At 72.6% G+C, this 57,671-nt stretch carries 44 protein-coding genes (1 of these 44 running past the window's edge); 32 read left to right on the forward strand and 12 right to left on the reverse strand.

Translation table 11 applies throughout. The annotated features are described in order from the left end of the window. Positions 1-1,454: APC family permease (locus tag ACZ60W_RS17900; protein WP_469756269.1), on the reverse strand; the 1,454-nt coding region annotated here is incomplete at its 3' end. A gap of 54 nt (positions 1,455-1,508) precedes the next feature. On the opposite strand from ACZ60W_RS17900, the gene ACZ60W_RS17905 reads away from it, so the two are divergent. Together ACZ60W_RS17905 and ppgK are read left to right on the forward strand one after the other, a co-directional pair. After that, the gene (locus tag ACZ60W_RS17905; protein WP_469756270.1) at positions 1,509-2,528 is read left to right on the forward strand and encodes a 4-hydroxy-3-methylbut-2-enyl diphosphate reductase; all 1,020 of its coding nucleotides are present in this window, start codon (positions 1,509-1,511) and stop codon (positions 2,526-2,528) included. A gap of 40 nt (positions 2,529-2,568) precedes the next feature. Continuing rightward, on the forward strand, positions 2,569-3,312 hold the full coding sequence (ppgK, locus tag ACZ60W_RS17910; protein WP_469756271.1) for a polyphosphate--glucose phosphotransferase: 744 nt from the start codon (positions 2,569-2,571) through the stop codon (positions 3,310-3,312). A gap of 37 nt (positions 3,313-3,349) precedes the next feature. On the opposite strand, the gene ACZ60W_RS17915 is transcribed toward ppgK, so the two are convergent. Then, positions 3,350-4,060 (reverse strand): DUF6542 domain-containing protein, encoded by a 711-nt coding sequence (locus tag ACZ60W_RS17915; protein WP_469756272.1) that lies wholly within the window; start codon positions 4,058-4,060, stop codon positions 3,350-3,352. 161 nt (positions 4,061-4,221) lie between these two features. Here ACZ60W_RS17915 and ychF point away from each other — a divergent pair, with 161 nt between their 5' ends. Both ychF and ACZ60W_RS17925 read left to right on the forward strand, forming a co-directional pair. Further along, positions 4,222-5,310 carry a redox-regulated ATPase YchF gene (gene ychF, locus ACZ60W_RS17920; RefSeq protein WP_366308589.1) on the forward strand — a complete coding sequence of 363 codons (1,089 nt, stop codon included), beginning with the start codon at positions 4,222-4,224 and terminating at the stop codon, positions 5,308-5,310. A 238-nt stretch (positions 5,311-5,548) separates the two neighbouring features. Continuing rightward, positions 5,549-6,118: a hypothetical protein gene (locus ACZ60W_RS17925; protein WP_469756273.1), complete on the forward strand. Its 570-nt coding sequence runs from the start codon at positions 5,549-5,551 to the stop codon at positions 6,116-6,118. 31 nt (positions 6,119-6,149) lie between these two features. On the opposite strand, the gene ACZ60W_RS17930 is transcribed toward ACZ60W_RS17925, so the two are convergent. Continuing rightward, on the reverse strand, positions 6,150-6,911 hold the full coding sequence (locus tag ACZ60W_RS17930) for an AfsR/SARP family transcriptional regulator (RefSeq protein ID WP_469756274.1): 762 nt from the start codon (positions 6,909-6,911) through the stop codon (positions 6,150-6,152). Between the two features lie 157 nt (positions 6,912-7,068). On the opposite strand from ACZ60W_RS17930, the gene ACZ60W_RS17935 reads away from it, so the two are divergent. Then, complete coding sequence (locus ACZ60W_RS17935) at positions 7,069-10,152, forward strand: AfsR/SARP family transcriptional regulator (RefSeq protein ID WP_469756275.1); 3,084 nt, start codon at positions 7,069-7,071, stop codon at positions 10,150-10,152. A gap of 13 nt (positions 10,153-10,165) precedes the next feature. Here the strand turns inward: ACZ60W_RS17935 and ACZ60W_RS17940 are convergent, their stop codons facing one another. The 3 genes from ACZ60W_RS17940 to ACZ60W_RS17950 form a co-directional block, all read right to left on the reverse strand. Further along, entirely contained in the window at positions 10,166-10,321 is a 156-nt protein-coding gene (locus ACZ60W_RS17940) for a hypothetical protein (RefSeq protein WP_469756276.1), read from the reverse strand. Between the two features lie 250 nt (positions 10,322-10,571). After that, a complete protein-coding gene (locus ACZ60W_RS17945) occupies positions 10,572-12,959 on the reverse strand; it encodes a proprotein convertase P-domain-containing protein (protein WP_469756277.1) in 2,388 nt (795 codons plus the stop codon). A gap of 254 nt (positions 12,960-13,213) precedes the next feature. Further along, positions 13,214-14,824 (reverse strand): phospholipase A2, encoded by a 1,611-nt coding sequence (locus ACZ60W_RS17950; RefSeq protein ID WP_469756278.1) that lies wholly within the window; start codon positions 14,822-14,824, stop codon positions 13,214-13,216. A 569-nt stretch (positions 14,825-15,393) separates the two neighbouring features. On the opposite strand from ACZ60W_RS17950, the gene ACZ60W_RS17955 reads away from it, so the two are divergent. Both ACZ60W_RS17955 and ACZ60W_RS17960 read left to right on the forward strand, forming a co-directional pair. Next, positions 15,394-18,039 (forward strand): AfsR/SARP family transcriptional regulator, encoded by a 2,646-nt coding sequence (locus ACZ60W_RS17955; protein WP_469756279.1) that lies wholly within the window; start codon positions 15,394-15,396, stop codon positions 18,037-18,039. A 93-nt stretch (positions 18,040-18,132) separates the two neighbouring features. Continuing rightward, entirely contained in the window at positions 18,133-18,885 is a 753-nt protein-coding gene (locus ACZ60W_RS17960; protein WP_469756280.1) for a DUF4232 domain-containing protein, read from the forward strand. Between the two features lie 34 nt (positions 18,886-18,919). Here the strand turns inward: ACZ60W_RS17960 and ACZ60W_RS17965 are convergent, their stop codons facing one another. Then, complete coding sequence (locus tag ACZ60W_RS17965; RefSeq protein WP_469756281.1) at positions 18,920-19,606, reverse strand: DUF6000 family protein; 687 nt, start codon at positions 19,604-19,606, stop codon at positions 18,920-18,922. A gap of 53 nt (positions 19,607-19,659) precedes the next feature. Next, positions 19,660-20,784 carry a pyridoxal-phosphate dependent enzyme gene (locus tag ACZ60W_RS17970; RefSeq protein WP_469756282.1) on the reverse strand — a complete coding sequence of 375 codons (1,125 nt, stop codon included), beginning with the start codon at positions 20,782-20,784 and terminating at the stop codon, positions 19,660-19,662. A gap of 227 nt (positions 20,785-21,011) precedes the next feature. On the opposite strand from ACZ60W_RS17970, the gene ACZ60W_RS17975 reads away from it, so the two are divergent. Then, the gene (locus ACZ60W_RS17975) at positions 21,012-22,085 is read left to right on the forward strand and encodes a DUF4190 domain-containing protein (protein ID WP_469756283.1); all 1,074 of its coding nucleotides are present in this window, start codon (positions 21,012-21,014) and stop codon (positions 22,083-22,085) included. 77 nt (positions 22,086-22,162) lie between these two features. Here ACZ60W_RS17975 and ACZ60W_RS17980 read toward each other — a convergent pair whose 3' ends face one another. Continuing rightward, positions 22,163-23,494, reverse strand: a complete 1,332-nt coding sequence (locus ACZ60W_RS17980) for a glycoside hydrolase family 18 protein (RefSeq protein WP_469756284.1) — start codon at positions 23,492-23,494, stop codon at positions 22,163-22,165. 242 nt (positions 23,495-23,736) lie between these two features. Here ACZ60W_RS17980 and ACZ60W_RS17985 point away from each other — a divergent pair, with 242 nt between their 5' ends. From ACZ60W_RS17985 to ACZ60W_RS18010, 6 genes are all read left to right on the forward strand, one after another. Beyond that, entirely contained in the window at positions 23,737-24,489 is a 753-nt protein-coding gene (locus tag ACZ60W_RS17985) for a GntR family transcriptional regulator (RefSeq protein WP_469756285.1), read from the forward strand. 216 nt (positions 24,490-24,705) lie between these two features. Further along, positions 24,706-26,418, forward strand: coding sequence for a purine-cytosine permease family protein (locus tag ACZ60W_RS17990; protein WP_469756286.1), 1,713 nt, complete (start codon positions 24,706-24,708; stop codon positions 26,416-26,418). Between the two features lie 169 nt (positions 26,419-26,587). After that, complete coding sequence (locus tag ACZ60W_RS17995) at positions 26,588-26,767, forward strand: SPOR domain-containing protein (RefSeq protein WP_366308607.1); 180 nt, start codon at positions 26,588-26,590, stop codon at positions 26,765-26,767. A gap of 175 nt (positions 26,768-26,942) precedes the next feature. Then, complete coding sequence (locus ACZ60W_RS18000) at positions 26,943-27,350, forward strand: (deoxy)nucleoside triphosphate pyrophosphohydrolase (RefSeq protein ID WP_469756345.1); 408 nt, start codon at positions 26,943-26,945, stop codon at positions 27,348-27,350. A 143-nt stretch (positions 27,351-27,493) separates the two neighbouring features. Next, the gene (locus ACZ60W_RS18005; protein ID WP_469756287.1) at positions 27,494-27,916 is read left to right on the forward strand and encodes an ATP-binding protein; all 423 of its coding nucleotides are present in this window, start codon (positions 27,494-27,496) and stop codon (positions 27,914-27,916) included. A gap of 144 nt (positions 27,917-28,060) precedes the next feature. After that, a complete protein-coding gene (locus ACZ60W_RS18010; protein ID WP_469756288.1) occupies positions 28,061-30,631 on the forward strand; it encodes a SpoIIE family protein phosphatase in 2,571 nt (856 codons plus the stop codon). A gap of 20 nt (positions 30,632-30,651) precedes the next feature. Here ACZ60W_RS18010 and ACZ60W_RS18015 read toward each other — a convergent pair whose 3' ends face one another. Further along, positions 30,652-31,359, reverse strand: coding sequence for a PspA/IM30 family protein (locus ACZ60W_RS18015; RefSeq protein ID WP_469756289.1), 708 nt, complete (start codon positions 31,357-31,359; stop codon positions 30,652-30,654). 53 nt (positions 31,360-31,412) lie between these two features. Beyond that, positions 31,413-33,518 (reverse strand): TPM domain-containing protein, encoded by a 2,106-nt coding sequence (locus ACZ60W_RS18020; RefSeq protein ID WP_469756290.1) that lies wholly within the window; start codon positions 33,516-33,518, stop codon positions 31,413-31,415. Between the two features lie 134 nt (positions 33,519-33,652). Between ACZ60W_RS18020 and ACZ60W_RS18025 the strand changes: the two genes are divergently transcribed. The 15 genes from ACZ60W_RS18025 (at position 33,653) to ACZ60W_RS18095 (ending at position 54,024) form a co-directional block, all read left to right on the forward strand. Next, on the forward strand, positions 33,653-34,672 hold the full coding sequence (locus tag ACZ60W_RS18025; protein WP_469756291.1) for a glycoside hydrolase family 18 protein: 1,020 nt from the start codon (positions 33,653-33,655) through the stop codon (positions 34,670-34,672). Positions 34,673-34,764: 92 nt separating this feature from the next. After that, entirely contained in the window at positions 34,765-35,580 is an 816-nt protein-coding gene (locus ACZ60W_RS18030; protein ID WP_469756292.1) for a transglutaminase domain-containing protein, read from the forward strand. Between the two features lie 264 nt (positions 35,581-35,844). Then, on the forward strand, positions 35,845-38,205 hold the full coding sequence (locus ACZ60W_RS18035) for an ABC transporter family substrate-binding protein (protein ID WP_469756293.1): 2,361 nt from the start codon (positions 35,845-35,847) through the stop codon (positions 38,203-38,205). Positions 38,206-38,486: 281 nt separating this feature from the next. Further along, on the forward strand, positions 38,487-40,388 hold the full coding sequence (gene typA / locus ACZ60W_RS18040) for a translational GTPase TypA (RefSeq protein ID WP_469756294.1): 1,902 nt from the start codon (positions 38,487-38,489) through the stop codon (positions 40,386-40,388). Positions 40,389-40,867: 479 nt separating this feature from the next. Beyond that, positions 40,868-42,508 (forward strand): peptide ABC transporter substrate-binding protein, encoded by a 1,641-nt coding sequence (locus tag ACZ60W_RS18045; RefSeq protein WP_469756295.1) that lies wholly within the window; start codon positions 40,868-40,870, stop codon positions 42,506-42,508. 171 nt (positions 42,509-42,679) lie between these two features. After that, complete coding sequence (locus ACZ60W_RS18050) at positions 42,680-43,612, forward strand: ABC transporter permease (protein ID WP_469756296.1); 933 nt, start codon at positions 42,680-42,682, stop codon at positions 43,610-43,612. Continuing rightward, a complete protein-coding gene (locus ACZ60W_RS18055) occupies positions 43,605-44,558 on the forward strand; it encodes an ABC transporter permease (RefSeq protein WP_469756297.1) in 954 nt (317 codons plus the stop codon). Before ACZ60W_RS18050 ends, ACZ60W_RS18055 begins: the two co-directional genes overlap by 8 nt. Positions 44,559-44,572: 14 nt before the next feature. Further along, complete coding sequence (locus ACZ60W_RS18060; protein WP_469756298.1) at positions 44,573-45,631, forward strand: ABC transporter ATP-binding protein; 1,059 nt, start codon at positions 44,573-44,575, stop codon at positions 45,629-45,631. Then, on the forward strand, positions 45,624-46,712 hold the full coding sequence (locus ACZ60W_RS18065) for an ABC transporter ATP-binding protein (RefSeq protein WP_469756299.1): 1,089 nt from the start codon (positions 45,624-45,626) through the stop codon (positions 46,710-46,712). Before ACZ60W_RS18060 ends, ACZ60W_RS18065 begins: the two co-directional genes overlap by 8 nt. Before the next feature lie 158 nt (positions 46,713-46,870). Beyond that, positions 46,871-48,499, forward strand: coding sequence for a peptide ABC transporter substrate-binding protein (locus ACZ60W_RS18070; protein ID WP_469756300.1), 1,629 nt, complete (start codon positions 46,871-46,873; stop codon positions 48,497-48,499). An 85-nt stretch (positions 48,500-48,584) separates the two neighbouring features. Next, entirely contained in the window at positions 48,585-49,508 is a 924-nt protein-coding gene (locus ACZ60W_RS18075; protein ID WP_469756301.1) for an ABC transporter permease, read from the forward strand. Then, on the forward strand, positions 49,501-50,487 hold the full coding sequence (locus ACZ60W_RS18080; RefSeq protein ID WP_469756302.1) for an ABC transporter permease: 987 nt from the start codon (positions 49,501-49,503) through the stop codon (positions 50,485-50,487). The genes ACZ60W_RS18075 and ACZ60W_RS18080 overlap by 8 nt, the downstream gene beginning before the upstream one ends. Before the next feature lie 7 nt (positions 50,488-50,494). Continuing rightward, positions 50,495-51,478, forward strand: a complete 984-nt coding sequence (locus ACZ60W_RS18085; protein WP_469756303.1) for an ABC transporter ATP-binding protein — start codon at positions 50,495-50,497, stop codon at positions 51,476-51,478. Continuing rightward, the gene (locus ACZ60W_RS18090; RefSeq protein WP_469756304.1) at positions 51,471-52,568 is read left to right on the forward strand and encodes an ABC transporter ATP-binding protein; all 1,098 of its coding nucleotides are present in this window, start codon (positions 51,471-51,473) and stop codon (positions 52,566-52,568) included. Before ACZ60W_RS18085 ends, ACZ60W_RS18090 begins: the two co-directional genes overlap by 8 nt. 463 nt (positions 52,569-53,031) lie before the next feature. After that, a complete protein-coding gene (locus tag ACZ60W_RS18095; protein ID WP_469756305.1) occupies positions 53,032-54,024 on the forward strand; it encodes a hypothetical protein in 993 nt (330 codons plus the stop codon). Between the two features lies 1 nt (position 54,025). Here ACZ60W_RS18095 and ACZ60W_RS18100 read toward each other — a convergent pair whose 3' ends face one another. After that, complete coding sequence (locus tag ACZ60W_RS18100; RefSeq protein WP_469756306.1) at positions 54,026-56,182, reverse strand: S9 family peptidase; 2,157 nt, start codon at positions 56,180-56,182, stop codon at positions 54,026-54,028. A gap of 169 nt (positions 56,183-56,351) precedes the next feature. On the opposite strand from ACZ60W_RS18100, the gene ACZ60W_RS18105 reads away from it, so the two are divergent. The 3 genes from ACZ60W_RS18105 to ACZ60W_RS18115 form a co-directional block, all read left to right on the forward strand. Then, the gene (locus tag ACZ60W_RS18105) at positions 56,352-56,546 is read left to right on the forward strand and encodes a hypothetical protein (RefSeq protein WP_033201312.1); all 195 of its coding nucleotides are present in this window, start codon (positions 56,352-56,354) and stop codon (positions 56,544-56,546) included. Between the two features lie 62 nt (positions 56,547-56,608). Next, the gene (mshB, locus tag ACZ60W_RS18110) at positions 56,609-57,499 is read left to right on the forward strand and encodes an N-acetyl-1-D-myo-inositol-2-amino-2-deoxy-alpha-D-glucopyranoside deacetylase (RefSeq protein WP_469756307.1); all 891 of its coding nucleotides are present in this window, start codon (positions 56,609-56,611) and stop codon (positions 57,497-57,499) included. Beyond that, positions 57,496-57,671 carry the 5' end (the start) of a DUF6113 family protein gene (locus ACZ60W_RS18115; protein ID WP_469756308.1) on the forward strand. 220 nt of this gene lie beyond the right edge of the window, so only the first 176 of its 396 coding nucleotides appear in the window; the start codon lies at positions 57,496-57,498; the stop codon falls past the right edge of the window. The genes mshB and ACZ60W_RS18115 overlap by 4 nt, the downstream gene beginning before the upstream one ends.

The following is a 57,671-nucleotide window of genomic DNA, read 5'->3' on the forward strand; positions in this document are numbered from 1 at the left end:
CTCCGCCCCCCCTCCCCCCCCCCCCCCCCCCCCCCTCCCACCCCCCCCCCCCCCCCCCCCCCCCCCCCCCCCCCCCCCCCCCCCCCCCCCCCCCCCCCCCGCGCCGGGCCGCGGGTCGCGCCCTGTACGGCGAGGACGACGAGGCCGACGCCCAGCCACACCGCGCCCACGACCTGGGCGGCCGTCGACGCCTCGACGATCACCGCGACGAGGATCGCCGCGCCCAGCACCGGCATCACGACGTGCGTGAGCCAGTTCGGCGGACCCTCCGCCCGCCGCACGGCGAACCACCCCACCACGCTCGCGTGGAGCAGGACGAACGCCGTCAGCGCGCCGACGTCGACCACCGACACGAGGTGGTCGAGGCCGTCGTCCCGCCGGGCCGCCCACAGCGCCGCGGCCATCGTGACCGTCGCCGCCACGAGCAGCGCCACGCGCGGCACGCCCCCGTCCGTGCGGGCCAGCACATGGGGCAGCCGCCGGTCCCGGCCCATCGCGAAGAGCAGCCGGCCGCCCGCCGCCTGCCCCGCCAGTGCCGCGAAGGCGGCGCCGATCGCCTTCGAGACGGCCACCAGGTCGTGCAGCCAGCCGCCGACGGAGACGTCCACGGCGTCGTAGAACGCCGAACCCTGCTTCCCCGGATCGGCCGCGAGCTCCGCCGAGGAGACCGGTTCGAGGAGCGCGACCAGCCAGGACTGCGCGACGAAGAGCGTGCCCGCGAGGGCCAGGCAGAACAGCACCGCCCGCGCCACCTTCGCCGAACCCCCCGTGACCTCCTCCGCGAAGGAGGCGATCGCGTCGAAGCCCAGGTACGACAGGACGGCCACCGACACCGCGCCGAGGACGGCCGCCAGGGAGAAACCGGAGTCGCCCGTGAGCGGCGACCACCAGTCGCGCCGCGCCCCGTCCCGGACGAGCACCACCACCGCCGACACCACGAACACCAGCAGGACGACGATCTCCATGGCGAGCACCGCGAAGCCGACGCGGGCCGCCGCCCTGACGCCCCACAGGTTGAGCAGCGTGGTGACGACCACGGCGATCCCGGTCCACACCCACCGGTGCACCTCCGGCACCAGCGCCTCCATCGCGATCCCCGCGAAGAGGTACGCCACGGCCGGGATCAGCAGGTAGTCGAGCATCGCCATCCACCCGGCGACGAAGCCCGGCCCTTCCCCCAGCCCCTTGCGCGCGTACGTGAAGACCGAGCCGGCCTGCGGCGCCACCCGCACCATCTGCGCGTAGCTGAACGCCGTGAACGCCATGGCGACCGTCGCCACGAGGTACACCAGTGCGACGGCCCCGTCCGACTTGGCGTCGAGCGTGCCGAAGACGCCCACCGGGGCCATCGGGGCGATGAAGAGCAGTCCGTAGACCACCAGGTCGCGGAAGCCGAGGCTCCGTCGAAGACCCGTGTGCCCGTCGCCCGGCACCACCTGCGTTTCCTCGGCCATGGCGACAGTTTCGGCCACCACGCGGATCAAACCGCTCACCGACGCGGCCTTACGATGGGACGCATGACTGCAACGCCCGCGACGAACCGCCCGAAGCGTGTCCTGCTCGCCGCACCCCGTGGCTACTGCGCGGGCGTCGACCGTGCCGTGATCGCCGTGGAGAAGGCCCTGGAGCAGTACGGGGCGCCGATCTACGTACGCCACGAGATCGTCCACAACAAGTACGTCGTCCAGACCCTGGAGCGGAAGGGCGCGATCTTCGTCGACCAGGCGACCGAGGTCCCGCCCGGCAACATCGTGATGTTCTCCGCGCACGGCGTCGCCCCGACCGTCCACGAGGAGGCCCGCCAGGGCCGGCTCGCGACCATCGACGCCACCTGCCCGCTGGTCACCAAGGTCCACAAGGAAGCCGTCCGCTTCGCCAAGGAGGACTTCGACATCCTCCTCATCGGCCACGAGGGCCACGAGGAGGTCATCGGCACCTCCGGCGAGGCCCCCGACCACATCCAGCTGGTCGACGGCCCCGGCGACGTCGCCAAGATCGAGGTCCGCGACCCCTCCCGGGTCGTCTGGCTCTCCCAGACCACGCTCTCGGTCGACGAGACGATGGAGACGGTCGACGCGCTGAAGGAGAAGTTCCCGCAGCTGATCTCCCCGCCGTCCGACGACATCTGCTACGCCACCCAGAACCGCCAGATCGCCATCAAGGAGCTCGCCGGCCAGGCCGAGCTGGTGATCGTCGTCGGCTCGAAGAACTCCTCGAACTCGATCCGCATGGTCGAGGTCGCCAAGCAGGCCGGCGTCCCCGCCGCGTACCTCGTCGACTTCGCCGGCGAGATCGACGAGTCCTGGCTGGAGGGCGTCACCAGCGTCGGCCTCTCCTCCGGAGCCTCCGTCCCGGACGTCCTCGTCCAGGAGGTCCTGGAGTGGCTCGCCGAGCGCGGCTACGCGGACGTCGAGATCGTCAAGACCGCCGACGAGTCGCTGACCTTCTCCCTTCCCAAGGAGCTCCGCAACAAGGACCTCCGCGCCGAGGCGGAGAAGCTCGCCGCCGCCGCTCCCGTCGAGGAGTAGTCGGGGAGTAGCCGGGCGCCCCAGCCCTTACCGTGGGTCCATGAACGTCTTCGGAGTGGACATCGGCGGTTCGGGCATCAAGGGCGCCCCCGTGGACCTGGAGCGCGGCACGCTCATCCACGAGCGCCACAAGGTACTGACCCCGCAGCCCGCCACACCCGACGGTGTGGCGGGCTGCGTCGCGGAGGTCGTGGCGCACTTCGGGTGGACCGGCCCGGTCGGCGTGACCTTCCCCGGCGTGGTGACCGGATCGACCGTCCGGACCGCGGCCAACGTCGACAAGTCCTGGGTCGACGTCGACGCCGGCGGCCTCCTGTCCGACCGCCTCGGCGGCCTCCCGGTGACCGTCCTCAACGACGCCGACGCGGCGGGCGTCGCCGAGATGACCTTCGGCGCCGGCCGCGGCCGCAAGGGCACCGTCATCCTCCTCACCCTCGGCACGGGCATCGGCTCCGCCGTCTTCACCGACGGCCGCCTCGTCCCCAACACCGAACTGGGCCACCTGGAGCTCAAGGGCCACGACGCCGAGACCCGCGCCTCCACCCGGGCCAAGGAGGACGAGGACCTCAGCTGGGAGCACTGGGCGACCCGCCGGCTGCGCAAGTACCTCGCCCACGTCGAGATGCTCTTCTCGCCGGAGCTCTTCATCATCGGCGGCGGCGTCAGCCGCAAGGCCGACAAGTTCCTCCCCCTCATCGAGGGCATCCGCGCCGAGATCGTCCCCGCCGAACTGCAGAACAACGCCGGCATCGTCGGCGCGGCGATGGCCGCGGGCACGGCCTAAGGCGCGTCGCCCTCGGGTCGTCGCCGCCCCGACCCGCTCAGCCGACGGGGCGGCGGCGGCCGACGGTCCCGGGGCGGGCGCCCGGGGACTCGGCGCCCGGGACCGGGGCGGTGGCGCGGGCGGCCGCGGCGGTGCGCTGATGGCGACGGCCCATGTCGCGGACCTTGCGGACGCTCGCGATGAGGCCGGCGACGAGGGTGCCGCCGTAGAGCCAGCCGGCGTGCACGGCGAGCGCGGTGACGACGGCCATCGCCTGGCCCCCGATCCCGCCGGTGCCGCCGGCGATGGGGACGACGCCCACCGCGAAGGCGATGGGGACGGCGATCGGGGCCGTGACGAGGTCGGCGGCCCGGACCCACAGCGCGGTCAGGGCGCTGACGGGCAGGAACAGCACCCCGTAGACCACCGGCGAACCGTCGAAGAGCAGCAGGTCGAGGAAGCCGAGCGTCAGCATGACGGCGGACGCGAAGAGACCGGCCCCCAGCCCCGTGAGGCGGGGCGCGGGCAGCCGCCGCAGCGCGAGGACGACGGGCGGCACCGGCCGGGCGCCGGACGGCCGTCCGGGGCCGCGCCCGGGGACACCCGCGGCCGCGGCCCCGGCCCGCTCCACCCGGGCGCCCCCGCGGGTCCGCCCGGACCTGCCCGTCACCCGGTACACGGCCGCACCCTCCACGAGCGCGGGCGGCGGCGTGACGGGGGTTTGCGGCCCTCGGCGGCCTTGCGGCTGACTTGTCCTGTGCTGCTCCACACGACCAACGTAGGTCGGAAAGTGCCGGGAACCGGGTCCGGGACACGCCCTTTGGGTGACGTTGCCCCGGAGATCGACCGAAGGCGGGCGTCACTGGCCGGTTCTCCCCGCCCGTAAACTGGGGGATCGGCCCCCCGTCCACACTTCAGGAAGTCGCCACCGTGTCGCTCACGATCGGAATCGTCGGTCTGCCGAATGTCGGCAAGTCGACCCTGTTCAACGCCCTGACCAAGAACGACGTGCTGGCGGCCAACTACCCGTTCGCCACGATCGAGCCCAACGTCGGCGTCGTCGGCGTCCCCGACGCCCGCCTGACCAAGCTGGCGGAGATCTTCTCCTCGCAGCGGGTCCTCCCGGCGACCGTCGACTTCGTCGACATCGCGGGCATCGTCCGCGGCGCCAGCGAGGGCGAGGGCCTCGGCAACAAGTTCCTCGCGAACATCCGCGAGTCGGACGCGATCTGCCAGGTCATCCGCGCCTTCAAGGACGAGAACGTCGTCCACGTCGACGGCAAGGTCTCGCCCAAGGACGACATCGAGACGATCAACACCGAGCTGATCCTCGCCGACCTCCAGACGATCGAGAAGGTCCTGCCGCGTCTCCAGAAGGAGATGCGGATCAAGAAGGACACGGCGCCCAAGGTCGCCGCCGTCGAGGCCGCCCAGGCCATCCTGGAGAAGGGCGACACCCTCTTCTCCCAGGGCATCGTCCAGGGCTCGGAGAAGGCGGAGCTCCTCCACGACCTCCACCTGCTCACCACCAAGCCGTTCCTCTACGTCTTCAACGTCGACGAGGACGAGCTCACCGACGACGCCTTCAAGGCCGAGCAGAGCGCCCTCGTCGCCCCGGCCGAGGCGATCTTCCTCAACGCCAAGCTGGAGCAGGACCTCGCCGAGCTCGACGAGGAGGACGCCATGGAGCTCCTCCAGTCCGTCGGCGCCGAGGAGCCCGGCCTCGCCACCCTCGCCCGCGTCGGCTTCGCCACCCTCGGCCTCCAGACCTACCTGACGGCCGGCCCCAAGGAATCCCGCGCCTGGACGATCAAGCAGGGCGCCACCGCCCCCGAGGCCGCCGGTGTCATCCACACCGACTTCCAGAAGGGCTTCATCAAGGCCGAGGTCATCTCCTTCGACGACCTCGTCGCCACCGGCTCCGTCGCCGACGCCCGCTCCGCCGGCAAGGCCCGCATGGAGGGCAAGGAGTACGTCATGCAGGACGGCGACGTGGTGGAGTTCCGCTTCAACGTGTGACGGCCGACCTGGTATCAGGTCGCCTGCCCGGCGGACGCGCGGGTGGGGAGGGTCCGGCTCTTCGGAGTCGGGCCCTTCGTCGTGTCCGCGGGGGGTCGTGCCGGGGCGGGGCGGCGGGTGTCCGGATCGTGGCCCTCGAGGTGGGGGTGCGGAGAAAATACAGAAGGTGTGCAGGGCCCGGGGGGAGGGTGGTTCCTCGACCCCCGCGCCGCGGGGAACGGTGGGGGAGGGGGCGGGGGTGGGGACGGTGCGGGACGCGGTGCTCGGGTACGCGGAGGGGACGTTACGGGTGTTGCCCGGCCAGGCCGCGGTGACGGAGGCCGTGTTCGAGGGGCCGCCCGGGGCGCTCCTGGAGCGGGCGCCGCAGTTGGTGCGGGGGTTCGCGGGGGAGAGGACCGACGGCGGGGCGCTGTTCCGGGCGGCGGCGGGACTTCCCGGGGAAGCAGGCGCCGCGGGGCCGGACGACGGGCGCGGCTGCGCCGTGGTGCAGTCCCTGCCCGCGCTGAGCAGGGAGTCGGAGGGGAGCGTGATGGCCTCGCGGGCGGACCGGCTCGCCGGGGCCGCCGACCGGTTGCACTGGGAGCTGGCCGAGCGGGGGGAGCTGACGGGGGGACCCGCCGCCGGGCGCCTGGCCGCCCGGTACGCGCTCTGTTACGCGGGCGCCGCCCTCCTCTGGCTGTGGCGGGCGGGCGAGGAGAGCCGCTCGGAGTGGACGTGCGAGGCGGTGGACGCCCTGCTGGCGGTGCTGGAGGATCCGGCCGTGACCGTGCCGGACGTCCCGGCCGCGCTCGCCCTGCTCGCCGCCTGAGGGGCGCCGCCCGGGACGGCCGGGGTACGGCTCAGCGGGCGAGGTCGCCGGCCAGGGCCCGCTGGAAGGTGCGGGTGAGCAGCGGACCGGGGCTCACGCCGAGGCGGTCGGCGAGCAGCGCGCGGCCGGAGTGGAACTGGAGCAGGGCCGCGGCGGGCTGGCCCGCACGGCACTGGGCGGTCATGAGCAGGGAGCGGTACCGCTCCCGCAGGGGGTGCGCGGCGACCAGCCTGGTCAGTTCGGCGACGAGTCCGTGCGGCAGTCCGGTGGCGAGCTCCGCCTCGGCGCGGTCCTCCAGGGCGGTCAGCCGGGCCTCCTCCAGCCAGGGGCGCTCGTCCTGGGCAAGCTGTTCGGTGGTGTCGGCGAGGGCCTCGCCCTGCCAGAGGTCGAGCGCCGAGCGGAGGACGGCGGCGGCCCGTCGCGGGTCCCCCTGCCGGAGCAGCTCGCCGCCGAGCGCGGCGCGTTCCGCGAACAGGCGGTGGTCGCAGGCGAGCCGGCCCGGGACGGCCGAGAGGCGGTAGCCGCGGCCGACGCGTTCCAGCCGGGCGGCCCCGTCGAGCGGGGCGCGCAGCCGGGAGGCGTAGGTGTGCAGCTGGGCGACGGCGCGGGCCGGCGGGCGCTCGCCCCACAGGGCGTGGATCAGCCGGCCGTCGGGGACGACCCGGCCCTCGGCGAGCAGCAGGGCGGCGAGGACCGTCCGGGGCTTCGCGCCGCCCAGGGCGTTCTCCGCGCCCCCGGACGCGGCCCGGATGCGGACCGGTCCGAGCAGTGCGGTCTCCAGGAAGGGCGTCATGGGGGGAGACCGTAGGCGGGCGGCGCATCCGCCCGGTATCGGCCGCTTATCGGCGGGCCTGACCGCCTGTCGGGACGGGGTCCGTTCCCTCTGTCTAACCCGTGCCCCAGCTATTATGATCATGACAACTTTCAGGGGGGGGCCCGGATTGGCGTCGATGCGGTTTTGCCTGCTCGGGACTCTCCGGCTGGCCTGTGAGGACCGGGAGATCCGGCTCGGCGGAGCGCGTCAGCGCGCGGTGCTGGCCCTGCTCCTGCTGCGGCGCGGCCGCACGGTCTCCGTGGACGAGCTCGCCGAGACCGTCTGGGACGGCTCGCCCCCTCCCACCGCCCGGACCCAGATCTCCATCTGCGTCGCCCAGCTGCGCAAGCTGTTCCGGGAGGCCGGCGCCGACGCCGAGGTCATCGTCACCGCGCACCCCGGGTACCGGCTCGACACCGACGGCCACGGGCTCGACCTCGTGGACTTCCTCGCGCTGGCCGGGCGGGCCTCCGCGCTGGCGGGCTCGGGCCGGACGGCGGAGGCCGCCGACGCCTACCGGCGCGCCCTCGCGCTGTGGCGGGGCCCGGCCCTGGACGGCCTCACCGGCTACGCCCTGGAGCAGGAGGCGAGCTGGCTGGAGGAGCAGCGGCTCACCGCGCTCGACGACCACGCCGAACTGCGGCTCGCCCTGGGCCGCCACCAGGAGCTCACCGCCGAACTGGCCGCCCTGGTCAGCGAGCACCCGCTGCGGGAGCGCTCCCGGCACTCGCTCATGCTCGCCCAGTACCGCTCCGGGCGCCGCGCCGACGCCCTGGAGACCTTCCGCGCCGGGCACCAGCTGACCATCGACGAGCTGGGGCTCGAACCCGGCGCCGCGCTGCGGGAGTTGCACAACGCCGTCCTCTGCGAGGACCCGTCCATCGCGGCCCCGCCGACCGTGCCCGAGCCGGTGGCGGCCGCCCTGGCCGTCGCACCCGCCGTCACCGCCGCACCCGCCGAGCCCGCCGTGATCACCGCCTCCGCCGCGGTCGCCGCGCCCGACGCCACCGTCGTCACCGCTCCGGTCGTCGTGCCCGCCCCGGCCGGCGTCACCGCCCCGGCCCTCGTACCCGCCCCGGCGGGGGAGCCGCGGGACCGGTCGTCCGGCGGCGGCTCCGCGGACACCCCGGGGGAGGCCGCCGCCGACCGCCTGTCCGTCGCGTCGCCCCTCGCCCCGTCCGACCTCCCGCCGAACATCCCCTCCTTCACCGGCCGCACCGCCGAGACCGAGGTGCTCGACGCGCTGCTCGACGGCCGCCCCGACGGCGAACCGCCCCGGGTGGCCCTGGTCACCGGGGTGGCCGGGATCGGGAAGACCGCGCTGGCCGTGCACTGGTCGCACCGCGCGGCCGCCTCCTTCCCGGACGGCTGCCTCCACGTCGACCTCGGTTCCGCCCCGGCGGCCCCGGGCGAGGTGCTGGGCCGGCTGCTGCGCTCGCTCGGCGCGCCCGGCGACCGGCTGCCCGACGACGAGGCGTCCCGGATCTCGCTCTACCGCAGGCTGCTGCGCGGCCGCCGGGTGCTCGTCGTCCTGGACGACGCCTCCTCGTTCGCCCAGGTCGCCCCGCTGCTGCCGGCCAACGGCGGCTGCTGCGTGGTCGTCACCAGCCGCGAGAGCATGGAGGAGCTGGTGCTGCGGCACGGCGCCGTCCGCGTACCGCTGGGCGTCCTCGACCGGGCCGACTCCACCGCCCTGCTCGACCGGATCGTCACCGGAGGACGGACCGCCGCGTCCCCCGCGCAGACGGCCCGGCTGGCCGAACTCTGCGACGGGCTGCCGCTCGCGCTCTGCATCGCCGCCGCCCGGCTGGCCACCCGCCCGCACTGGACGGTGCGCCGCCTCGCCGACCGGCTCGCCGACGAGCACCGCCGCCTGGACGAGCTCAGCCTCGGCGGCAGCCGGGTCCGGGCCAGCTTCGAGCTGAGCCACGGCTGCCTGTCGCCGGGGCTCGCGTCCGTGTACCGGCGGCTCTCCCTGCTGGACGTCCCCGACGTGCCGGCCTGGGCCGTCGCCGCGCTTCTGGACTGCCCGGTGGAGACCGCCGAGCAGTACCTCGACGAGCTCACCGACGCCCACCTCCTGGAGGTCTCCGGGCCGGACGCCACCGGCCAGTACCGTTACCGCTTCCCGAGCCTGCTCCGCCTCTACGCGCGCGAACGCGCGCAGGAGGACCCCGACCGTCCGGGCGCCGAGGCGGCCCGGGACCGGGCGCTGCACAGCTGGCTGACCGTCGCCGAGGCCGCCCACCGCCGGGAGTACGGCGGCGACCACTCCGTGGTGCACGGTCCGGCGCCCCGCCCGCACGTCGACCGGGACCTCCTGGAGGACCTGCTGGTGCGTCCGCTGGACTGGTTCGACTCCGAACGCCACTGCCTGGTGGCGGCCGTCTCGCAGTCCGCCCGGCTCGGCCTCGCCGCGCTCGCCTGGGACCTGGCCTCCTCCACCGTCGGCTTCTGCGAGATCCGCAGCAACACCGACGACTGGCGCCGCCTCTGCGAGGAGGGCCTGGCGGCCTCCCGGGCCGCCGGGGACCGGCAGGGCGAGGGCGTCATGCTCGGCGAGCTGGGCGCCGCCCTGCTCTACCGGGGCGAGTCGGAGGCCGCGGTCCGGCTCCTGGAGGAGGCGGACGGGGTCCTGCGGGCCGGCGGCGAGGTCTACGGGGCCGCGCTGAACGCCTGCAAGCGGGCCGTCGTGGTCCGCCAGCGGGGCGACGCGGGCACGGCCCGCGTCCTCCTGGACGGGGCGCTCCCCGCGCTGCGGGCGGCCGGTGACGTCTCCGCGCAGGCCCACGCGCTCAACAACCTCGCCCAGATCGCCCTGGACGCGGGCGACCCCGCCGAGGCGGTGCGCCTCGGCGGGGAGGCCGTCGCGCTGGCCCGCGGGCTGGGCGCGACCCGGGGCGCGGCCCAGGCCTTCCACCGGCTGGGGCGGGCCCTGCTGGCGGCCGGACGGCTGCCGGAGGCGGAGAAGGCGCTGACCGAGGCGGCCGGGATCGTCCGCGCCAAGCACGACCGGCTGGGCATGGCGTACGTCCTGCTGGGCCTGGCCGAGGCCCGCCTGCGGGCCGGCCGCGCCGACCGGGCCGACGAGGACCTCCGCGCCGCCCTCGTGCTGGCCGAGGAGACCGGCAGCACGGTCCTGCTGGACCGCCTCCGCCTGCTCAGGGTCGAGCTGGAGGAGGCGCGGGCGCCGGGCGCGGAGCTCCCTCAGGAGGCGTGACTCGGACGGCCGTTCAGTCCCAGGGCTCGGTCTGGACGACCGCCGTCGTCCCGCCGGCGGCGGCCGTCACGGTCGCTCCGCCGGCCACCGCGGTGCCCGCGGCCAGGACGACACCCGTGACGATCGCCGCGACCGCCATGACCGCCTTGACGAGCTGTCCGTTCCCCATGTCCCCACGTCCTCTCACCCGCGCCCACCGGACTCCGGCCCCTTGCCGGTCCGTTCCCCGAGCGCCTCGCTCTGACATCCACAGACGCTAGGCGGAGGCGGCTTCGAATCCTTATCGCTCCGCTATCCGCCCGCCTTCCCGCCCCGCCCACCTGCGGAAAGGGGCGAGGCCCCCGGTGGGGGACACCGGGGGCCTCGTGTGCGGGAGCGGTCGGGAGGGATGCGGAGCGGCGGGGTCCGGAGGGGACCGGTCAGAACTTCAGGGTCCAGTGGTCGAGCGTCCCGGAGGAGCCGGCCGAGATGTCCTCGACCCGGAGCTTCCACACCCCGCTCGCCGGGGAGGCGGAGGCGTCCACCGTGTAGACCTGCTGGATCACGCCGTTGCCCTCCTCCTCCACGGACTCCTTGACGAGGTAGACCTTGCCGTCCGGGGCGACGAGGTGGACGTCGAGGTCACCGCGCCAGGTGTGGGTGGCGTGCACGTACACCTGGAGGTTCTTCGGCGCGTTGCCCGCGATGCCGGTGACGGTGACCGGGACCTCGACGGTGCCCGGGTCCGGGACCGTGTGCGGGGTCTGCACCTCGTACGCGGGGAACGTCATCGACCAGCCGTTGAGGGTGCCGACGGAGCCGGGGGAGGGGTCGGAGACCTTCAGCGTCCACGTGCCGTCGGCCGGGGAGGCGGAGGCGTCGACCCGGTAGGTCTCGCGGAGCACCCCGCCGTTCTCGGTGGCGGCGGTGGAGGTCGCACGCAGCGGGTAGGTCCGGCCGTCGGGGGAGACCAGGTCGATCCGCACGTCGCCGCGCCACTCGTGTGTGATGTCCACGGCGACCTGGAGGGCGGCCGGGGCCTTGCCGCCGATGCCGGCCACGGTGAGGCCGGAGGTGACCGAACCGCCGTCCGGGACGCTCAGGTTGCCGGTCATGGCGAAGGGGGTGGGGAAGTTCAGCGACCAGCCGAGGAGGGTGCCCTTGCCGCCGGCGGAGGCGTCCGTGATCTGCAGCTTCCAGGTGCCGGAGGCGGGGGAGGCGGAGGCGTCGACGGTGAAGGCGCCGAGCGCGCCGCCCGGCTCGGAGCCGGAGGTGGACTTCAGGCGGTACAGCCGCCCGTCCGGGGCCACCAGGTCGATCCTGAGGTCGCCGCGCCAGTCATGGCTGCCCTCCAGCTCCACCCGGAGCGCCTTGGGCGCGTTGCCCGGGACGCCGGTGACGGTCAGCGGGGCCTCCAGGGTGCCCGGGTCGGGGATGGCCCGGTCGGTGTCGTCGAAGACCTGCGAGGGGCGCGGCCGGGCGGCCGGTGCCGGCTCCGGGGCGACCGTGCCGACGACGGCCTTGCCGACGTCGATCCGGGGGGTGACGGCCCCGGTGTACGTGATCGGCGTGCCGGTGGTGCCCAGCTTCGCCACCAGGTTCGCGATGCTCTCCGCCGGGTACTTCTGGCGCAGCAGCGCCAGGGCGCCCGTCACGTGCGGGGCCGCCATCGAGGTGCCGTTCTTCGCCGCGTAGCCGCCGCCGGGGACCGAGGACACCACGGAGGTGCCGGGGGCCATCAGGTCCAGCAGCGGGCCGCGGTTGCTGAAGGAGGCCACCTGGTCGTCGTCGGTCGTCGCGCCGACGGTCACCGCCGACGGGACGCAGCCGGGGGCGTTGACCGCGTCGCCGTAGCCGTTGTTGCCGGCGGCGACGACCGTCGCCACGCCCACCGAGTACAGGCTGTCGATGACCGACTTGCGGGGGTCGGTGTCGCAGGCCGTGGTCCAGCGGCCCGCGCCCAGCGACATGTTGGCCGCGACGATGTCCATGCCGGACTGCTTCAGCGCGTACACCTTCTCCAGCGCCTTGATCTGCGAGCTGGTGAAGCTCAGCACACAGGGGCTGTTGCCCGCGCCGCAGTAGTCGTCGGAGTCGAAGCGGGAGAACACCTGCATCGCCACGATGTTCGCGCCCGGGGCCACACCGCGCTTGGGGGCGCCGCTGAGGCCGGTCCCGTTGCCGGCGGCTATGCCCGCCACATGGGTGCCGTGCGAACAGGCCGCGCCGAGCTCCGCGCAGCTGCCGGTGTCCGCGTCGGCGCTGCCGGCGCCCTCCTGGGACGCCTCGCCGTTCGGGCAGAGGCTGGTCGCGCCGTAGCTCTCGTCGTTCACCGAGAAGCACGCCTCGGCCGTGACGCGGCCGCCCAGGAAGGGGTGGTTCTTCGCGACGCCGGTGTCGATCACCGCGACCGCCGTGCCCGCCCCGGTGGCGCCGGCCGCGAAGGCCTTGTCGGCGCCGATCCGGACCGTCGACTCGTCCAGCATCGGGGCGACCGGGACGTCCTCGGTCACGCTCACCACGTCCGGGTTGGAGCGGAGGGCGGTCAGTCCCGCCTGGTCCACCGTCAGGGTGACCATCGGCAGCCGCTCGTACGACACCTCGGTCTCGCCCGCCGCGGCCGCCCCGGCCACGTCGGAGCGGGTCTGGGTCACGACGTTCACCCGGACCGTGCCGCCGCCCGCGGTCCCGGTCTCCAGCGCCGGGTCCACCGGCACCTCGTCGGCCGCCGCCGCGGGGGTCACGCCGACCAGGGGCGCCAGGCCCGCCGGCAGGGCGCCGAGCAGCAGGCCCGAGGCCATCGCGACGGCCACAGCAGATCTCTTCACGACAGGCTCCAGGGAGTAGGCACCGAGCGGGCGGTGCCGCGGCGGCAGAGAAGGAAGGAAAGGGAAGGCAGGGGAAGGCAGGGGAAGGCAGGGAGGGGTGAGGCGGAGAGAAGATGGCGACTCGCCCGTGAGGCCCGCGAGTCCAGGGCCGGAAGTCCGAGGGGGCGGGGCCGTGTGGTCAGGCCCCGGGGCGGGGACCGGGCAGCAGCGTCGGCTGTTCGTCTGCCCGGTTCCCCTGCGTGCGCACGGGCCCGTCAGGTGGCGTCGGCACCGTTCTTCGGGTGGCCGCCGTAGAAGACACCGAGGTAGTAGGTGTACGCGGTGGAGCGGCAGGCGCTCTTCCAGAAGTACGCCGGGCAGGTGTTGTAGTAGAGCATGTTGTAGAAGGCGACGTCGGTCGCGATGCCCTTGTTGCGGTCCAGGTAGTAGCGGTAGCCCTTGTAGCTGTTGCCGATGGTGCCGTAGCCGTAGTCGTGCGAGTCACAGGCGGTACGGAAGTTCCAGCCACCGGGCGAGTCCGAGGCGCTGGTGCAGTGGTCCTTGTAGACGCCCATGACCCAGGCGCCGGTGGGGGTCTGCTTCCAGCTCGGGTTGCGCCAGCCGTAGTGGGCGACCTTCGTCGCGCAGCCGCTGTACTGGTACCACATCCACGTCTCGGGGCGGGAGCAGTAGCTGGGGTAGGCCTGCGCGGAGGTGATCTCGCCGGGGCCGAAGTCCTCGGCGGCGGGAGCCACGCCCTCGCCCTGGGCCAGGCTCGGGGCGCCCTGGACGGCGCTGCCCGCCTCCGGGCGGATGCCGGTGGTCTCCACCGACTGCGGGGCGGCCGCGTCACCGGAGTAGGTCAGCTGCCAGGACGCGCCGTCCTCGGCGGAGGCGGCGACGACCCGGTCGGAGGCGTCGTAGCTGTAGGTGTTGAGCTGGCCGCCGGACGCCGGGTCGACGACCTTGCGGAGCAGGCCGGAGCCGTCGTACGAGTAGCGGGCCAGCGTCTGCACGGTCTGGCCGACGGTGACGGTGATGTCCTTGACCTGGCCCGCGACGTCGCCGAGGGTCTCACCGGAGGCGGTGGTGGTGGTCGCGTAGTTGACCTTCGCCGTCTGCGCGGGGACGTCGGCGCGCGCCGGGTCCTTGACGGTGGAGACGCGGCCGACGCTGTCGTAGGTGACCGTCGTCGGCTTGAAGGCGGAGTTGCCGACAGCCGTGACCCGCCAGGTGTCGCCGCTGCCGCCGACCTGCTTCCAGGTGTAGGACGGCTTGAGGGAGGCGGCCGCGATCGGGTTGCCCGTGGAGTCCACCGGTACGTCGTCACCGGAGGCGACCTGGGCGAGGTCGACGTTCAGCGTCTCGGTGACCGTGGTCTTCAGGACGCCCGCGAGGTCGTCCCACTGGACGTTCTCCACCAGCGTGGAGCCGTCGGCGGCCTTGTAGGTGTTGATGCTGCCGCCGTTGGCGCCGGCCACCGAGTCGGTCAGGTCGTAGCGGACGGACTCCGCGGTGTCCAGGTCGGTCGTGGTGATCGAACCGGAGCCCGGCACCAGCTTGCGGTTGAGCTGGCCGCCGACGAACTCGGCCTCCCAGCTCGGACCGAACACCCCGAGGTCGGCGCGGGCGGCCGGGGCGTCCTGCGCCTGGGCGAGGCCCGGCCCGGTGCCGTCCACCGTGTGGGTGCGGCTCATCAGGCCGTACGTCACGTCGTTCTCGGAGATCTGGAAGGTGTCGTCGGCCGACTGGTACATGCCGGGGCCGATCAGCTGGGTCGTCCCTGTCTCCAGTGCCGGAGAGGGGATCTCCTCGGCCATGGCGGACTGCGGCAGCAGCAGGGCCAGTGTCACGGCCGCCACTGCGGGAAGCGCGGTTCTGCGCACGTTCGGTTCCTTCGGGTACCGGCGGCATACGGCCCTGACCTGGCGGTCGGCCCCTGTTCGCCTGTTCGTGCCGGTCGTTCTCGGCCGGCAACGAGGAACTTAGGAACCCGCTCCTTCGATCCGGTATGCCTCTGTCATCGCCCGCCCCGATGCCCCGCCGATGACGCCCGGTTGCCCACCCGGTGACGCCGCGCCGACGTCCGCCGACGCCCCCCCGTTGCCCCCCGACCCCCCTGAGGCCCCCGAGGCGCTCCGGCCGGCCGCGGCCCGGGGCGCGGGGTCCGCGGAGGTGGGGACCGCGTGGGCGTCCTCGCGGCATGTGACCAAACGTACGGGGCCGGGTGGGGGCGGCCGGGAGATGCGGCGGAGAGGGGGTGTCGGGCGATGTCTTCGCAGGTCAGAGGGGATGGACGGGGTGGGGCAGGGGGGCGGACGGGGTTTTCCGCAGGGTCCGGGCGGCGTGCTTTCCGGCCAGGGGCGTCGCGGTGGGAAAAGGGGCGGGCGGCGCGCGGCTATCCTCGGTCGCTGGGGAACGGGGGCGTGGGGGACCGGGATCGCGGAGGTATCAGGTGGAGTTCAGGCTGCTCGGCTCCGTTGCGCTGGTGACGGAGGACAGGGACGTAGCCTTGGGGCCCGCCAAGCGGACCAGCCTGCTCGCGATGCTGTTGCTCCGCCCCAACAGTGCGGTGAACGTGGGGCAGTTGATCGACGCCCTGTGGGAGGACGAGCCGCCCACGCACGCGAAGACGGTGCTGCAGGGGCACGTGTCGCGGCTGAGGGCACTGCTGGCGGAGCACGGCGCCGAGGCGTACGGGGTGGAGCTGGCGACCCAGGGGTCGGCGTACGTGCTGCGGATGCCGGAGTCGCTGGTGGACGCGCACCGGTTCGAGGAGCTGGTGGCACTCGCGGGGGTGCAGCGGCAGCCGGCCGACGCGGTGCGGATGCTGCGGGAGGCACTGTCGTACTGGCAGGGGCCCGCGCTCACCGGGACCGTGCCCAGCAGACCGCTGGAGGCGGCGGCCGGCGGCCTGGAGGAGCTGCGGCTGGCGTCGGTGGAGGCGCTGGCGGAGGCGTACGGAAAGCTCGGCGAGCACGCCCGGGCCGCCGCCGTCCTGCGCTCCGAGGCCGTCGCGCACCCGCTGCGCGAGTCGCTGGCGGCCGCGCTGATGCTGGCGCTGGGCCGCTCGGGCCGCCAGTCGGACGCGATGGACTGGTACCACCGCACCAGACGGCTGCTCGCCGAGGAGCTGGGCGTCGACCCCGGCGAGACGCTGGCCGAGGCGTACGCGACGCTGCTGCGCTCCGCCGAGCCCGTCACCGCGCCCCGCCCCGCCGCCCCGGTCGACGTACCGGTGCCGGAGGGGCTGCCGCGGGCGCCGCGCGGCTTCACCGGCCGGGGCGCCGAGATGGTGGCGCTGGACCGGGCGGTGGCCGCGGGGGAGGCGCCGGTCTGCCTCGTGACGGGGCCCGCCGGAGTCGGCAAGACGGCGTTCGCGCTGCACTGGGCGTACCAGCGGTCGGCCGAGTTCCCCGACGGGCGGCTCTTCGCCGACCTGCGCGGCTTCAGCGAGACCGCGGAGCCGGAGACCGCCGCGGTCCTGCGGGAGTTCCTCCTCGCGCTGGGCGTCGCGCCGCAGCGCATCCCGGAGGCCGTCGAGGCGCGGGGCGCGCTGTTCCGTTCGCTGACGAGCGGCCGCCGGCTGCTCGTCGTCCTCGACAACGCGCGCTCGTCCGAGCAGGTCAGACCGCTGCTGCCGGGCGGGGACCTGTGCGCGACGGTGATCACGAGCCGGGACCGGCTCGGCGGGCTCGTCGCCTCCGACGCCGCCCGGCCGGTGCCGCTGCGGCACCTCCCGGCGGCGGACTCGACGGCGCTGCTGACCACCGTGCTCGGCGCGGAACGCGTCGCCTCGGAGCCGGCCGCCGCCGCGCGGCTCGCCGGGCTCTGCGACGGGCTGCCGCTCGCGCTGCGCGTGACGGCGGCCCGCCTGGCCGAGCGCCCGCAGTGGACGCTGGATGCCATGGTCGGCGAACTCGCCGACGAGCAGAGCCGGTTGATGCTGCTCGACGTGGAGGACCGGGGGGTGTCGGCGGCGCTGCACCTCACCGTGCAGCAGCTCCCCGAGTCCGCCGCCCGGATGTTCCGCTCGATCGGCCTGCACACGGGCTCGGACCTGGACCGGTTCGCGGCCGCCGCGCTCGCCGGCACGTCGCCCGCGCACGCCTCCGCCGACCTCGACCGGCTGGCCGCCGCGCACCTGCTCACCGAGTCCGTGCCGGGCCGCTGGACCCCGCACGACCTGGTCCGGCTGTACGCCCGCCACCTGGCCCCGCAGGCCGACCCCGAGGGGCTGACCCGGCTCCTCGACCACTACCTCTACACCGGTCTGGCGGCCGACGCCGCCGCCGAACCGGGCTCCCAGCCCTGCTACTCGCTGCCCGCCGACGCCCGACGGCCCGCCGCGACGCGGGAGTTCGAGGACCGCACGGCGGCGCTCGACTGGTACGTGGCCGAACGCCCCGCCCTGGAGCGGGCGGTGACGGTCGCCGCCTCCCTCGGATTGCACGACCGGGCCTGGCGGATCGCCCTCGTGCAGTGGCCGCTGATGCTCATGCGGATCGGCGACGGCTGGACGCCGCTCCTGGAGGCCGGGCTCGCCTCGGCCGAGCGGGTCGGCGACCTCGACGCCCAGTCGCGGGCGCGCGCGCTGCTCGGCTGGATCCTCCACGAGGAGGGACGGGACGAGGAGGCGCTCGTCCACCTGGAGAAGGCGCCGGGGCTGGCGGCCCGGGTGGGCGACACCGTCAGCGAGGCGATCGCGTACGTCAACTACGCCGCCGTCCTGGACGCGACCGGGGAGCACGAGCGGGCCGGTCTGCTCATGCTGCACGCGGTGTCCCTCGCCGACCGCACCGGCCACCCCTCGACCCAGGTGCTGACGCTCCAGCACCTGGCGGGACACAGCCTGAAGCGGGGGGAGTACGAGGCGGCGCTCGCCCACACCCTTCGCGCCGGGGAACTGGTCGCGCCCGACGCGGTGGTCGTGCGCGCGCAGCTGCAGATCGTCAAGGGGGAGGCGCTGGCCGGCATCGGGCGTCTGGACGAGGCCGCTGACCAGCTGGAACGGGCGATCGCGGCCTCGGAGAAGGCCGGCTTCCCGGAGGGTTCGGCGCGGGCGACGGAGCGGCTCTCCCGGCTGTCAGCGGATCGTTAGCGGTACGCAAGCGGGACGGCAGCGCCGGGACGGAAGCTGGATACAGCACGAAGACCGTGCACCGTCCGACCGCGTTTACGGGGGAGAACCACCATGCGCCACCACCGCAAGAACACCGTCCTGGCCGCCGCCGCCATCGCCGCCCTGTCGCTGGGCCTGACCGCCTGCGGCGGTGACGACGGCAGCACCGGCGCGAAGGACGCGGGCAGCGCGAGCGCCCCGCAGACGACCGGCGGCACGGCCGACGGCGCCACGGCCACCGGGGGCACGGCCGACCAGACCACGGCCAAGGGCGGCTCGGGTTCGGCCGGCGGCTCGACCGCCTCGTCCTCGTCCTCCTCGTCCACGGGCGGTTCGGCGTCCGGCTCGACCGGCTCCACCGGTTCGTCCGGCTCGGCGAAGTCCGACGCCAAGGCCCCCGCCTGCGCCTACGGCGACGTGAAGATCACGGCGAAGAAGGCGGACGAGGTCCCGACCGAGCACATCGTCCTCACCGCCACCAACACCTCGGGCCGCTCCTGCACCCTCCTGCAGTACCCGCTGCTCGCCTTCGGCCCGATCCAGACGGCCAAGGACGTCCCGGCGGTCGCGAAGAGCAAGCCGTCGGCCCCCGTCGTCCTCAAGGCCGGCGAGCCCGCGTACGCCAACGTGCGCGTCGCCCTGGGCGGTGTCGACGAGGACAACAAGGTCGTCAGCGAGTTCAACGTGAACCTCTTCGCCGCCGACGGCCCGGCCGAGGGCAGCGTCGTCGTCAAGGCCCCGGCCGGCGGCCTCGCGGTCGACGAGTCCGCCGCCAAGACCGGCTACTGGACGTACGAGCTGCGCAACGGCGCCGACGAGTTCTGAGCGGCGTCCGCGCCGGGGTGATCCCGGTGCGGTCTCAGGGACGGGTCCAGCCGTCCACGACGTCGCACTGGAGGTCGGCCCACGCACGCAGACGCTCCGGCGCCAGTGAGGAGGCGTCGGAGCCGGCCCGCTCCCCGACCCAGGTGTCCCACGGGCCACCGGGGGCGACGATCCGGTCGGCGTACGCCGTCCCGAGTTCCGCGTCGAGCCGGAGCAGGGCCCCGAGGGCCGAGGGCTGGTCGTGGTCGAGATCGGGCCGGGCCAGGTGGCGGTCCAGAGAGGCGACGAGGATCTCGGCGTCCGCGCGGGTGCCGAGTCGGGCGAGGGCGAAGCAGTACCCCGAGCCCGCGAAGCAGACCTCGCTCTCCAGGAGCAGGGCGCCGATCCGCTCGCGGTACGAGGCCCGGCGGTCCAGTCCGATCAGCCAGGCCGCCGTGAGCCGTGACCGCCATTCGTAGCCGAGCAGCGCGTCCAGCTCGGCGTCGGTGATCGCCGCCGCGTCCCGGAGGATCCGGCGGACGAAGCGGCGGCTCGGCCCCGCGCGCCCGGGGTACGTGGCCGAGCCGATCTCCAGGTAGCGCGGCATGCCCCAGTACGTCGCCTTCACGTACCGCCTCACGACGTGGCCCATGCCGATGTCGCGCGGGTCGCACAGGGTCATGCGGCCGGTGCCGCCCGCCGCGTGGGCTGCGAGCCCCGTCATCTGCCGGCGTTCGTCCATGGAGGCAGTCTGCCGGAGGCGGCCGCGCGCGGGGAGGTGTGGGGCCACCGGTTTCAGGGGGCCAGGCCCGTCTTGGCACCCGCCCCGCAGAGGGGGACGACGGTGAGGCCGGGCCGCGGCGGCGCGCTGCGGACGGCGGCCCAGCAGGCGACGCCGGTGGGCTCGACGAAGAGGCCGCGGCCGGCCAGGTCGCGCTGGGCGGCGCGGATCGCGTCCTCGTCGACGGTGAGGAAGGTGCCGCCGTTGTCGCGCACCGCGCGGAGGATCCGCCGGGCGCGCGGCGGGGCCGTGATGGCGATGCCCTCGGCCAGGGTGGGGCGCGCGGCGGCCGGGGCGGCGAGGTCGTCGGCGCCGGCGTGGAAGGCGGCGGCCAGGGGCGAGACGGCCCGGGCCTGGACGGCGACGAGCGCGGGGCGGGTCTCGACGAGGCCGTGGCGGTGGAGTTCGTCGACGGCGAGGGCGGCACCGAGGAGGAGGGTGCCGTTGCCGACGGGGACGACGATCGTGTCGGGGAGCCGGCCGCCGAGCTCCTCCCAGAGTTCGTAGACGTAGGTCTTGGTGCCGTGGAGGAAGTGCGGGTCGTAGACGTGCGAGGCGTAGTGGGTGCCGGGCTCGTCGGCCGCGGCCCGGGCCGCCGCGGCCGTGGCCTCCCGGTCGCCGGGGACCTCGACGATCCGGGCGCCGTGGGCGCGGATCTGCTCCGCCTTCTTGGGGGACGTGCCCTCGGGGACGTACACGACGGCGTCCAGCCCGGCCCGCGCCGCGTAGGCGGCGACCGCCGTGCCCGCGTTGCCGCTGCTGTCGGCGACGACGCGTTCCAGGACCCCGGCGCGGGCCAGTCCGAGGGCACGGGCGGCGAGGACGACGGCGCCGCGGTCCTTGAAGGACAGGGTCGGCATGAGGAAGTCGAGCTTGGCCGAGACCGACGCGGTGAGGGGGACCAGCGGTGTGCGGCCCTCCCCGAGCGTCACCTCCGGGGCGAGCGGCATCGGGGGCAGTGCTTCCGTGTAGCGCCACAGGGAATTCACACGTGACGGGAGTGCGGTGAGGGGGACCGGTCGACTCTCGAAGTCGAGGTCCCAGGGGCCCCGGCACGTGGGACAGCACCAGGTGAGCGCGGACGTGGGCGAGTGGACCTGACAGCGGGAGCACACGAAGGACGTCATGCCGCCCAGCATGGCCCGGGACGGCCCGCGTCGGCGTGCCCCCGCCCTGTGCGCCCCGCCCGACCGGCGGTTCTCCTCGGCCACGTACGATGCGCGCCCGATCGTTTGTTCGCGCCGCCGCCCCGAAACAGGAGCCCGTACCCGTGGAGCCGACCCCGCCGAACCCGCCGACCCCGTCCCCCGAGGGAGGCCCGCAGCCGCGGGGATGGCCCGCCCCGGGCCCGTACACCTCACCGGGGATGCCCTACGCGCCGTACGGGCGGCCCGGCATACCCGGCCCCGGCGGCTACGGGCAGCCGCCGCGCCGCACGACCAACGGCCTCGCCGTCGGCTCCCTCGTCTCCGGCATCGTCTGCTGCCTCCCGCCCCTCGGCCTGGTCCTCGGGCTCGTGGCCCTGCCGCAGATCAGGAAGCGGGACCAGGCGGGCCGGGGCTTCGCGATCACGGGGATCGCCCTCTCCTCCCTGAGCTGCCTGCTGCTCGTCCTGGGCCTCGTGACCGGCGGATTCAGCTCGGCGTGGGACGGGTTCAAGGAGAACGTGGACGAGGCGTCCCGCACCAAGTCGCCCGGATCGCTGCGCACCGGGCAGTGCTTCGCGGACGACGACAAGAAGGCGGAGTACGCGACGGAGGTCGAGGTCGTCGACTGCGCCCTGCCGCACGACGGCGAGGTCACCGGCCGCTTCAAGGTCACCGGCTTCACGAAGTGGCCGGGCGACGACGCGGTCGACGAGCAGGCCGAGAAGCGCTGCGACACGGTCAACGCGGCCTACGCGATGGACACCTGGGCCGTCCCCAGGGACGTCTGGACCTACTACTACCTGCCCAGCAAGGAGAGCTGGCGGCTCGGCGACCGCTTCGTGATCTGCGCCTACGCCAGCGAGGGCGAGGCGTACAAGGGCTCGGTCCGCGCCGACGCGTCCACCCTGACCCTGGACCAGGCGTCCTTCCTCCGGGTCGTCAACCCGATCGAGACGGCCGTCTACGCGGAGCCGGAGGAGGACCCGGACGAGGACTTCGCGGCCAACAAGGCGTGGGCGGGGAAGGTGCTGCAGGCGATCGACGGGGCGCGCGCGGGGCTCAGGGCGCAGTCCTGGCCCGGCGCCTCCACGGCCCCGGTCGCCGCGCTGGGCAGGACGCTGGACGCGGCTTCCGCGGACTTCGGCAAGCTGGCGCGGGCGGCCGACGCGGACGCCTACTGGGCCGCGTACGACGCCGCCTGGGAGGCACTGCCGGAGAACCTCGGCGCGGAGGCGCGCGGCTCCCTGGGCCTCACGGCCGCCCTGCCGGCGCGGGACGGCGCCTCGGCCTGAGCCCCGCCGCGCCCACGACGGCGCTCGCGCCGGCAGGCGGTGCGGGGCACGGCCCCGCACCGCCTGCCCGGCCGGGCCTAGCGGCGGGTCAGCCCGCGGTCGATCGCGGTGATCAGCTCGCCGTTCGCGGTGTCCCCGTCGAGGGACCAGACCATGGCGCCGCCGAGCCCGTGCCGGCGGACGTAGGACGCCTTGGTGCGCAGCACGGTCGGGTCGTCGTACGTCCACAGCGTGGTGCCGTCGAAGAGCCATGCGTGGCCGTTGCGCTCGCCGCGGTACAGCTTGTACGTCCCCGAGTCGGCCAGCGCCTTCAGGTACTTGTAGTCCTCCGAGCCGGCCGTCCAGGTCGCGGGGGCGGGCCCGGTCGCGGGCTGCCCGAGGCCGTCGCCGCCGCCGGTGACGCCGGTCCAGCCCTGACCGTAGAACGGCATGCCGACCACGAGCTTGTGGGCGGGGGCCCCGCGCCGCAGCCAGGCATCGACGGTCTGGTCGACGCTGAAGTCGTTCTTCGCGAAGAGCGCCGACTGCTGGGCGGTGGTCTTCTCGCCGGAGACGTGGAAGTCGTAGCCCTGGAGGTTCACGAAGTCGAAGTCCCGCATGATCCTGGCGACTTCGAAGCCCGCGTCGATCTTGGCGGGCGCGGTGGGGACGTAGGCGCTGAGGTCGTAGTGCCTGCGCTGCGGGAGCGAGCGCCCGTAGGCGTCGAGCTGCGTGCGGAACTCGCGGACGAGCTTGGTGAAGTTGGGCTTGTCCTCGGGGCGGATCACGTTCCCGGGGGCGCCCTCCGAACCGGGCCACTCCCAGTCCAGGTCGACGCCGTCGAAGACGCCGGCGGCGGCACCCGCGCCGCCCCGGGCGCCGTCGGCCGGCAGGTTGCCCTTGATGTACGTGTCGATGCAGGAGGCGACGAGGGCCTTGCGGCCGGCGTCGGTGCGCACCGCGTCGGAGAAGTGCGCGGAGCCGGTCCAGCCGCCGAGCGAGATCATGACCTTGAGGCCGGGGTGCTTCGCCTTGAGCTCGCGCAGCTGGTTGAAGTTGCCGGCGAGGCGCTGCTCGGCCGTGTCGGCCACGCCGTCCACGGAGTTGGCGGCGTCGACCGGGCGCACGTAGTCGGCCCACGGGTCGGAGCCCGGCGCGTTGCCCATGAGGCACTTGCCGTCCGAACCGATGACGCCGAAGGCGTAGTTGATGTGGCTGAGCTTGCCGGCGGTGCCGCTCTGCTCCAGGTCCTTGACCTGGAAGTTCCGGCCGTAGATGCCCCATTGGGTGAAGTAGCCGACGCGCTTGAGGGCGGGCGTGTGCGCGGAGGGCTGGTGCGCGTCCGCGGTGGGGGCCAGGGTGGCGAGGAGGCCGAGGGTGGCGGCGGCGGCCGCGCCGAAGGTCAGCTTGGTCATGGCTCTGGGACGCATGGGCTCGTTCCTGTGCGAGGCGGGATGGAGCGTGCGGGAGTGGTCCGAGGGGTTCAGGCAGGAACGTATTGGTCTGTACCAATGAGGTCAAGGGGTTCGGCGGCGCCTATCCGGGGTGACCTCGGGGGGCAAGGGTGCGGACCGCGCTGTCATCACTTCGGGTGAAACTCTGGCCCATGCTTGCGGATCGCGACCGTGGGTTGTCACGCTGTAGCTGTCAGTCAACCTGAGGGGAGTGTCCAGTGACGTTCGGTGAGCAGCCCGCCTATCTGCGCGTGGCGAGCGATCTGCGGGAGAAGATCGCCAACGGCTCGCTCCCCCCGCATACCCGTCTTCCCTCGCAGGCACGCATCCGCGAGGAGTACGGGGTGTCGGACACCGTCGCGCTGGAGGCCCGCAAGGTGCTCATGGCCGAGGGGCTCGTGGAGGGACGCTCGGGCTCGGGGACGTACGTGCGGGAGCGCCCGGTGCCGCGCCGGATCGCCCGCTCCGGATACCGCCCGGCGGCCGGCGCCACCCCGTTCCGCCAGGAGCAGGCCGCGGAGGGGGCCCGCGGCACCTGGGAGTCCCACAGCGAGCAGGAGCCGGCGAGCGCCGAGGTCGCCGAGCGGCTCGGCATCGACCCGGGGGAGCGGGTCATGCGCACCCGGTACGTGTACCGGGACGGAGGCGAGCCGATGATGGTCTCCACCTCCTGGGAGCCCCTCGCCGTCACCGGCCGGACGCCGGTGATGCTGCCCGAGGAGGGCCCGCTGGGCGGCTGCGGCGTCGTCGAGCGGATGGCCGCCATCGACGTGGTCGTGGACAACGTGGCGGAGGAGGTCGGGGCCCGGCCCGGCCTCGCCGAGGAGCTCCTCGCGCTCGGCGGGGTCCCGGGACACGTGGTGATGGTGGTCGAGCGGACGTACTACGCGTCGGGGCGGGCCGTGGAGACGGCGGACGTGGTGGTCCCCGCCGACCGCTACCGCATCGCCTACCACCTGCCGGTCCGCTGACCGCCGGTCCGCCCGGTCCGCCCGGGCCCGCCCCGCCCGGGCCCGCCGGGGGCGGCGGACCGCTCAGCGGGGCCGGCCGTCCGGCGCGCGTGACGCGGAGTTAACGGGGCGTCAGCCCGCGTAACCGCGCGGCAACCCCTCGCCTACGACAGGCGTCATCCCGGGCTCCTAACTTCCTGGCCGTACCCGCGAACCGGTCGGACGACAGGAACCCCCATGACGGAAACGGTCACCCCGCCCACCCCGGAGCCGGGAGCGGTCGCGCCGCCCCCCGCGCCCGGCCGCAGCTACGCGCGACTGGCGGCGGACGAGAGCCGCGAGGACTACTCGCTGCGCTACGCCCCGCACTCCTTCCGGCGCTGGTCGCCCGCGACCGTGGCCGGTACCGCCCTCGGCGGCATCGCCTACCTCGCCGACTTCGCCATCGGCGCCTCGATCGTCTTCACCTACGGCTTCGGCAGCGGCCTGGCGTCGATCCTCACCGCCGCCACCCTGATCTTCCTCACCGGCATCCCCATCGCCCGGGCCTGCGCGACGTACGGCCTGGACATGGACCTCGTCACCCGCGGCGCCGGCTTCGGCTACTTCGGCTCCACCCTCACCTCGCTCATCTACGCCTCCTTCACCTTCATCTTCTTCGCCCTCGAAGGCTCGATCATGGCCCAGGCCATGCACCAGGCCGTGGGTCTGCCGGTCGAGATCGGCTATCTCGTCACCACGCTGATCGTCATCCCGATCGTCTTCCGCGGCATGGGCGCCCTGGCCAAGGTGCAGGCGTGGACCCAGCCGATCTGGCTCGTCGGTCTGGTGCTGCCCTTCGTCGTCCTGGCCTTCGAGGCCCCCGACGCCTGGGGCGCCTTCACCTCCTTCGGCGGTACGGAGGGCGCCGGCGCGGGCTTCTCGTGGATCGGCTTCGGCCTCGGCACGGGCGTCGCCCTCTCGCTGATCGCCCAGATCGGCGAGCAGGCCGACTACCTGCGCTTCATGCCCGCGAAGACCGCGGCGAACAGGCGGCGCTGGAACCTCGCCGTGCTGGCCGCCGGTCCCGGCTGGGTGGTCATCGGCGCCGCCAAGCAGCTCGGCGGCGCGCTCCTCGCCTTCGTCGCCCTGGAGGCCGTCGGCACCACCCACGCGCTGGAACCGATCGCCCCGCAGATCGAGGCGCTCCGGCCCTGGCTGGGCTCCTTCGCGCTGCCCGCCGCCGCGCTGTTCGTGATCGTCTCCCAGATCAAGATCAACGTCACCAACGCCTACAGCGGCTCGCTGTCCTGGTCGAACTTCTTCTCCCGCGTCACCCACCGGCACCCCGGACGCGTCTGGTACATCTTCCTCAACCTCGCCATCGCGCTGACGCTGATGGAGATGAACATGTTCGCGGCGCTGAACAAGCTGCTGGGGTTCTACTCCAACGTCGGCATCGCCTGGATCGCGGCCGTCGCGGCCGACCTCGTCGTCAACAAGCGGGCCGGCTGGAGCCCGCCGTACATCGAGTTCAAGCGCGCCTACCTGTACGCCGTGAACCCGGCGGGCTTCGGCGCCATGGTCGTCGCCTCCACCGTCTCGATCCTCGCCTTCTTCGGGCTCTTCGGCACGTACGCGCAGGCGTTCTCCACCTTCATCGCCGCCGGACTCGCCGTCGTCCTCTGCCCGCTGATCGCCTGGGCGACCAAGGGGCGCTACTACCTGGCCCGTCCCAACACCGTGAACGGTCCGACGGTCGAGGTCGCCGACGAGCGGGCGACGCACCTCTGCGCGGTCTGCGAGACCGCCTACGAGCTGCCCGACATCGCCGACTGCCCGGTGCAGGCCGGGCCGATCTGCTCCCTGTGCTGCTCGCTCGACGCCGCGTGCGGCGACGTCTGCCGCAAGGATCCGCAGAGTACGGGCGGTCCCGTGCTCCTGCCGGTGCCGTCCGTCCCGCGGGCGTGACGCCCGGGGTGTGAGCTTCGGCCTCCTTCCGTCGGTTCCCGGCCGATCCGTATCTCTTTGTGAAAACACATATCCGCTGTGTGAAGGTCAGGCGTAAGCTCCGGCATATGCGGATTGCGGTTTCCCGGAGATCCAGGACGGCGCCCGGACCGGCGGAAGGAGAAGCCCGATGACCGACAGCGGCCCTCTCCTCCCGTGGCTCGTCATACGGCAGGACGACAACGGCAATCGCTACCGGGTGGGGCGGTACGCGACCAGGGACGAGGCCCAGAAGATCGCGGACAGCCTCGACGACCGCGGCCACAAGCAGCTCTACTGGGTCGAGCGCATCGGCACCCCGGCCCTCTGAGCCCGGCCGCCGCGGGCTCGCCGAACCCGGCCGCCGTCCGGCCCGGGCTACGCTCGCGCCCATGACGGAACGCACCACCGGCCCCGCCGAACCCCGGCGTGACGCGCCCCGCCCCGACGAGTCCCGCCCCGACGAGTCCCGCCACGACACCGCCCCCGACCGGGACCGCGACGTCGTGGTCGTCGCCGCGGGAGCCCTGTACGACGGGGGCCGGCTGCTGGCCGCGCGCCGCAGCGCTCCCGTCGAGCTCGCCGGCCGCTGGGAACTGCCCGGCGGCAAGCTCGAACCGGGGGAGAGCGGGGAGGAGGCCCTGGTCAGGGAGCTCCGCGAGGAGCTGGGCGTGGAGGTCGAACCCGGCGAACGCCTCCCGGGCGAGTGGCCGCTGAAGCCCGGATACGTCCTGCGGGTGTGGACCGCCCGTCTCCTCTCGGGCACGCCCCGCCCGCTGGAGGACCACGACGAGCTGCGCTGGCTCGCCCGGCACGAGCTGGACACGGTCGACTGGCTCGACCAGGACCGGCCCGCCGTCGCCGAGGCAGGGCTCAGGCTGCCGCATGCGCCCCTCGACGGAGCGCGTGGCTGACTCTCTACGCCGTTCGTGCCACCGTGCGCCCGCCGCTGCCCCCGGCACGATATCCCGCCCCGAATATCGGGTATGTCCAGATTGATCCCTTGAAAGAGGATGCGGGTCGGCCTGCTGACGCACAGCTGGGGAAGTGATCGGGTGTGATCGACACCGACGGCGACCGCGCCGAGTGGAACTTCCCCGCGGAGGCGAACGCCGTGCGCACGGCCCGCCACGCGGTGCGCGAGACCCTGCGGGCATGGAAGCTCGACGCGGCCGTCGGTGATGTGACCGTTCTGCTGGTCAGCGAGCTGGTGACCAACTCGCTGCGGTACGCCTCCGGCCCGATCGGGGTCCGGCTCGTCCGGATCGGCCCCGACGGCGCCGGCCCGGACCACGGCCCGGCCCTGCTGGTGGAGGTCTCCGATCCGCTTCCGGATCCGCCGACCGCGCGCCCCTCGGGACCGGAGGACGAAGGGGGCCGCGGTCTGGGCCTCGTGGCCTGTTCCGCGCGGCGCTGGGGGACCCGTAAAGGAAGGACGGGCAAAACCGTATGGTTCGAGCTGGCTCTCCCTGGTGAGTAAACAGGGTGGGACAACGATCACCGGTACTCGGCACGGGACGACCGAGACCACCCTGTGATCGGGAACGTCGTGCCGTCGGGGCCCGCCGTATTGAATACTGCGGGCATGGCCGATCCGGTGCGGTGAGCTGGAGGGGACGGTCGCGTGAGCGAGATATCCGAGACGGCGAGCGGCGGCGTCGTGTGGCAGAGCAGCCCGCCCGGCTCGATCTATGACTACATCCGGGTCGCCTCCTTCTCGATCGGGCCCGACGGCCTCGTCGAGCAGTGGAGCCGGCGGGCCGTGGACCTCTTCGGGGTGACCGCCGCGGAGGCGATGGGCAAGGACCCCGTCGAGGTCTTCATGCCCGCCGACCTGCGCGAGCGCGGGCACCGGAGGGTCAAGGAGATCCTCGACGGCAAGGAGTGGACGGGACTCGTCCCCTTCCGTCTGCCCGGGGAGGAACGTCCCCACGGCATCGCCGAGATGTACGTGATGCCGAGCGAGACCCCCACCGGGGAACGGGCCGCGCTGTGCATCGTCGTCGACGTGCGGGCCCTGCGCCGCATCGAGACGGACCTCGCCGCCTCCCAGGCGATATTCGGCCAATCTCCCTTCGGCTTCCTCCTCTTCGGCACGGACCTCACCGTGAAGCGGGCCAACCGGCGCTTCGCCACCGTCTTCGGCGGCTCCGCCGACGACCACCGCGGCCGCACCGTCCACGACTACCTCACCCGCCCCGAGGCCGACCGGATGACCGGCGCCCTCCAGCGGGTCCTGGACACCGGGGAGTCCGTCACCGACTTCCAGATCGTCGGCGCCGCGCCCGGCGCCCGGGACCGCCGCCACTGGTCCATCAACCTCTACCGCGTCCACAGCGGCTCCGGCCGGCCCATCGGCGTCGCCGGCCTCGGCATCGACGTCACCCGCCGCCACAACGCGGCCAGGGAGGCCGCCAGCGCCCGCCGCAACCTCGCCCTCCTCAACGAGGCGGGAGCCCGCATCGGCAACTCCCTCGACCTGGAGGCCACCGCCCGCGAACTGCTCGACGTCGCCGTCCCCGGCTTCTGCGACCTCGCCTCCGTCGACCTCTACCAGGGGCTGCTGACCGGCGACGAGGCCCCGCCCGGCCGGTGGGGCAGCTCCCACGACGTCGGCTACGGGGCGGGCAGCGCCGAACTCCGCCGGGTCGCCTTCGCCAGCGCCGTCTCCGACACCCCCCTCAGGAGCGACGAGGGCCACGCCGCCGACAGCGGCTGCTGCGGCCCCGTGCCCATCGAGGTCGGAGCCGTCCACCGCTATCCGTTCAACTCGCCCTGCGCCGGGGCCCTGCGCACCGGCCGCATCCGGACGGTCCCGGGCGTCGACGGCGAACTCGTCCAGTCCACCCTGGTCGTCCCGATGGTCGCCCACGACATCGTCGTCGGCCTCGTCCAGTTCTCCCGCACCAAGGGCAGCGAACCCTTCGGCGAACGCGACCGGGCCCTCGCCGTCGAACTCGCCGCCCGCGCCGCCGTCTGCATCGACAACGCCCGCCTTTACCGCCGCGAGCACGAACGGGCCCTCATCCTCCAGCGCAGCCTCCTGCCTCCCGGCGACCCCGAGGCGGCCGGCCTCGACATCGCCTGCCGCTACCTCCCCGGCACCGCCGCCACCGAGGTCGGCGGCGACTGGTTCGACGTCATCGAACTCCCCGGCCACCGCACCGCCCTCGTCATCGGGGACGTCATGGGCCGCGGCCTGCGCGCCGCCGTCGCCATGGGAGAACTGCGCACCGCCGTCCGCACCCTCGCCCAGCTCGACCTGGAGCCGGCCGAGGTCCTCTCCCACCTCGACGAGATCGCCCGCGGCCTCGGCGCCCCCATCGGCACCCAGCAGTCCCGCACCCAGAAGTCCCGCGGCCCCGAACTCTCCGAGGTCTACCTCGCCACCTGCGTCTACGCCGTCTACGACGCCGTCACCCGCCGCTGCACCTTCGCCAACGCCGGACACCTCCCGCCGGTGCTCGTCGAACCCGGCGAGGAGGCCCTGCTGCTCGACGTGCCCCCCGGGATGCCGCTCGGCGTCGGCGGCGAGCCCTTCGAGGAGGTCGAGGTCGAACTCCCCGAGGGCGCCCTGCTCGCCCTCTACACCGACGGCCTCGTCGAGTCCCGCGACCACCCGCTCGACGAGGGCCTCAGCGCCTTCCGCCGGGCCCTCACGGACCCGGCCCGGCCGCTGGAGGACGTCTGCGACCGCGTCCTCAGCAGCCTGAACACCGGACACGGCGAGGACGACATCGCCCTCCTCATGGCCCGGATCCAGGGACTGCCCAGCGAGGCGGTCGGCGACTGGCAGCTGCCCAGGGAACCCCGCTCGGTCGGCCGGGCCCGCGAGCTGGCCCGCGCCCAGCTGGCGGCCTGGGACCTCGAACCGCTCGTCGACACGGTCGAACTCCTCGTCAGCGAGCTCGTCACCAACGCCCTGCGGTACGGCGAGGGCGAGATCAGGCTGCGGCTGCTCCGCGACCGCACGCTCGTCTGCGAGGTCTGGGACGCCGGGCTGGTCCAGCCCAGGCGCCGTCGTGCCCGGGACACCGACGAGGGCGGCCGCGGCCTCCAGCTCGTCGGCCTGCTCTCCTCCTCCTGGGGATCGCGCCGCACCCCGCGCGGCAAGACCGTCTGGTTCGAACTGGCCCTGCCGGACGGCGAGGACGCGGCCGAGCCCACCGTGGAACAGCTCCTCAGCATGTTCTGACCGGCGCCGGCGCCCGGGGGTCAGCCCTTGAGCGCCGCCAGCCGGGCCTCGATCTCGGCGCTGTCGCCGAGCGCGTCCAGCTGCTCGAACTGGGCGTCCAGGGAGGAGGCGGCGAGCTCCTGCTTGCCCAGCGCCCGCGCCTCCTCCCGGCGCACCTTGTCCTCGAAGCGGTTCAGCTCGCTCGTCGGGTCCAGCACGTCGACGCTCTTCACCGCGTCCATCATGCGGTTCTGCGCCCGGGCCGAGGTGGCGCGGGCCACCAGCTCGTCGCGCTTGGCCTGCAGCTCGCCCAGCTTGGCCTTCATCCGGTCGAGGCCGGTCCGCAGCTTGGCGACCACCTCGGTCTGCGCGGCGATCGTCGGCTCCGCCGTCCGCGCCTCCTTCTCCGACTGGAGCTGGCGGCCCAGCGCGACCTTCGCCAGGTTGTCGAACCGGTCCGCCTCCGCCGTCTGTCCGCCGCCGCGCAGCTCGTCCGCCTTCCTGCTCGCGGCCAGCGCCTTGCCGCCCCACTCCGCGGCCGCCGCCACGTCCTCCTGGTGGTCCTGCTCCATCAGCCGGAGGTTGCCGATGGTCGCGGCCACCGCCTCCTCGGCCTCGGTGATGTTGTTCGAGTAGTCGCGGATCAGCTGGTCCAGCATCTTCTGCGGGTCCTCCGCCTGGTCCAGCAGGGCGTTGATGTTGGCCTTCGCCAGCTGGGTGACTCGGCCGAGGACGGTCTGCTTGCTCATGGCTCTTCTCCTTGGGAGGGACGGAAAGGGAATGGACACGGCGCGGACCGCCGTCAGAAGCGGCCGCCGCCGCCCAGCCGGCCGCGTGTGCCGCTGCCGCCGAAGCTGCCCGGACCGCCGCCCGGGCTCCCGCCCCCGAACCCCCCGCCGAAGCCCCCACCGAACCCCCCGTGTCCGCCGCCCCTGCCCCCGCCGAACAGCCCGCCGAGGATGATGCCGCCGAGGACCGCGCCGCCGAGCCCGCCGCCGGCGCCTCCCCCTCCTGATACACCGCCCATGCCGTTCGGGTTCCCGTAGGTGCGGACGTCCTGCTCGGCGAGCTCCTGCGCGCGGCGCGCGAGGGCGTCCGCCTGCCGGGCCTCCGCGAGCGCGGTCTGCGGGTCCCCGGCCCCGGCGAGCGCGTGCGCCTCGTTCCAGTGCCGCTGCGCCTCGGCCAGGCGGGTCCTGGCCTCGCTGCCCACAGCGCCCCGGTGCGTGGTGACGAAGTCGGAGGCGGCCCCGATCGCCGAGCGGGCCGTCAGCATCGCCTGATCCAGGAGCGCGCGGGCGCGCCGGGAACCCGACTCGCGCTCGCGCGCGCCCTCCAGCGCCTCGTCGAGCGCGGTGTCGGCCTCCTCGACCCGCCGCAGCGCGTCGATCGGGTCGTACCGGCCGGAGTCCACCGTCCGCCGCACCTCGCCGACCACCGACTCGGCCCGGGCGATCCGGCCCCGCAGATCGGCGGTGGACACCCCCTCGGCCGTTCCGTCCAGCAGTCCGCGGGCGTCCGCCAGGTCCGCGTCCGCCTCCGACAGCGCGCCGGGCAGCTTGCCCACCGCCTCGGCCAGGTCCTGCGCCCGCCGGTCCACCGCCTCGATCAGCCGGGTGGCCTGGTCCACGGCCCCCTCGGCCGCCCGGATGTGCACGGCGGCCCCGCCGTTGTCGCCGGCGTCGACCTGCCCGCGGGCCCGGTCGGCGTGGGCCGACGCGAAGACGAGCCGGTCCCTGGCCTGTTCGACGTCGCCGGCGACGGGGGAGGCGGCGGTCTCCGCGTACCGCGTGCGCATCGCGGTCAGCGCCGCCTCGGCCGTGCCCACCCGCCCCGTCTGCTCGCGGACGGCGGCCTCCACGGCGGCCAGCGCCTCGGGTGCGGTCCGCTCCAGGGCCCGGAGCCGGTCGAAGTCCTCGGTCTCGGCGTCGAGCCGGGCGTCCGCCTCGGCGCAGCGGCGGAGGATCTCCTCCAGCATGGCCCGGCGGGTCGCGTCGTCCTCGGGGAAGGCGTCGTCGAGCTTCTGGCGCAGCCGGAACGAGGCGGCCAGCTGCTCCTTGGCGAAGTCGACCGCCTCGGTGAAGGGGCGTACGGCCTCCTCGCCGAACTGGGCGGACGCGAAGCCCAGCTCCTCCTGGCTGGTGCGGACCGCGTCGTCGGTGGCGACCAGCGTCCGGCGCGCCTGGCCGTCGAGATCGGCGAGCGACGGCGGGGCGGGCTCCTGCGGGGCGCCCCAGCCCTGGCCGGCCTGCGGGGTGGTGCGGGTCCGGGCACGCCGGCGCCGCTTGGTGTACGCGTAGGCCGCCACGGCCCCCGCGCCGCCGACGAGCACCACCGGCAGGACCAGGTCGGAGGCGGAGGTGCCGTCGTCGGCCGCGGCACCGGGGTCGGCGGGGCCGGGCGTGAGGGAGGGGACGGGGACGGGCCGTCCGGCGAGCACGGCGCCGTAGCCGTCGGCGGCGCCGATGGCCGCGCCCGCCCAGTCGTTCTGCCGCAGCGCCGGTTCGATCGCGGTGCGGGCCACCTCGTCCAGCTGGGCCTGGGTGAGCCGGGCGTCGGGATCGGCGGAGTAGCCGTACAGCCGGTCGTGGGTGGCGACGGCGAGGAGGACGTCGTCGGTCCCCAGGCCGTTGCGCTCGGCGGTGGCGTCGGCCCAGCTCTGCCCGGTGCGGCCGGAGAAGTCGCGGACGTAGACGACGAAGAGCTGGATCCGCCGGTCGTCGTAGAGCCGGTCGAGGGCCTCGACCACCGCGGGGCGGCGGTCGCCGAGGGCGCCCACCCGGTCGGTGATCTGCCCGTCGCGGGACAGCGCGACGGGGTCGTCGGCGTGGGCACCGTGAACGGCGGGCACGAGGAGCCACCACGCCGCCACCAGTGCTGCGAGAAGGGCTCGGGTGGCTATTCGCGTCACAAGGTGGAGGTTATGTCCGGGTATGGGGTGTCGCGACCGGACGGAAACCGATCCCCGCCCCACGGCGTCACTGTCAGTGGCCGCCCGTACGGTGGTCTGCCGGTCACGTGACGAACGACCCCGGGGGGTTCAGCTTGGACGGACGGCTGCGCAGGTGGTGGCGGAAGGGACGCTGGTTCGTCCTCCCCCTCGTGCTGCTCCTCGTCGTGCCGCCGCTCTTCGGCGCCCTCGCCCTCCGCGTCGGCTACGCGGGCGACCCGAGGGACGACGCGAGGACCCGCGGCAGGGACGCCTTCTGGATCGGCCACGCCTGGGTCGACGGCCGGAAGGAGGACGCCGACCTCACGGCGCTCGCCGCCCGCCTCAAGGGCACCGGGATACGCGACCTGTACGTGCACGCCGGACCCCTGGAACACGACGGCACCCTGCCGGCCTCGGCCCACCCCCGGGCGAGGTGGCTGATCGACGGGGTGCACCGGACGATGCCGGGAATCCGCGTCCAGGCGTGGCTGGGCGACGTCCTGGCGACCGAGGGCCCGGTCGGGCTGCGCCTGGAGGACGCCGGGTCCCGGCGGGCGGTGGTGGGCTCGGCCCGGCAGGTCCTGGACGCGGGCTTCGACGGGGTCCACTTCGACCTGGAGCCGCTGCACTCCGGCGACCGGGACTACCTCTCCCTCCTCGACGACCTCGGACGGCTGACCCGCTCCCGCAAGGCCGCGCTCTCGGTCGCCGCCCACCAGATCGACCCGCTGCCCGGCGCCCACGCGGCCCTGGGCGCGGTCAGCGGCAGCGAGAAGTGGTGGTCGCAGGAGTTCTTCGGGGAGGTCGCCCGGCGCGTCGACCAGATCGCCGTCATGTCGTACGACACCTGGATGCCGCTGGAGAGCCTCTACGGCGGGTACGTCGCCCAGCAGACCGGCCTCGCCCTGGAGGTCACCCCGGAGTCGACCGACCTCCTGATGGGGCTCCCCTTCTTCCACGAGGACGACCTCGGCCACCACGAGAACGCGGAGACCGTCGCCGCGGCCGTCCGGGGCGCCCGGCTCGGCCTCGGCCGGACCGACCCGGGCCGCGAGCGCTTCGGACTCGCCCTCTACGTCGACTTCGCGGCGCGGGAGGAGGACTGGGCGGCCTACCGCGAGGGCTGGCACTGAACGGACCGCACCCCGGCCTCCGCGCCGGCGGGCGCAGGAGGAGGATGGTGCCGCCGGGGCGCTCCAGCCGCCCCGCGAAGGGGGATACAGCCGTGACCAGCCGTCTTCTGATGCCGTTCCGCACCGTCGTACCCGCCCCGCACCGGGCCTTCGAGGCCGCGGACGCGGACCCGACCGCCGGGTCGACCCGGCCCACTCCCGTCGTGGACCTGACCCACCCGCGGGTCGCCGCGTTCGTGGCTCGGGTGCGGCGCGAGGCGGACGAGCGGGGTGCGGTGACCGACCGCGACCGGCTGCGGATCGCGCACGCGGCCGTCGTCACCTCCGTCCGGCCGGTCTACTCCGTCGAGGACCGGCGCCGGGTGTCGCGCACCCTGCGCCTGGGCCGCGGCTCGTGCAGCCAGCGGATGGCGGTCCTGGAGGCGGTGGCCCGCTCCCTCGGCGTGGAGACCCGGGTGCGGGGGCTGCTCGTGGACGGCGTCTTCTGGTACCCGCGCTTCCCGCGGCTGCGCCCGTTCGTGCCCGAGGAGGTCCTGCTGGCCTGGCCCGAGTTCCGCCTCGACGGCGCCTGGGTGCCGATAGCCGAACTGTTCGCGGCGCCGGGGGAGTCCGGGACGGCGTCCGACGGCGCCGCCGCCGGAGCCCCGGCCCGCCGGGACGCCGGCTTCACCAACGCCGGCCCGGAGACCCTCTTCGAGGCCGTCGCCCGGACCACCGTCGACTGGGACGCCCCGGCCGCCTGCGCCGGCACGGCCCCCTGCGACCTGTCCGCCCATCTCCGTACGGACCTGGGCCGCTTCACCTCGCGCGACGACCTCTTCGCCCGCCACGGCCAGACCCTGTGCCGCCCGGCCCGTACCCTCGCCGAACCCGTCCTCGGCCGCTGGAGCGCGGGCGCGACGGGCTGACGGTCCCCGCCCGCCCCCGTCCTCGCCCGCCCCCGTCCTCGCCTTCCCCCTCTCTTCCCCTTCCTCTCTTCTCTTCTCCTTCTCCTTCTTCTTCCGCCCGGCCTGTGCCGCTCGGCGGCCGCCGGAGCGTTGCGCCGCACGAGTGGCGTTTTCCGGACGTGCCGCCGTGTCGCGCTGGCCGAAATCACCCTGTCCTTTTCAGTGGACGAGCAATAGGTGTGATCATCTCCAAATGGAATGAATCTGGACGAAGGGGTACAAGTCATGTCCCAGATCGGCGCCCCTCGCGGGAGGACATGCTCCAGGAGCCCCCGCTCCCGCACGCTCCGCTCCGTCGCGACGCTCACCAGTGCCGTCCTCGCCGTCACCGTCCTCGCCGGCTGCAGCTCCGGCGACGAGGCCGACGAGTCCCGGGCCGCGGCCCAGGACAACGCGCCCGCCGCGCGCGACCGGGTGGCCGACGGCGGCACCGTGCGCTGGGCCGTCGACGCGCTGCCCACCACGCTCAACTCCTTCCAGGCCGACGCCGACGGCGCCACCTCCCGCATCGCCGCGGCCGTGCTCCCCTCGCTCTACACCATCGACGAGCGGGGCCGGCCACAGCGCAACCCCGACTACCTGGAGTCCGCGCAGGTCGTCGAGACCGAGCCCAAGCAGGTCGTCCTCTACAAGCTCAACCAGCAGGCGGTGTGGAGCGACGGACGCGAGATCGGGGCACCCGACTTCGTCGCGCAGTGGCGGGCCCTGAGCGGACGCGACACCGCGTACTGGACCGCCCGCAACTCCGGGTACGAGCGGATCGAGAAGATCGAGCGGGGCAAGAACGACCTGGAGGTGCGGGTCACCTTCGCCAAGCCGTACGCCGACTGGCAGTCCCTCTTCACCCCGCTCTACCCCAAGCAGGTCATGGGGTCCCCGAACTCCTTCAACGACGGGGCGCGCACCACCCTCAAGGCCACTGCAGGACCGTTTCTGTTGAAGGCGGTCGACCGCCGGACCGGCGGCGTCACCCTCACCCGAAACCCCCGCTGGTGGGGGGAGTCCGCCAAGCTCGACAGCATCGTCCTCGCCGCCGTCCCCCGAGCCGACCGGGCAGACGCCCTCGCCGCGGGCAAGCTCGACCTGGCCGATATCGACCGGCCCACCGCCGACCGGATCGCCCTCGCGCTCCGCGACGCCCGGGCCGGCCGCAACGGAGCGCAGGCGGCCCTCGCGCACGGCCCCGGCTCGGGGACCACCCCGTCCAAGGCCCTGCGCTCGTGGGCGCTGGCCCACGGCTCCGACGACGAGAAGGCGGCGGAGGTCACCGCCGCCCGGGCGAAGAACCAGCAGGCCATCGCCGCGTACGCGGCCGCCCAGGACAGCCTCGCCAAGTACGTCGTCCGCAAGTCCCTCGAACCCGCCTACACCCAGCTCTCGCTCAACGGCGAGTCCGGACCCCTCGCCGACGAGCGGGTCCGGCGGGCGGTGGCCCGCGCCATCGACCGCCAGGAACTGGCCGAATCCGTACTCAAGCCGCTCGGCCTGCCCGCGAAGCCCCCCGGCAGCCACCTCGCGCTCGCCGGGCAGGCAGCGTACGCGGACGGCAGCGACGCGCTCGGCGGCCAGGACACCAAGGAGGCCCGGGCCCTCCTCGCCGACGCGGGCTGGGTCCCCGGCGGCGCGGCCAGGAAGCCCGCGGGCACCAAGGCGGGCAGCGAGGCCGAGGAGAAGAAGAAGGGCGCGGCCAAGGAGGACCCGTCCGACGCAGGGAAGAGCGGCGACACCGCCTCCGACGAGGGCCTCTACATCGTCGGCGACGACAAGCCCGGAGAGCGCCGAGCCGCCCCCGCCGTCGGCGCCGCGGGCCCGGAGACCGGCACCGGCATCCTCGCCCCGGCCCCCGCGGCCGCCGGCCAGAGCGCCGCCCTCCTCGCCCGCGCCGAGGCGCTCGACACCGGTACGGGCGCCGCCGCCCGGGCCGGCGCCCAGGCGGCCGCCAAGCCGGACCAGGGGATGCCCGGCGCCTACGCTCCCCGCGGCACCGCCGCCCCCGTCACCGCGCCCGACGCCGCGACCGCGCTGGGCAAGGACGGCAAGGCCCTCAGCCTCCGCTTCGTCCTGCCCTCGGGCCCCGGATCCGAGTCCCTGCGCACGGTCGGCGACCGGATCGTGCGGATGCTCGACGCGGTCGGCATCCGCACCGAGGTGACCAAGGTCTCCGACGACAGCTTCTTCAAGGACCACGTCGCCTCCGGCGACTACGACCTCGCCCTGTACTCCTGGCCCGCCTCCGCCTTCCCGGCGACCGACGCCCGCCCGATCTTCGCCAAGCCCGAGCCCGCCTCGGACGGCTCGCTCCTGGTCGAGCAGAACTACTCGCGGGTCGGCACCGACCGCATCGACCAGCTCTTCGACCAGGCGGCGGGTACGCTCGACGAGGAGGAGGCCCGCGACCTCGTGCGCCAGGCCGACGCCCGGATCTGGGCCGCGGCCGGATCCATCCCCCTCTACCAGCGCCCCCAGCTCGTCGCCGCCAGGGCCGACCTGGTGAACGCCGGGGCCTGGGGTCTCGCCGCACCCCGCTACCAGGACATCGGCTTCAAGAAGCCGGAGTCCGCCCAGGGCGCCGAACGAAACCGCTGAAACCTCTGAAAACTCCGAAACCGCAGGTCACAACCTCAGAAGCAGCTCAAGTTCCTTGCCCGCCGGTGAACCCGGCGGGCAGGATCGCGTCGGCCCTTTGACCCGGTCGCACGACCCTCCCCACACCCTTGAAAACTCCCAGTAGACCCTCTCGGATCCCGGGCGGGGAAGCCCCTTGCGCGGCAGCCCCGTACCATAGGACATAGCCGTGGCGCGTCCGCCCGGCGGGCGTACGAGGAACTGACGCCGCATCCCACGATCCGAGAGAAGCGCAAGCACCCATGCCCACGCGCCACGACATCCGTAACGTCGCCATCGTCGCCCACGTCGACCATGGCAAGACGACCATCGTCGACGCCATGCTCAAGCAGGCCGGTGCCTTCGCCGCCCACCAGCAGCTCGACGACCGCATGATGGACTCGAACGACCTGGAGCGTGAGAAGGGCATCACGATCCTCGCCAAGAACACGGCGGTGAAGTATCACCCCAAGGACGGCGGGGCCCCGATCACGATCAACATCATCGACACCCCCGGCCACGCCGACTTCGGTGGCGAGGTCGAGCGCGGTCTGTCGATGGTGGACGCGGTCGTCCTCCTCGTGGACGCCTCGGAGGGTCCGCTCCCGCAGACCCGCTTCGTGCTGCGCAAGGCGCTCCAGCAGCGCAAGCCCGTCATCCTCTGCATCAACAAGACGGACCGCCCGGACTCCCGGATCGACGAGGTCGTCAACGAGACCTACGACCTCTTCCTCGACCTGGACGCGGACGAGGACCAGATCGAGTTCCCGATCGTCTACGCGTGCGGCCGTGACGGCATCGCCTCGCTGACCAAGCCGGAGAACGGCACGGTCCCGCAGGACTCCGAGAACCTGGAGCCGTTCTTCTCCGCCATCCTGGAGCACGTCCCGGCCCCGGTCTACGACGAGGAGGCCCCGCTCCAGGCCCACGTCACCAACCTGGACGCCGACAACTTCCTCGGCCGCATCGCGCTGCTCCGCGTCGAGCAGGGCGAGCTGCGCAAGGGCCAGACGGTCGCGTGGATCAAGCGGGACGGCACCATCTCCAACGTCCGCATCACCGAGCTGATGATGACCGAGGCGCTCACCCGCAAGCCCGCCGAGGTCGCCGGCCCCGGTGACATCTGCGCCGTCGCCGGTATCCCCGACATCATGATCGGCGAGACCCTGGCCGACCCGGAGAACCCGATCGCGCTCCCGCTGATCACGGTCGACCAGCCGGCCATCTCCATGACCATCGGCACCAACACCTCGCCGCTCGTCGGCCGCGGCGGCACGGGCAAGGGCGCGGACGCCAAGGCCGCGGTCAAGAACCGCAAGGTCACCGCCCGTCAGGTCAAGGACCGTCTGGACCGCGAGCTGATCGGCAACGTCTCGCTCCGTGTCCTCGACACCGAGCGCCCCGACGCCTGGGAGGTCCAGGGCCGTGGTGAGCTCGCGCTCGCCATCCTGGTCGAGCAGATGCGCCGCGAGGGCTTCGAGCTCACCATCGGCAAGCCCCAGGTCGTCACCAAGGAGGTCGACGGCAAGACGCACGAGCCCGTCGAGCGCCTCACGGTCGACGTCCCCGAGGAGCACATGGGCGCCGTCACGCAGCTCATGGGCGTCCGCAAGGGCCGCATGGACAACATGTCGAACCACGGCTCCGGCTGGGTCCGCATGGAGTTCGTCGTCCCGTCCCGCGGCCTCATCGGCTTCCGTACGGAGTTCCTGACCAACACCCGCGGCACGGGCATCGCCCACTCCATCCACGAGGGCCACGAGCCGTGGTTCGGCACCCTGACGACCCGTAACAACGGTTCGCTGGTCGCCGACCGCGCGGGCGCCGTCACCGCGTTCGCGATGACCAACCTCCAGGAGCGCGGCGTCCTGTTCACCGACCCCGGCACCGAGGTGTACGAGGGCATGATCGTCGGCGAGAACTCCCGCTCCGACGACATGGACGTGAACATCACCAAGGAGAAGAAGCTCACCAACATGCGCTCCTCCTCGGCCGATTCCTTCGAGGCGATCGTCCCGCCGCGGAAGCTGTCCCTGGAGCAGTCGCTGGAGTTCTGCCGCGACGACGAGTGCGTCGAGGTCACCCCGGAGGCCGTGCGCATCCGCAAGGTCATCCTCGACCAGAACGCGCGGGGCCGTGCGTCTTCCCGCGCCAAGAACGGCTGAGTAAGGTCGCATACGGCCGAGGACGGCGGGGTAGATCAGGGTCCTGTGATCTTCGCCGCTCCCGCCTGACGTGACGTCGGCAACAGAGCCCGGACCCCCACAGAAGCTGTGGGGGTCCGGGCTTTTCGTCAAGTCGCGTCAACTTCATTTCGGAGGCCGAGTGTCCGCATATCGGCGATCGCTCTCCGGTACGTGTGTTAACAGTCCGTTTCGGGCGTGTCTGTCTGTGCTCAGTTTGTCCGGATTTCGGTCTCCAGGGCCCTGGTGATGTTGTCAAAACGAGACCACTTAAGTGTGGTTTACAGCCCGGACGTACTTAATAGTTGGCTCCATTGAGCTCGGGTCAATGGGTCACGCACTGTGGGGAGTGCCGACTCACGAGCACACTCGGGGTACTTGAGTCCAAAGCCGTCAGGGGTGTCGGCCGAACTCGGAGTGCCCCTCTTGTAGCGACAAAGTGGACTCATGAGGAGGAACCCATGCGCGGTGCCAAGAGCGCCAAGTGGGTAACGGGCGCGATCATCGTCGCCCTTGCTGCGACCGCCTGTGGCGGGGGTAAGAGCGACGGCGGCAGTGACGCCAAGGGCGCTGTTGACCCGAACGGAATCTTCTCCATCGAGCTGGGCGAGCCTGAGAAGCCCCTGCTCACCGGTGACACGATGGAGTCCAACGGCTCCGCCGTCATGGCCGGCCTGTTCTCGACCCTGGTCGACTACAAGGCCGACGGCTCCCTCGAGATGATCAACGCCGAGTCGGTCACCACGACGGACTCGAAGACGTGGACCGTCAAGCTGAAGCCGGGCTGGACCTTCCACGACGGCACCCCGGTGACCTCCAAGTCCTACGTGGACGCGTGGAACTGGAACGCCAGCCTGAAGAACGCCCAGGGCCTCGCGTCCTGGTTCGGCGACATCAAGGGCTACGACAAGGTCCACCCCGACGCCGAGGGTGCGAAGCAGACCGCCGACAAGCTCGAGGGCCTGAAGGTCGTCGACGAGAACACCTTCACCATCGAGCTCACGAAGGCCGTTCCGTACTTCGGCCACAAGCTCGCCTACATCGTCTTCGCGCCGATGGCCGAGTCCTTCTACAAGGACCCGGTCGCCGGTGGCCAGAAGCCGGTCGGCAACGGTCCCTACAAGTTCAAGTCGTGGGACCACAAGAAGAAGATCGAGATCACCCGGTTCGACGGCTACAAGGGCCCGAACAAGGCGAAGAACGGCGGTGTGGTCTTCAAGAACTACACCACCCTCGAGGCCGCGTACGAGGACCTGAAGTCCGGCAACGTCGACGTCCTGCGTCAGATCGCGCCGAAGGACCTCCCGGTCTACCGCCAGGACCTCGGCGACCGCGCCGTGGACCAGCCGTACTCCGCGATCCAGACCATCGCCGTCGCCTTCTACGCCGACCAGTGGAAGAAGCCGAAGGCGATCGACCCGCGCGTCGTCCAGGGTCTGTCCATGGCGATCGACCGTGCCACCATCACCAAGACGGTGCTGCAGGGTACGCGTGAGCCCGCGACCGGCTGGGTCGCCAAGGGTGTCCTGGGCTTCCAGGAGGACGGTGGCGCCGGCGTCACCAAGTTCGACCCGGCGAAGGCCAAGGAGCTCATCAAGGCCGGCGGCGGCGTCCCCGGCAACAAGATCTCCATCCAGTTCAACGCCGACGGTGGCCACAAGGAGTGGGTGGACGCTGTCTGCAACTCCATCACCCAGGCCACGTCCGTCCAGTGCGTCGGCGACGGCAAGCCGGACTTCCAGGCCGACCTGACCGCTCGTAAGACCAAGCAGGTCAAGTCGCTCTACCGTTCCGGCTGGGTGCTCGACTACCCGGTGAACGCCAACTTCATCTCGGACCTGTTCCGCACGGGTGCGGCCGGCAACCAGGGCGACTTCTCCAACAAGGAGCTGGACGCCAAGATCGCCAAGGCTGACTCCGCTGCCACGCTGGACGAGTCGGTCAAGCAGTTCCAGGCCATCGAGAAGGACCTGGTCAACTACATGCCGTCCATCCCGCTCTGGTACTACAAGGTCAACGCGGGCTACTCCGAGAAGGTTTCGGGCGTGGCTTACGGCCAGGACGGCGACCCGATCCTGACCGGCGTCGAGGTCAAGAAGTAATCACCCGAGCGTAGTCCGCACGCCGTCACGGGACTGACGGATCGTCAGTCCCGTCTCGGTGCCTTACGCAGTGGCTGGGGGGCCCTTCCACGACATCAGCATGCCCGGATCCGGGCATGCTGTCGGGGGAGGGCCCGTCGGCTGCGGCTGTCACATCTCAACGGAGGCATGATGGGGCGCTATGTCGCACGACGACTGCTCCAGATGATCCCGGTATTCCTCGGGACAACCCTGCTGATCTTCGCCATGGTTCACCTCCTGCCCGGTGACCCCGTGCTGGCGATGTTCGGCGACAAGGGCGCCGACCCGGCGACGCTCGCCGCGAAGCGTCACGAGCTGGGTCTCGACAAGCCGGAATGGCTGCAGTACATCCTCTACATGCGGGACATGGTCCTGCACCTGGACTTCGGTACCCAGATCCGCAACGGACTGCCGGTCACCGAGGTGCTGGGCGACGCGTTCCCCATCACCCTCCAGCTGGCCGCACTGGCCTTCGCCATCGAGCTGGTCTTCGGCATCGGCCTGGGCATCATCGGCGGTCTGCGGGCCGGCCGCCTGGCCGACAACCTGATCCTGATCTTCACCCTGCTGATCATCTCGATCCCGGTCTTCGTCCTCGGCTACATCATCAAGATGGTGTTCGCCTTCAACCTGGGCTGGATCGCGCCGAACGTCAGCACGGAACCGGTCCTGAGCGAGATGCTCGCTCCGGCCATTGTGCTCGGCGGTCTCTCCCTCGCCTATGTGGCACGGCTCACCCGTACCTCCATGGCGGAGAACCTGCGGGCCGACTACATGCGCACGGCCGTCGCCAAGGGTCTGCCGAGGCGCCGCGTCATCGGTGTCCACCTGATGCGCAACTCGATGATCCCCGTGGTCACCTTCCTCGGCACCGACATCGGCGCCCTCATGGGCGGCGCGGTCGTCACCGAGGCCATCTTCAACATCCACGGCATCGGCGGTGTCATCGCCGAGTCGATCTCCCGTCGTGAGGGTTCGACCCTGGTGGGCCTCGTCACCATCCTGGTGATCGTCTACCTCGTCACCAGCCTGCTCATCGACCTGCTGTACGCGGTCCTGGACCCGAGGATCCGGTATGCCTGACGTGACCAAGACCGCCACCGCGGCCGTCGAGGACGCCATCGCCCCGCCGTCCGTGGGCGCGGGACCGGCTCCGACGAAGGAAAAGGCCCGAAGCCTCTGGGGCGACGCCTGGGTCGACCTCCGCCGCAACCCGTACTTCATCATCTCCTCGGCGCTGATCGCGCTGCTGCTGCTGATCTCGGCGTGGCCGACCCTCTTCACCAGCGCGTCCCCGACCGCCGGTGACCTGGTCCACCACTTCCTCAGCAAGCCGGAGCTGGGCAACGTCGGTTCGCCCGAGTGGCTGGGCTACGACCAGCAGGGCCGTTCCGTCTACGCCCGACTGATCCACGGCACCCGCGCGTCGATCATCGTCGGCGTCTGCGTCACCGCGATCGTCACGATCGTCGGCGGCGTGATGGGCATGATCTCCGGCTACTTCGGCGGCTGGGTCGACGCCCTGCTCTCCCGCCTCACCGACGTCTTCTTCGGCATCCCGTTCCTGCTCGGCGCCATGGTCGTCCTGCAGGCGTTCGTCGAGCGGACCGTCTGGGTCGTCGTCTTCGCCCTCGCGTTCCTCGGCTGGACCCAGATCACCCGCGTCATGCGCGGTGCCGTGATCACGGTCAAGCAGGCCGACTACGTCCACGCGGCGAAGGCGCTCGGCGCCGGCACCACGCGGATCCTGTTCAAGCACATCCTGCCGAACGCCATGGCCCCGGTCATCGTCGTCGCGACCATCGCGCTCGGCGGCTACATCTCCGCCGAGGCGACCCTGTCCTTCCTCGGTCTGGGCCTCGCCGCCCCGACCGTCTCGTGGGGCGTCGACATCTCGGCCGGTGTCGCACAGATCCGAGTGGCCCCGCACGTCCTGCTCTGGCCCTCGATCATGCTGAGCCTCACCGTTCTGGCGTTCATCATGCTCGGCGAAGCCGTCCGCAACGCCCTCGACCCCAAGCTGCGCTGAGGAGGGCGTAAGAGATGAGCATCATCGACAAGACCGCGGCCGTCCCCGCGCCGCGAGGTGGATCCGACTCCAACGGTCCGCTGCTCGAAGTCCGTGACCTGCACGTCGAGTTCCACACCCGTGACGGTGTGGCCAAGGCGGTCAACGGAGTCAACTACTCGGTCGACGCCGGCGAGACCCTCGCCGTCCTCGGCGAGTCCGGCTCCGGCAAGTCCGTCACCGCGCAGGCCATCATGGGCATCCTCGACATGCCGCCCGGCAAGATCCCGCAGGGCGAGATCCTGTTCCGCGGCGAGGACATGCTGAAGATGTCCGAGGAGGAGCGCCGGAAGATCCGCGGCCGGAAGATCGCCATGATCTTCCAGGACGCGCTGTCCTCCCTCAACCCGGTCCTCACCGTCGGCTACCAGCTCGGCGAGATGTTCCGGGTGCACCAGGGCATGTCCAAGAAGGACGCCACGGTCAAGGCCGTCGAGCTGATGGACCGGGTGAAGATCCCCGCCGCCAAGGCGCGGGTCTCCGACTACCCGCACCAGTTCTCCGGCGGCATGCGCCAGCGCATCATGATCGCCATGGCGCTCGCCCTGGAGCCGGACCTGATCATCGCCGACGAGCCCACCACGGCTCTCGACGTGACCGTCCAGGCCCAGGTCATGGACCTCCTCGCGGAGCTCCAGCAGGAATACAACATGGGTCTGATCCTGATCACCCACGACCTCGGCGTCGTCGCCGACGTCGCGGACAAGATCGCCGTGATGTACGCCGGCCGGATCGTCGAGCAGGCGCCGGTGCACGAGCTGTACAAGCGTCCGGCCCACCCGTACACCCGTGGCCTGCTGGACTCGATCCCGCGCCTGGACCAGAAGGGCCAGGAGCTCTACGCGATCAAGGGCCTCCCGCCCAACCTGCTCAAGGTCCCCACGGGCTGCGCCTTCAACCCGCGCTGCCCCAAGGCGGACGACATCTGCCGCACGGAGATCCCGGCCCTGGTGCCGATCACCGAGCAGAACGGCGCGGACCTCCCGGGTCGCAAGAGCGCCTGCCACTTCTGGAAGGAGACGATCCATGGCTGACCTCAACAAGGACGACGAGGCCGTGGCCGCCGCCCTCGACGCCCCTGTGGGCCGTGGCGAACCGATCCTCCAGGTGCGCAACCTGCAGAAGCACTTCCCGCTGACGCAGGGCATCCTCTTCAAGAAGCAGGTCGGCGCGGTCAAGGCCGTGGACGGGGTCTCCTTCGACCTCTTCCAGGGCGAGACCCTCGGCATCGTGGGCGAGTCCGGCTGTGGCAAGTCCACGGTCGCCAAGCTCCTGATGAACCTGGAGCGGGCCACCGCCGGCGAGGTCTTCTACAAGGGCCAGGACATCACCAAGCTGTCCGGGCGCGCGCTGAAGGCGGTCCGCCGCAACATCCAGATGGTCTTCCAGGACCCGTACACCTCGCTGAACCCGCGCATGACGGTCGGCGACATCATCGGCGAGCCCTTCGACATCCACCCCGAGGTGGCCCCGAAGGGCGACCGGCGCCGCAAGGTGCAGGAGCTGCTCGACGTCGTCGGTCTGAACCCGGAGTACATCAACCGGTACCCGCACCAGTTCTCCGGCGGTCAGCGCCAGCGCATCGGCATCGCCCGCGGCCTCGCGCTCAACCCGGAGATCATCATCTGCGACGAGCCGGTCTCGGCCCTGGACGTCTCCGTCCAGGCGCAGGTCATCAACCTGATGGGGAAGCTGCAGGACGAGTTCAACCTCTCCTACCTCTTCATCGCGCACGACCTGTCGATCGTCCGGCACATCTCCGACCGCGTCGGCGTCATGTACCTCGGCAAGATGGCCGAGATCGGTACGGACGAGGAGATCTACGAGCACCCGACGCACCCGTACACCCAGGCGCTGCTCTCCGCGGTGCCGGTGCCGGACCCGGAGGCCCGCGCGCACCGCGAGCGGATCATCCTCACCGGTGACGTGCCCTCGCCGGCCAACCCGCCGTCGGGCTGCAGCTTCCGGACCCGCTGCTGGAAGGCGCAGGAGCGCTGCGCGCAGGAGGTGCCGCTGCTCGCGGTGCCGGCGCGCTTCCAGGGGCTCGACACCCCGGCGGCCCACTCCTCGGCGTGCCACTTCGCCGAGGAGAAGAACGTCGTCGGAGCGCACTGACCCATCGCGCGCATGACAGAGGGGCGCCCCCGGTCCACCAGGACCGGGGGCGCCCTTCGTCGTGGCGGCCGCCGTCCGGGTGCCTTGAAAGTGCATGACCGTCAGTATCGGGTGATATTGGGGCCTAAGTGAGACTTAGGACATACGGGAGGCACTCCATGCGCGGAGCCACGCACGCCAAGTGGGCCGCTCTGGCCACCGCCGTCGCCCTCGCGGCGACCGCCTGCGGTGGCGGTGACGACAGCGGCGGCGGCGGAGGTGCCGACGGCATCGTGAGCTCCTCGTGGGGCGACCCGCAGAACCCGCTGGAGCCCGCGAACACGAACGAGGTCCAGGGCGGCAAGGTCCTCTCCATGATCTTCCGGGGGCTCAAGCAGTACGACCCCAAGACCGGCGAGGCGAAGGACATGCTCGCCCAGAGCATCGAGACCACCGACTCGACCAACTTCACCATCACGGTCAAGGACGGCTGGACCTTCTCCAACGGCGAGAAGGTCACCGCCAAGTCGTTCGTCGACGCCTGGAACTACGGCGCCCAGCTGAAGAACAACCAGAAGAACGCCTACTTCTTCGGCCAGATCGAGGGGTACGACCAGGTCCACCCCGAGAAGGGCGAGCCGACCGCCGAGACCATGTCCGGCCTCAAGGTGACCGGTCCCCAGACCTTCACGGTCAAGCTCACCCAGAAGTTCTCCACCTGGCCCATCACCCTCGGTTACGCGGCCTTCGCGCCGCTGCCCCAGGCCTTCTTCGACGACCACGCCGGCTGGCTCTCCAAGCCCATCGGCAACGGCCCGTACACGGTCGACTCGTACTCCAAGGGCTCCCAGATGGCCCTCAAGCGGTGGGACGGCTACCCCGGCACCGACAAGGCCCAGAACGGCGGCATCACCCTCAAGGTCTACACCGACAACAACACCGCCTACACCGACCTGACGGCCGGCAACCTCGACCTCGTCGACGACGTGCCCGCCTCCCAGCTGAAGAACGTCTCCGCCGACCTCGGCGACCGGTACATCAACGTCCCGGCCGGCATCATCCAGACGCTCTCCTTCCCGTTCTACGACCCGGCCTGGAACAAGCCCGGGCAGGAGAAGCTCCGCCAGGGCCTCTCCATGGCGATCAACCGCGACCAGATCACCGAGACGATCTTCCAGAAGACCCGCACCCCCGCCGTCGACTGGACCTCTCCCGTCCTCGGCGAGGACGGCGGTTTCAAGGACGTCTGCGGCGACTTCTGCACGTACGACGCCGCCCAGGCCAAGAAGCTCGTCGCCGAGGGCGGCGGCATCCCCGGCGGCACGATGACGATCTCGTACAACGCCGACACCGGCTCCCACAAGGAGTGGGTGGACGCCGTCTGCAACTCCATCAACAACGCCCTCGGCAACAACCGGGCGTGCGTCGGCAACCCGATCGGCACCTTCGCCGACTTCCGCAGCCAGGTCAGCACGCAGAAGATGAAGGGCCCCTTCCGCGCCGGCTGGCAGATGGACTACCCGCTCATCCAGAACTTCCTTCAGCCGCTGTACTACACCAACGCCTCCTCGAACGACGGGAAGTACTCCAACCCCGAGTTCGACAAGCTGGTCGACCAGGCCAACGCCGAGTCCGACATCGCCAAGGCCGTCGGGATCTTCCAGCAGGCCGAGGGAGTCCTCCGCGACGACATGGGCGCCATCCCGCTCTGGTACCAGAACGGCAGCGCGGGCTACTCCGAGCGCGTCTCCAACGTGACCCTGAACCCCTTCAGCGTCCCCGTCTACGACCAGATCAAGGTCAACTGACGCAGCTCGTCGTCGTACGGCCCGGCCTGGCGATCACGCGCGAGAGCCGGGCCGTACGCCTTCCCCACACCCCCCGGAGCCCCTCATGGGACGTTATGTGATCCGGCGTCTGCTGCAGATGATCCCGGTCTTCATCGGCGCCACCCTGCTGATCTTCCTGATGGTCAACGTGATGGGCGACCCCATCGCCGGACTCTGCGGCGACCGCGCCTGCGACCCGTCGACCGCCGCCCAGCTGGAGAAGGAGTTCGGCCTCGACAAGCCCGTGTGGCAGCAGTACCTGATCTACATGGGGAACCTGTTCACCGGGGACTTCGGGACCGCCTTCAACGGCCAGCCGGTGACCGAACTGATGGCGAACGCCTTCCCCGTGACCATCCGCCTCACCATCGTCGCCATCCTCTTCGAGATCGTCATCGGCATCAGCCTCGGCGTGCTCACGGGCCTCAAGCGCGGACGGCCCGTCGACAGCACCGTGCTGGTCCTCACCCTGGTCGTCCTCTCCGTCCCGACCTTCGTCACCGGTCTCCTCCTCCAGCTGCTGCTGGGCGTGGAGTGGGGCTGGATCAAGCCCGCCGTCTCGCCCGAGGCCCCCTTCAGCGAACTGATCGTCCCCGGCCTCGTCCTCGCCTCGGTCTCCCTCGCGTACGTCACCCGGCTCACCCGGACCTCGATCGCCGAGAACAAGCGCGCCGACTACGTCCGCACCGCCGTCGCCAAGGGACTGCCGCGCCGCCGGGTCGTCACCCGCCACCTGCTGCGCAACTCGCTCATCCCGGTCGTCACCTTCATCGGCGCCGACATCGGCGCCCTCATGGGCGGCGCCATCGCCACCGAGCGGATCTTCAACATCCACGGTGTCGGCTACCAGCTCTACCAGGGCATCGTGCGCCAGAACACCCAGACCGTCGTCGGCTTCGTGACCGTCCTCGTCCTGGTGTTCCTCCTGGCCAACCTCCTCGTCGACCTCTTGTACGCCGTCCTTGACCCGAGGATCCGCTATGCCTGAGCCCCTTGAGCCGTTCGACCACGGACGCGCCATCGACCACACCGGAGCGGGTGGGCCCACGGACCTCGCCATGGAAGAGGGCGAGTCGCTGGAGAAGACCCCGGGCGGCCCGCTCGGCACCGGCCCCACCGGCAAGCCCCGCTCGCTCTGGTCGGACGCCTGGCACGACCTGCGGCGCAACCCCGTCTTCATCATCTCCAGCCTGATCATCCTCTTCCTGGTGATCATCGCGATCTGGCCCCAGCTGATCGCCAGCGGCGACCCGCTCCAGTGCGACCTGTCCAAGGCCCAGGAAGGCTCCCAGCCGGGCCACCCGTTCGGCTTCAACGGCCAGGGCTGCGACGTCTACACCCGCACGGTCTACGGAGCCCGGGCCTCCGTCCAGGTCGGCGTGTTCGCCACGCTCGGCGTGGCGATCATCGGCTCCCTCTTCGGCGGCCTCGCCGGCTTCTTCGGCGGCGGCTGGGACGGCGTCCTCTCCCGCGTCACCGACGTCTTCTTCGCCATCCCCGTGATCCTCGGCGGCCTCGTCCTGCTCTCCGTCGTCACCAGCACCACCGTCTGGCCCGTCATCGGCTTCATGGTGCTGCTCGGCTGGCCCCAGATCGCCCGCATCGCCCGCGGCTCGGTCATCACCGCCAAGCAGAACGACTACGTCCAGGCCGCGCGGGCGCTCGGCGCCTCCAACTCCCGGATGCTGCTGCGCCACATCACCCCGAACGCCCTCGCGCCCGTGATCGTCGTCGCGACCATCGCCCTCGGCACGTACATCTCCCTGGAGGCGACCCTGTCCTTCCTCGGCGTCGGCCTCAAGCCGCCGACCGTCTCCTGGGGCATCGACATCTCCTCGGCCTCGCAGTACATCCGCAACGCCCCGCACATGCTGCTGTGGCCCGCCGGCGCGCTGGCCATCACCGTGCTCGCCTTCATCATGCTCGGCGACGCCGTCCGCGACGCCCTCGACCCGAAGCTGAGGTAGGGAACCCATGCTGCTCGAAGTGCGCGACCTGCACGTGGAGTTCCACACCCGCGAAGGGGTGGCCAAGGCGGTCAACGGCGTCGACTACTCCGTCGACGCGGGGGAGACCCTCGCCGTCCTCGGCGAATCGGGCTCCGGCAAGTCCGTCACCGCCCAGGCCGTCATGGGGATCCTCGACGTCCCCCCGGGCAAGATCAGCCAGGGCGAGATCCTCTTCCAGGGCCAGGACCTGCTGAAGCTCAAGGAGGACGAGCGGCGCAAGATCCGCGGCGCCAAGATGGCGATGGTCTTCCAGGACGCGCTGTCCTCCCTCAACCCCGTGCTCAGCGTCGGCGACCAGCTCGGCGAGATGTTCCAAGTCCATCGCGGCATGTCGCGGAAGGACTCCCGGGCCAAGGCCGTCGAACTCATGGACCGGGTCCGCATCCCCGCCGCCAAGGAACGCGTCGGCCAGTACCCCCACCAGTTCTCCGGCGGCATGCGCCAGCGCATCATGATCGCCATGGCGCTCGCCCTCGAACCCGAACTGATCATCGCCGACGAGCCCACCACCGCCCTCGACGTCACCGTCCAGGCCCAGGTCATGGACCTCCTCGCCGAACTCCAGCGCGAGCTCAACATGGGCCTCATCCTCATCACCCACGACCTGGGCGTGGTCGCCGACGTCGCCGACAAGATCGCCGTCATGTACGCCGGCCGGATCGTCGAACAGGCCCCCGTCCACGAGATCTACAAGGCCCCCGCCCACCCCTACACCCGGGGCCTGCTCGACTCGATCCCGCGCCTGGACCAGAAGGGCCAGGAGCTCTACGCGATCAAGGGCCTCCCGCCCAACCTCCTCGCCATCCCGCCCGGCTGCGCCTTCAACCCCCGCTGCCCGATGGCCCAGGACGTCTGCCGCACCGACGTGCCCCCGCTCTACGACGTGACCGAGTCCCCGGTGAAGCGCTCCAGCGCCTGCCACTTCTGGAAGGAGTGCCTCCATGGCTGAGGCGATTCTCGAAGTCCGGGACCTGCACAAGCACTACCCGCTGACCCAGGGCATCCTCTTCAAGAAGCACGTCGGCGCCGTCAAGGCCGTCGACGGCGTCGACTTCGACCTCCACGCCGGAGAGACCCTCGGCATCGTCGGCGAGTCCGGCTGCGGCAAGTCGACCGTCGCGAAGATGCTGGTCAACCTCGAACGGCCGACGTCCGGCGAGATCCGCTACAAGGGCGAGGACATCAGCAAGCTCTCCCCGCGCGCCCTCAAGGCCGTCCGCCGCAACATCCAGATGGTCTTCCAGGACCCGTACACCTCGCTGAACCCGCGCATGACCGTCGGCGACATCATCGGCGAGCCCTACGAGATCCACCCCGAGGTGGCCCCGAAGGGCGACCGGCGCCGCAAGGTGCAGGAGCTGCTCGACGTCGTCGGTCTGAACCCGGAGTACATCAACCGGTACCCGCACCAGTTCTCCGGCGGCCAGCGCCAGCGCATCGGCATCGCCCGCGGCCTCGCGCTCCAGCCCGAGATCATCGTCGCCGACGAACCGGTCTCCGCCCTCGACGTCTCCGTCCAGGCCCAGGTCGTCAACCTCCTGGACCACCTCCAGAGCGAGTTCTCCCTCTCGTACGTGTTCATCGCCCACGACCTCTCGATCGTGCGGCACATCTCCGACCGGGTCGGCGTCATGTACCTCGGCCGGATCGTCGAGATCGGCACCGACGCCCAGATCTACGACCACCCCACGCACCCGTACACCCAGGCGCTGCTCTCCGCCGTGCCCGTGCCCGACCCCGAGGCCCGCGCCCACCGCGAGCGGATCATCCTCACCGGCGACGTCCCCTCCCCGGCCAACGTCCCCTCCGGCTGCCGCTTCCGCACCCGCTGCTGGAAGGCCCAGGAGCGCTGCACCCTGGAAGTCCCCGAACTCGCCGTCCCCGCCGTCTTCCGCCTCACCGAGAGCCCCGCCAAGCACGACTCCGCCTGTCACTTCGCCGAGGAGAAGCAGGTCGTGCCACCGGAGGAGCCGTCCCCGCCGGACGCGCCCGGAGCGGGCGGAGTGGCCGGCGCGCCCGAGGGGCCCGAAGAGCCGTAACGCGGGGGCAACTTCACGGAATCCCTTCCGATATACGGACACGGCAGGCTCGGCCCGGTACGGCCGTGCGGGTGCCGTAGGCCGGCCGGGGCGCGAGAGCACCCCGGCCGGCCCTCCCCTTTTTTGGCTCGGTTCGCCTCCGGGGCGCTGGTGCCGGGCTCACAGAGCCGGACGTGCTCGCCTCCCTCGTTCCTCGGGAGGCTGCGCGCGTCCGGCTCTGTTCCCCCGGCGCGCCCCTTCGGCTCACTCGCCCCCCTTTTTTTTGGGCTCGGTTCGCCTCCGGGGCGCTGGTGCCGGTGTCGAGGCGGCGATCGTGCTCGGCCCTCCTTCGTCGGGCCTCCGCGCGTTCGCCGCCTCGACACCGGCGCGCCCCTTCGGCTCACCTCGCCCTGGGGGCAGGTGTCATGGGGTGTACATGCGGAATCGCTTGTTTCGGTCGGTCGCGACCGTGAGTATCGGGGTCGTGACTGTGACACGACCGGCACGTCTCACGGGGGCGGCGCTCTGCGCCGGGCTCGCGCTCATCGCCGCCGTGTGGATCCTCAAGGACCTCGCGGTGCTCGGCTCGCCGGCCGATCTCGCGTGGTACTGGGCGGGGGACCACCTCTTCCTGATCCGGGGGAGGTCCGCGACCTCGCTGACCGACCCGGTGCTGCTCGTCGTGTCGGTGGCCGCGGCCGTGGCGGCGCTGAGGTCCCGGCACGCGGCGTCCGCGCTGGCGGCGACGGGGGCGGTGACGCTGGCGCTGCGGCTGCCGGGGCTGTGGGCGGCGGGGAGCGGGGTGCTGGTGACGTCGCTCGTCGAACTGGCGCTCGCCGCCGGGCTGGTCGTGACGGCCGCGGCGGGCCGGCGTCCGGCGACGGCCGCGTACGAGCGGACGCCGACGCGGCCGCGGACGGGCCGCGCCGTGGCCGCAGGGGTGCTGTTGGGGGTCGCCGCGGTCGTGGTGGCCGGGTGGGAGCTGTACTGGGCGGGGGAGCTGCCGCCGGAGATCACGGTCGACCGGCTCACCGGGGGGCGGTCGGCCGTCACGCCGGCGCTGGCACCGCCGCCGGGGTGGCTGTCGGCGGTGCTCGTGGGCCTGTACGCGACGGCCGCCGGGTCGGCCTTCGCGCGGGCCCGGCACGGCAGGGCCTTCGGGATGCTGGCGGGAGGGTTCCTGGCGGCCGTGGGGCTGGCGGAGGTGGCGAGGGACGTCCGGTACGAGTGGGTGGGCCACTTCGGCGAGCTGGCCGGCGTGCAGCAACTGAGCGTGCTCACCGCCGCCTTCGGGCTGCTGGGCGGCCTCGCGGTGCTCGTGCTGCTCGCGGCGGCCGGCGCCCCGGCGGCGGAGACGGCCCCGTTCGGGTCGTACGGGCCGTACGGAGGGCCGCCCGGGGCGGGCCCGTACGGTGCGTACGGGCCGCCCGGGACGCTGCCTCCGGCGCCGCCGTCCCCGCCGCCGCCCGGCTGGTGAGTCAGCCGGCGAGGGAGCGGCGGAGGAAGTCGACCTGGAGCAGGAGGAGGTTCTCCGCCACCTGCTCCTGGGGCGTCATGTGGGTGACGCCGGAGAGGGGCAGCACCTCGTGCGGGCGGCCCGCCGCGAGAAGGGCGGAGGAGAGCCGCAGCGCGTGGGCGACGACGACGTTGTCGTCGGCGAGGCCGTGCACGATCATCATCGGCCGGGCCGGTCCCCCGGCGGCGGTGAGCCCGTCGTCGCCGATCAGCGACTGCGAGGCGTAGACGCCGGGTTCGGCCCCGGGGGTGCCCAGGTAGCGCTCGGTGTAGTGGGTGTCGTACAGCCGCCAGTCCGTCACCGGCGCCCCCACGACCGCGGCGTGGAAGACGTCGGGCCGCTGGAGCACCGCGCGGGCCGCCAGGTAGCCGCCGAAGGACCAGCCGCGCACCGCGACCCGGTCCAGGTCCAGCGGGAACCGCCCGGCGAGCGCGTGGAGCGCGTCCACCTGGTCGTCGAGCGCCGGCGTCAGGTCGCGCAGGAGGGCCTTCTCCCAGGCGGGGGAGCGGCCCGGCATGCCCCGGCCGTCGGCGACGATCACCGCGAAGCCCTGGTCGGCGAACCACTGGGAGGTCAGGTACGGCTGGTGCGCGGCGAGCACGCGCTGCCCGTGCGGACCGCCGTACGGGTCCATCAGCACCGGCAGCGGCCCGTCGCCCTCCGCGTACCCGGACGGCAGCAGCACCGCGCAGGGAATCCGCCGGGCGCCCGCCTCCGTCAGCCGCACCCGGGCCGTGGTCCCCGGCCGCTCGGCGTACGACGCCACCACCGCGACCTGCTCGCCGTCGCGCAGCACCCGCGCCACGCTGCCGGGCTCGTCCGGCCGCGCCGACACCAGGACCGTCACCGCCCCCGCGCGCACCGCCCCGTGCACCCCGGCGCCCGAGGAGACCCGCTCGGCGCCGTTCCCGGCCGTCACCCGGTACACGTGGATCTCGCCGGTCTCCGGGGCCGCGGCTGCCTCGCCCGCCGACGCGGACACGAGGACGTCGTCCGCGCCGACGTCCAGCACCGCCCGCACGTGCAGGTCGGCGCCCGTCCACGGGGCGTCCCCCACGGCCAGGGCGCGGGCCCCGCTGTCGTCGGCGACCCGGACGAGCTCCCCGCCCGGCCCCCACGCCGGGACACCCCGGTGCAGCTCCAGCCAGGCCGGATCGGTCTCCGTGCGGACGGCCGAGGTCCGCCCCGACCCCGGGTCGACGGAGAGGTACACCTGTTCCCGCTGGTCGCGCGACTGCACCAGGAGCAGCGGGGCCCCGGCGGCGGACCAGTGCGCCCGCGCCAGGTACGGGTGGCGCTCGCGGTCCCAGACCACCTCGGTCCGCGCCCCGTCGAGGTCCACCAGGAACAGCCGCACCTCCGCGTTGGCCGTCCCGGCCGCCGGGTACCTCACCCGCTGCGGCTCCCGCTCCGGGTGCGCCGGGTCCGCGATCCACCACCGCCGCACCGCCCGGTCGTCCGCCCGCGCCACGAGCAGTCGGTCCCCGCTCGGGGACCACCAGTACCCGCGGTCGCGGCCCATCTCCTCGGAGGCGATGAATTCGGCCAATCCATAGGAGACGTGATCGTCCTCCGGAGCGGCCAGCTCACGGTCGCTCGAACCGTCCGCGCCGACCACCCGCAACGCGCCCCCGGTCACGTACGCGACGAGCCGTCCGTCCGGCGAGGGGCGGGGGTCCATCACCGGTCCCGGCACCGGCAGCTCCCGCGCCGTCCCGGCCCGCAGCTCCGCCGCGAACAGCCGCCCCGACAGGGCGAACGCCGCCAGTTCCACCGCCCCGTCCACCGCGTACCCGACGATGCCGCCCGAGCCCTCCCGGCTCCGTTCCCGGCGCGCCCGCTCCTCCGGGGACAGCTCCTCCTCGGCGCCCGCGAGCAGCACCCCGGGATCGGCCGCCGTCCGCTCCGCCGGCGTCCCGCCCGGCGGGAGGTCGAGCACCCACAGCCGGTGGGAACGGTCGGTGCCCGAGCCGGAGCGGACGAACACCACCCGCTCGCCGTCCGGGGAGACCGAGAAGCCGCGCGGAGCGCCCAGGGTGAAGCGCTGTGTCCGGGCGAGCCTGCGGGGGAAGGAGAGCGGGGCCGGGGGTGTGGCCGGCTGCTGTCGAGTCGAGGTCATGCGGCCGAAAGTAGCGCTGTGCGCCCCCCGCGTGCCTCCGTCCGCCGATCGATGCGATGGCACGGATAGTTATGATCCGTAGCGCTAGGTGGGTATGTACCCGACTGGCACATGCGCGCTGCCCTGTCCGATCGAATATCCGACCGAAGAAGTGTGGAGGTGAACCGCCGTGGCACTCTCGATTTCGGCGGTGGTGCTGCTGGCGATCGTCGTCTTCCTGCTGATCCGGAAATCCGGGCTGAAGGCTGGACATGCGGCGGTCTGCGCGCTCCTGGGCTTCTACCTGGCGAGCTCGTCCATGGCCTCGTCCATCAGCACCCTCACGACGAACGTGGCGGGGATGATCGGCGGCCTCAAGTTCTGACCCCGCGGGGGTTCCCCGGAGGGTTCGGGGCTCGCGCGGGAGGGGTCTCGTAGGGTGGGGACATGACCGATCTCCCCGCCCGTCGTCTGCTCCTCGTGCACGCGCACCCGGACGACGAGTCGATCAACAACGGCGCCACCATGGCCAGGTACGCGGCCGAGGGCGCCCTTGTCACCCTGGTCACCTGCACCCTCGGCGAGGAGGGCGAGGTCATCCCGCCCGACCTCGCCCATCTGGCCCCGGACCGCGAGGACCGGCTCGGCCCGCACCGCGTCGGCGAACTCGCCGCCGCCATGCGCGAGCTGGGCGTCGCCGACCACCGCTTCCTCGGCGGCCCCGGGCGCTTCCGCGACTCCGGGATGATGGGCGCCGAGCAGAACGAGCGGGACGGCGCCTTCTGGAACACCGACGTCGACACCGCCGCCCCGTACCTCGTGGAGGTGATCCGGGAGACCCGTCCGCAGGTCCTCGTCACCTACGACCCCGACGGCGGGTACGGCCACCCGGACCACATCCAGGCCCACCGCGTCGCCACCCGGGCCGCCGAGCTCGCCGCCGACCCCGCGTACCGGCCCGACCTCGGCGCCGCCCACACGATCGCCAAGATCTACTGGAACCGCGTCCCGCGGCCCGTCGCCGAAGCCGGCTTCGCCCGGCTGCGCGCCGAGGGCTCCGCCTTCCCGGCCGTCGCCGCGATCGACGACGTTCCCGGCGTCGTCGAGGAGGACCGCATCACCGCCGAGATCCAGGCGTCCCCCGGGCACGCGGACCGCAAGCGCGCCGCGATGGCCGCGCACCTCACCCAAGTCGCCGTCGACGGTCCGTTCTTCGCGCTCTCCAACGACCTCGGCCAGCCGATCCTCACCACCGAGTACTACGAGCTGGTCCAGGGCACTCCCGGCGCCCCCGCCGGCGTCCGCGAGACCGACCTCTTCGCGGGGGTGACCGCGTGACCGCCGCCGCCCCGGCCCGGAAGCCCGCCCCGGCGCCCGGACCGTCCGCAGCCGTCCGGTATGCCTGGTACGCCGGGCTGTTCGTCCTCGGCCTCCTCGTCGGCACCGCCGGCTCCCTCGTCCAAGCCGCCTGGTTCCCCGGCGGCTTGCTCCTCGGCCTCCTCGCCACCGC

The organism is Streptomyces sp. NPDC104202, from assembly GCF_055584185.1.

What these genes read in the sequence shown, in the direction of transcription:
- ACZ60W_RS17995 (WP_366308607.1), top strand. Translation starts at nt 26,588, where the DNA reads ATGACCGACAGCGGCCCTCTCCTCCCGTGGCTCGTCATACGGCAGGAC.
- ACZ60W_RS18045 (WP_469756295.1), top strand. Translation starts at nt 40,868, where the DNA reads ATGCGCGGTGCCAAGAGCGCCAAGTGGGTAACGGGCGCGATCATCGTC.
- ACZ60W_RS18080 (WP_469756302.1), top strand. Translation starts at nt 49,501, where the DNA reads ATGCCTGAGCCCCTTGAGCCGTTCGACCACGGACGCGCCATCGACCAC.
- ACZ60W_RS17905 (WP_469756270.1), top strand. Translation starts at nt 1,509, where the DNA reads ATGGGACGCATGACTGCAACGCCCGCGACGAACCGCCCGAAGCGTGTC.
- ACZ60W_RS18075 (WP_469756301.1), top strand. Translation starts at nt 48,585, where the DNA reads ATGGGACGTTATGTGATCCGGCGTCTGCTGCAGATGATCCCGGTCTTC.
- ACZ60W_RS17930 (WP_469756274.1), bottom strand. Translation starts at nt 6,911, where the DNA reads ATGACGCCCTTCCTGGAGACCGCACTGCTCGGACCGGTCCGCATCCGG.
- mshB (WP_469756307.1), top strand. Translation starts at nt 56,609, where the DNA reads ATGACCGATCTCCCCGCCCGTCGTCTGCTCCTCGTGCACGCGCACCCG.
- ACZ60W_RS17940 (WP_469756276.1), bottom strand. Translation starts at nt 10,321, where the DNA reads ATGGGGAACGGACAGCTCGTCAAGGCGGTCATGGCGGTCGCGGCGATC.
- ACZ60W_RS18065 (WP_469756299.1), top strand. Translation starts at nt 45,624, where the DNA reads ATGGCTGACCTCAACAAGGACGACGAGGCCGTGGCCGCCGCCCTCGAC.
- ppgK (WP_469756271.1), top strand. Translation starts at nt 2,569, where the DNA reads ATGAACGTCTTCGGAGTGGACATCGGCGGTTCGGGCATCAAGGGCGCC.
- ACZ60W_RS17970 (WP_469756282.1), bottom strand. Translation starts at nt 20,784, where the DNA reads ATGCTGGGCGGCATGACGTCCTTCGTGTGCTCCCGCTGTCAGGTCCAC.
- ACZ60W_RS18035 (WP_469756293.1), top strand. Translation starts at nt 35,845, where the DNA reads ATGTCCCAGATCGGCGCCCCTCGCGGGAGGACATGCTCCAGGAGCCCC.
- typA (WP_469756294.1), top strand. Translation starts at nt 38,487, where the DNA reads ATGCCCACGCGCCACGACATCCGTAACGTCGCCATCGTCGCCCACGTC.
- ACZ60W_RS17980 (WP_469756284.1), bottom strand. Translation starts at nt 23,494, where the DNA reads ATGCGTCCCAGAGCCATGACCAAGCTGACCTTCGGCGCGGCCGCCGCC.
- ACZ60W_RS17975 (WP_469756283.1), top strand. Translation starts at nt 21,012, where the DNA reads ATGCCCTACGCGCCGTACGGGCGGCCCGGCATACCCGGCCCCGGCGGC.
- ACZ60W_RS18070 (WP_469756300.1), top strand. Translation starts at nt 46,871, where the DNA reads ATGCGCGGAGCCACGCACGCCAAGTGGGCCGCTCTGGCCACCGCCGTC.
- ACZ60W_RS17965 (WP_469756281.1), bottom strand. Translation starts at nt 19,606, where the DNA reads ATGGACGAACGCCGGCAGATGACGGGGCTCGCAGCCCACGCGGCGGGC.
- ACZ60W_RS18090 (WP_469756304.1), top strand. Translation starts at nt 51,471, where the DNA reads ATGGCTGAGGCGATTCTCGAAGTCCGGGACCTGCACAAGCACTACCCG.
- ACZ60W_RS18015 (WP_469756289.1), bottom strand. Translation starts at nt 31,359, where the DNA reads ATGAGCAAGCAGACCGTCCTCGGCCGAGTCACCCAGCTGGCGAAGGCC.
- ACZ60W_RS17960 (WP_469756280.1), top strand. Translation starts at nt 18,133, where the DNA reads ATGCGCCACCACCGCAAGAACACCGTCCTGGCCGCCGCCGCCATCGCC.
- ACZ60W_RS18085 (WP_469756303.1), top strand. Translation starts at nt 50,495, where the DNA reads ATGCTGCTCGAAGTGCGCGACCTGCACGTGGAGTTCCACACCCGCGAA.
- ACZ60W_RS18055 (WP_469756297.1), top strand. Translation starts at nt 43,605, where the DNA reads ATGCCTGACGTGACCAAGACCGCCACCGCGGCCGTCGAGGACGCCATC.
- ACZ60W_RS18100 (WP_469756306.1), bottom strand. Translation starts at nt 56,182, where the DNA reads ATGACCTCGACTCGACAGCAGCCGGCCACACCCCCGGCCCCGCTCTCC.
- ACZ60W_RS17990 (WP_469756286.1), top strand. Translation starts at nt 24,706, where the DNA reads ATGACGGAAACGGTCACCCCGCCCACCCCGGAGCCGGGAGCGGTCGCG.
- ACZ60W_RS18060 (WP_469756298.1), top strand. Translation starts at nt 44,573, where the DNA reads ATGAGCATCATCGACAAGACCGCGGCCGTCCCCGCGCCGCGAGGTGGA.
- ACZ60W_RS18050 (WP_469756296.1), top strand. Translation starts at nt 42,680, where the DNA reads ATGGGGCGCTATGTCGCACGACGACTGCTCCAGATGATCCCGGTATTC.
- ACZ60W_RS17935 (WP_469756275.1), top strand. Translation starts at nt 7,069, where the DNA reads ATGCGGTTTTGCCTGCTCGGGACTCTCCGGCTGGCCTGTGAGGACCGG.